The following is a 57,671-nucleotide window of genomic DNA, read 5'->3' as shown; positions in this document are numbered from 1 at the left end:
ACGGCGCGCCGGATCTCGACTACGCGACCGCGCCGATGCCGGTGGCCGACGACCACCCCGAACTGTACGGCACCGGGTACACCACCGGAACGGTGATCGGCATGCCGAAGGGCGCGCAGAACGCCGGAGCGGCGTGGGAGGTCATCAAGTACCTCACCACCGACACCGACGCGCTCGTCACGCTCGCCAACGCGCTCGGCAACGTCCCCACATCCACCGATGCGCTGAAGTCCCCCGACCTGGAGCTTCCGGAGCAGTTCCAGACGTTCCTGGACATGTTCGACAGCGGCAAGGTGCAGACCAACCCGGCGACGAAGAACGGCAATGCGTACACCAAGATCGCGCAGGACTTCGAGACGGCGTTCGTGGGCGGCTCGAAGACCGACCTTGCGGCCGGGCTGAAGGACGTCGACCAGCAGATCAACGACGCCAACGCCCTGGGGCAGTGAGATGAGTGCTGTCACGACCGCGGGGGTGGCTCCGGCCGCCCCCGCGGGGGCACCGGCACCGCCGGTCATGCGTCCCACCCGCAGCCGGAGACGACGCAAGCTCACGGTGCTGCTGTTCATGTCGCCGTGGATCATCGGTGCGCTGGCGTTCTTCGTCTACCCACTGATCGCCACGCTGTTCTACTCCTTCACGAACTTCGACCTGATCAACGACCCCACCTTCGCGGGATTCAGCAACTACATCCACCTGCTCTTCAAGGACCCCCTGGTCTGGAAGGCGCTCAGCAACACCGTGTGGCTGACGATCGCCGTGACCATCGGCCGCGTGGGCTTCGGCCTGTTCGTCGCCCTGGTGCTCGTGCGGATCCGTCGCGGCGCCGGAGTGTTCCGGACGCTGTTCTACCTGCCGTCGCTCACTCCGCCGGTCGCCGCGGTGCTGTCGTTCGTCTTCCTGCTGAGCCCGGGCTCCGGACCCGTGAACCAGTTCCTGCGCTGGATCGGGATCGATGCGCCGCTGTGGTTCAACGACCCCGCCTGGTCAAAGCCCGGTCTCACCACGATCGCCCTCTGGATGAGCGGCTCGGCGATGGTGATCCTGCTCGCGGCCCTGCTGGACGTTCCGACCGAGCTGTACGAGGCGGCCTCCCTGGACGGGGCGGGGGAGTTCACACAGTTCTGGCACGTGACTCTGCCGGCCATCACCCCCGTGCTGCTGTTCACGGTGGTCAACTCGATCATCGTCGGGTTGCAGTACTTCACCGAGGCGATCGTGGCGGGGCAGACCGCGTCTGGAAGCCCGACCCCGTCACTCGGCTATCCCGACAACTCCACCCTGACCTTCCCCATGTGGCTGTACGAGCAGGCGTTCCGTCAGTACCACATGGGTTATGCCTCCGCGATGGCCATCGTGCTGTTCGTGCTGTCGGGGATCTTCACCATCGTGCTCGTGCGCCGGATGCGGTTCGCGGGCGTCGGAGAGGACGAATGATGGCGACGCAGGCGCTCACCGTTCCCGCGCGCGGAGGACGCACCCGCGTCCGCGCCCCGCGCAGCGCCAAGCGGCAGAACTTCCTCACCTGGGTCGCGGTGCACGCCGTCGCGATCGCGCTGGTGATCATGTTCGTCGCCCCACTGGTGTTCGTGGTGCTCACCGCGTTCATGAGCGATCAGCAGGCGCTCACCAGCAACCTGTGGCCCACCACGTGGCATCCCGAGAACTTCGTCGAGGTCTTCAATCGCGTCCCGCTGCTGCGCTACCTCGGCAACACGCTGCTGTACGCGTGCCTAGCCACGCTGTTCATGCTGCTCTCCAGCATCCCGGTCTCGTACGCCCTCGCGCGGATGAAGTGGAAGGGTTCCACCGCCGCCTTCTATTTCGTGATCATCGCGATGCTGCTGCCGACCCAGGTCACGGCCATCCCGATGTACGTGGTCTGGGCGCACCTCGGGCTCACCGGATCGCTCTGGCCGCTGATCCTGCCGAACCTGTTCGGCGACGCCTTCAGCATCTTCCTGTTGCGCCAGTTCCTCGTCACCATCCCGCAGTCCTACATCGACGCGGCGCGAATCGACGGCGCCAGCGAATTCGGAGTGCTGTGGCGGGTGGTGATCCCGATGGCGCGGCCAGGGATCGCGGCCGCGGCCCTGTTCAGTTTCCTCAACGCGTGGAACGACTACTTCGGACCGCTGCTTTATGCGGGCGAGAACCAGGATGAGTGGACGCTGTCGCTTGCGCTGGCCTCGTTCCAGTCGCAGCACCACGTGCAGTGGAACCTGACGATGGCGGCCACGGTGCTGGTGATGATCCCGGTGGCCATCCTGTTCTTCGCGGCGCAGAAGCAGTTCGTGGAGGGCATCAAGTTCTCCGGTGTGAAGGGCTGATCCCGCCCCCGCGAGACCTCCGTCTGCGGGCGAGAAGCCGCGCCACGCGGCGGTTGTCGCCCACCGACGGGGGTCTCGCGGACGGGCGCCGGCGGATCTAGGCTGGCCGCATGAGATTCGGCGCGTTCATTCCCCAGGGCTGGCGATTCGATCTGGTGGGTATCGACCCCGCCGAGCAATGGGCGAGGATGCACGGCGTCGCGGCCCAGCTCGACGACGGGCCGTGGGAATCGCTGTGGGTGTACGACCACTTCCACACCACCCCGGTGCCCAGCGGCGAGGCCACGCACGAGGCGTGGACGCTGATGGCCGCGTTCGCAGCGTCGACCTCGCGCGTGCGGCTCGGGCAGATGTGCACGTGCATGGGGTATCGCAACCCCGCATATCTCGCGAAAGTCGCGGCCACGGTCGACATCGTCTCCGGAGGTCGTGCCGAGATGGGCATCGGCGGTGGCTGGTACGAGCACGAGTGGCGGGCCTACGGCTACGGTTTTCCGGACATCCCCGATCGCCTGCGCATGCTGCGCGAGGGCGTCGACATCATGAGCCAGGCATGGCGCACCGGCACTGCGACGCTGAACGGCCGGTACTACCAGGTGGACGGCGCCATCGTCCAGCCTCAGCCGCTGCAGGACGGCGGAATTCCGCTCTGGATCGCCGGTGGGGGTGAGAAGGTCACCCTCAAGCTCGCGGCACAGGTGGCGTCGTACACCAACTTCACCGGCTCGCTCGACGAGTTCGATCACAAGAATGCCGTGCTCATCGAGCACTGCCGTGCCCTCGGGCGCGACGATTCGGAGATCACCCGATCGTCCAACTTCAACACGATCGTCGCTGCCACAGAGGCGGAAGCCGAGCAGCGGCTCGCGGGTGTGATCGACCGGCTGCGGCCGCATGTCGGCGATGAGCGGGCCGCGCGCATCGAGGCCGAGTACCGCGCCTCGGACGCATTCGGAACGCCGACGCAGATCGTCGCCAAGCTGGCGGAGCGTGCCGAGCACGGCCTCGGCTACGCGATCCACTACTTCCCGGAGGCGGCGTACGACCGTTCCGGACTGGAGCTCTTCGCGAGCGAGGTGATCCCCGCTCTGCGCTGACGCGGGACGAGTCAGCGCACCCGGGCGTCGCGTCGCCGATCAGGGGTTCGCGGACGGATCCCGGGGCGCTCCCGGTTCCGGCACCGCGGGGTCCGGCGCAGGCGCGGTCGGCTCGATGTTCGGCAGACGGATCCGGCGCGCTCCCGTGGCCTCGCCGGCGTGCCGCTACAGCAGGGCTTCGACCGACGCGAAGCCGCCGGTCTCCTCCGTCTGCGTGGCGGGGGGAGCACTGAACACCACGCCGGAGTCGGGCACCGCGGACCACGCGGTCCAGCCGGGGTCGCCCGTCTTCACGAATGCCACGGCCGCCGCATGGATCGCGTCGGCCAGAGCCTGCGGCGGGTGAGGGCCGGTGAGGGCATCGACCACGGGGCCGTCGAGGCAGTCGAAGAAGAACGGCACGTCGATGCAGTGCACGGCGGCGTCGAACTTCGTGGAGCGGAACGCGATGCGGTACACCCAGGTGGGGGCCGCGCCCCGCGCGCGGGCCGTTCTCACGACTCCGGTGCGGAACATCTTGTCGGTGATCAGGCGTCCGAGTACGGCGGCGTGTCCGCGCGCGACCACGGGCCGGTTCGCGGCCAGGTAGCCCCGTCGGACGGCTGAGGTCAGCTTGAAGGGACGCAGCAGCAGAGCAAGGGGGATCCAGCGCAGCTTGCTGGCCTGATCCTGCACCGCCATCGAGAACTCATCGTCCGTGGCGCCGAGAACCAGGGGCTTGTCCGCGCCGACTCCCTGCGCCAGGGACTGTGCGGTGGGACGAGTGATGAGATCACCGTCGACGGCGGGGCCGAGCCCGAGGCCTTCATCGACCGTCTCGCCCATCGAGCTGAGGTCGAGCTGGCTGAGCTTTCGCTGAGCGGCAAGCACGTCCTCCTCCGAGACCGAGGAGAATCCGTCGCGCGTTGCGGGGACTCCGAGTTCGCGCGCCATCTTCGCGCTGAACGCGCGGGCGCGTTCCGGGGCGACATCGGCGAGCGCACCCGACAGCGCATACACGCCGTGGAAGAGGTGCTGGGCTGCGGGCATGCCGAGCAGGGTGAGCACCGCTCCGCCTCCCGCCGATTGCCCGGCGATGGTCACGCGGGAGGGGTCTCCGCCGAACGCGGTGATGTTTTGCTGCACCCATTCCAGCCCGGCCAGCCAGTCGCGTACGCCGCGGTTGGAGGGGGCGCCGTCGATGTGGCCGAAGCCGTCGAAGCCGAGGCGATAGCCGATCGAGACCGTGACGACGCCGTCACGATTGAAGGCGCGGCCGTCGTACCAGGGGCTGGCGGGCGAGCCGGCGACGTACCCGCCCCCATGGATCCACACCAGCACGGGCAGCTTCGCCGTGGTGTCACCGGGCGCAGGCGTGAACACGTTGACGTTGAGGGTGCTGTCGCCGGCGACCGACGGCTCGGGGATCAGCGTGATTCCCGGGTCGCCGCGCTGGGCCGTGGCTCCCTGCTCCAGTGCGTCACGCACATCCGGCCAGGGTTCGACGGCGCGCGGGGCGGCGAAGCGCAGCTCCCCGACCGGAGCCTGCGCGAACGGAATTCCGAGAAAGGACGCGCTTCGCACGGATGATCCGGCGACGTCGCGCCAGAGGCCGCGCACGCGACCGGCTCGTGTCTGAACTTCGACATAGGCGGGGGATTCAGTCATGGCGTCTCCGGATCACGAGGGCGATGCTCATCAGCGTAGCGAGGAGCCCTTAAGTTCATTCCGTGAAATAAGTTAGGCGATGCGGTGGTGAAAAGCAATCGCCGTTCGGTTTTACGCGGCCGGGCCAATCGGGCGTGATGCGCAGGGCGGTGGCCCTGCGGCTCCGCGGCGTCAGCCGAGAAGCGTGTCGATCATCCGCAGTCGTGCCGCCCGTTCGGCGCCGAGCAGTGCGGCGTCGGCGCCGAGCCGGCTGGCGGTGACCTGCGGGGGCGTGGCGCCGCCGGCTCTGACGGCGATCCGGGCAAGCTCGTCGGCGATGTCCTCGGCGAAGGCTGCCAGGTATCCGCCCAGCACGACATGATCGGCGCCTACGGTGAGCAGGGCGATCTGCAGAGTCCGGGCGACGTGGGGGAGAGCCACGGCCCACGCGTCCACGAATCCGCGACGCCCATCCCGGACCCCCGTGACGAACCGCTCCAGGGCGGCGTCGAGTCCGTCCGTGTCCGCCACGTCGGTGAGACCGGCGTTTGCGAGAAGGGCGTCCGGGCCGGCGACGGTGACCAGGCATCCGTGCTGTCCGCACTCGCAGAGCGCACCGTCCGCGATCACCGGCAGATGGCCGAGCATGCCCGCCCATCCCGCAGCGCCGGTCAGGGCACGGCCGTCCGCGAAGACCGCGCCTCCGATGCCCGAATCGCTCTTCAGATACACCAGGTGCGGCGGCGACCCGGCATCGGCGTGTTCTTCCAGCGCTGCGACCGACGTGTCGGCGATGAGCGGGATCTGCGCTGCGCGGAGTCGCGGCAGGCGCTGCTGGAGAAGGCCGATGAGATCGACGCGCTCCCAGCCGAGATCCGTGTCGGCGAGCACGACCGCGGGACTGCCGCCGACCGGCGCCCACACCACCACGGACAGATCCGCCAGGGGTCTGCCGACCGAGGCGGCATGGGCGAGAGCTTCCGACACGACCTGGGCCAGAGCGTCGACGACGGGGCCGGGATCTCCGATCGGACGCCCGTGGCGCCGCGAGAACCGGGCCAGGCGCTGGCCGTCCAGCGTGGACACCACCGCCTCCACCCGGTCCGCATCCAGGGTGGCGATGATGAGAGCCACGTCGGTGGCCGACAGTTCCAGCAGCGTCTTCGGGCGGCCCCGTCCCTCGGGGGCGATGCGGTCGGACTCGCGAACGATCTCGTGCTCGATGAGCTCCGCCGACAGCGACGTGATCGCCCCGCGGGTGAGGCCCGTCTCCAGGGCGAGCTCGCTGCGGGAGAGCGGGCCGGACGTCAGCGCCAGCGCCACGAGGCCCAGATTGTGGCGACGCACGTCCTCCGAGGTGAGCGAACCGCGCGAGGAGTCAGGGGAGGGCACCCCTCGATTCTCTCGCAGAGCGCGCGCCCGACGCGTCAGCACGTCGCGAAACGAGGAGCATGTCGCGAAACGAGGACGAATCGACCGCTGTCGTCCTCATGTGGGAGCACACTCCTCCGTCCGGACCCGCGTCTCACCAGAGTGCGCCGGGCCATGAGCCGGTTGCGCGGCCGACGGGCGTCGGCTTGGCTGAGAGGGTTGCGGCGAGGACGGGAGAAGCGATGCATCCGATCGACGACGGGCACGTGGGCCGGCGCCCGCGCATCGGACTGTGCTCGGTGACGTTCCGCCAGCTCGCGGCGGAACAGGTCATCGCCGCTGCCGCCGGGGCGGGGCTGGAGAGCATCGAGTGGGGTGCGGACATCCACGTTCCGGCAGGCGACCCAGCGCGGGCGGAGATCGTTGCGCAGCGCACCGCCGATGCCGGCCTCGCCGTCGCATCGTACGGGTCGTACTGGCGCGCGGAGGAGGATATCTCGCCGGTGCTGGACTCTGCGGCGGCGCTCGGCGCGGACCGCATCCGGATCTGGGCCGGGCGGATCGGATCCGCGGAGGCGAGCGAGGCGGAGCGGAGCGCGATCACCGAGGCGATCGCCGACGCATGTGCCTCGGCGCGCGAACGGGGGATCACGCTCGCGCTCGAATACCACTCCGGCACCATCGCCGACACGCCGGGGGCGGTTCGAAGGCTGCTCGACGACGTCCCCGCGCTGCGCACCTACTGGCAGCCGACGGTGGGGGCGTCCGACGACGCGGCCCTGCACGAGTACGATCAGCTGCGCGATGCCGTCGCCGCCGTGCACGTCTTCTCCTGGTGGCCGGCGGCGGAGCGCCTGCGGCTGGCGGAACGGGCGAGCCTGTGGGCGGCACTCTTCCAGACGGCCACCGAGCCGCGTGACGCCCTGCTGGAGTTCGTGCCGCACGATGATCCGGCACTCCTCGCAGGCGAAGCCGCGACGCTGCGGGGCTGGGTCACAAGCCGCTGATGAACGCATGCCCGGGCACTCTCCGGGTGTGCGTGGTGGGATAGGCATATGCCCGTTCCCGAGAACGCCCTCTCGCTCACCGTCGTCGATCCGTCGGCGATCACCGTCGACGCTCTCAAGCGTCTCTATCGGATCACCGGCCGGTCAAGCGTGGAGCTGCGAGACGCGATCCTCGCGGGCGCGCCCGTGTACTCGGCATCGTTGTTCGGCAATGACCACATCCATGTGGTTCCGCGCCTGGAGCGCACCGCGGCGCTGCTCGACGAACTCGGAGTCCGCTACACCGTGCACGAATGGACCGATGGTGTCGTTGAGGAGATCTCGGCGGAGCTGATGCGGCAGATCATCCAGAGCGCCGACGGACAGTTCGGCTAGGAATCCCCGACAACGATCCGGCACGCGCCACGCCGGCGTCGAGTAGGCATCGAACAGCGGGCGGACCCGCGGCACGTGCCGGCCCGTCAGGCCCGCTGCGCACCTACGCGGGTGACGCTTGGTCGTCGTCCAGCGAGAGCAGATAGGAGGCATTGCCGCGGAGCGCGGCCTCGTATCGCTGCACTTCGGGGGTGGAGAAGCGGTCTGCGATCACCGCGAGAACGCTTCCCAGCGCCGCGCTGGGGCGGCCCGCCGCGTGCAGCGTGAGCGCGCGGAAGATGCCGAGAGACTCCGACTCCGGAAACCGGGTGATGCCCTCGTCGAAGACGGCGAGGCTCTCATCGACGCGACCGAGGTTGCGCAGCGTACTGCCGTATTGCAGATAGCACTGCCGAAGCCAGTGCCCCTCCAAACCTGCTGCCATCGCCCGGCGGTAGTAGTCCAGCGCGGTTTCCTCCTGACCGTCGGTGTCGTACGCACCGCCGACCTCGTACAGGACGGCGGGGTCGTCCGGATGCTCCGCAAGGATCTCGCGGAACGCCGCGATGGTGGGTGCCATGTGCGCGCGATCGCGTGCGGCGAAGATCTCGTCCAGCCGTGCGCGGAGAGCGTCGTCGGTGGTCATGCTCTTTCCCCCTTCAGCCTGCTGATCCCGCACCGGCGTCGCCGACCGCGGTTCGACCCGGTCGCGCCGCATCGGGATCGTCTGCGGGCGCGAAGGCCGCGAACAGGTCGCGGACCGCGCCCGCCATGTCGATTTCCGGGTCGGTGAGCCACTGCAGCTGCAGCCCGTCGGAAGTGGCGTGCAGGATGCGCGCGAAGGAGTCGGCCGGTATCGCGTCGGTGATGATCCCGGCGCGCTGGGCGGCAGCCGCGATGCGCGCGAATCGCGCGTGGAGCTGCTCGCTGCGCTCCAGGAAGTAGTCATGGGCCGGGTGCTCGGCGTCCGCGGCGTCGACCGCGAGGCGGGAGAACAGCTCGACGAGCCCGGGGACCGAGGCGTTGTGGCGGATGACGGCGAGGTAGGCCTGCGTCGCCTGCTCCCACACGGCCGTGGTGTCGCTGGTGTCGAGGTCCGGGAGGATGAAGGTGAGCCCGTCCACTTCGTCGCGCTTGCGCAGGATCGCCGTGAACAGCTCCTCCTTGCTGTCGAAGTAGTGAAGCAGCCCCGGAGGTGTGAGGCCTGCGGCATCCGCGATCTCTTTGACCGACGCTCCGCGCATGCCGGAACGGGCGATCACCTCGAGCGCGCGCTCCAGGATCTCCTCGCGTTTGGCGATGCCCTTCGCGTACGAACCCCGTTTTGCCATGTGCCGAGTCTGCCAGGTGACGGGACCATTGCCATCACAAACCGAATGACGTAAAGTTTTCGCCACGGCCCGCACGCTCATCGATGAGAGGATCCCCATGACTGGCTCCGGACAGCTTCCCGAGGTCTCCGACCTCACCACCGCCGAGAAGGCATCGCTCACCAGCGGCGCGGACTTCTGGACCACGAAGTCGGTGGAGCGCGCAGGAGTCCCGGCGCTCATGCTCACCGACGGGCCGCACGGACTGCGCAAGCAGAACACCGGAGGGGACCACCTGGGCCTCGGCGACAGCGTGCCCGCTACCTGCTTCCCGCCCGCGGTGGGACTCGGCTCGTCGTGGGACCCCGACCTGGCGGAGCGGGTCGGTGTGGCGCTGGGCGTGGAATCGGCCATCGAAGACGTCGCCGTGATCCTCGGCCCGGGCGTCAACATCAAGCGGTCGCCACTGTGCGGCCGGAACTTCGAGTACTTCTCCGAGGATCCGCTGATCGGCGGTGTGATGGGTGCGGCGCTGGTGCGCGGCATCCAGTCCCAGGGCGTCGGGTCGTCGCTGAAGCACTTCGCCGCCAACAACCAGGAAACCGATCGTATGCGGGCCTCCAGCGACGTGGACGCTCGCCCGCTGCGGGAGATCTACCTGCGCGGCTTCCAGCGGGTGGTCACCGAGGCTCAGCCCTGGACCGTCATGTGCTCGTACAACCGCATCAACGGCGTCTACGCCTCCGAGGACCCGTGGCTGCTGACCAGCGTGCTGCGCGACGAGTGGGGATACACCGGTCTCGTCGTCTCCGACTGGGGAGCCGTCAACGATCGCGTCGCCGCGCTGGTGGCCGGGCTCGATCTGGAGATGCCCGCGAGCGGCGGACGCACCGACGCCCAGATCGTCGATGCGATCGAGTCGGGGCGCATCGACGAGTCGGTGCTCGACCTGGCTGCCGAGCGCATGCTGGAGCTCATCCGCCGGACGAGTGCCGTGGTCAAGCCCGCGGGGGCGCTGGACGTCGAGGCGCACCACGATCTTGCCCGGGAGGCTGCGGCGCGGTCCATCGTGCTGCTGCGCAACGACGGCGACATCCTCCCGCTGAACCCGCAACAGCGCATCGCCGTGGTCGGTGCCTTCGCCGACCAGCCGCGCTATCAGGGCGCCGGCTCCTCGCTGATCAACCCCACTCGGCTGGATCGCGCGCTGGAGGAGATCCGCGCGATCGCGCCGGATGCGACCTACGCGGCCGGCTTCTCGCTCGATGGATCCGGAGACGCGGCCGCACTGCGCGCCGAAGCCGTGTCCGTTGCGGCGGAGGCCGATGTGGTCGTGGCCTTCCTCGGCCTTCCCGCTGCGGCGGAGTCCGAGGGCTACGACCGCACCGACATCGACCTGCCCGCCGACCAGCTCGCGCTGGTGGCGGAGCTGCGTGCGGCGAACCCGAACATCGTGGTCGTGCTCTCCAACGGTGGGGTGGTGGCGTTGCCGTTCCGTGACGAGGTCCCCGCGATCGTGGAGGCCTGGCTCGGTGGGCAGGGTGGGGGTCATGCCGCCGCCCAGGTGCTGTTCGGCGCCGTCAACCCGTCCGGGCGCCTCACCGAGACGATCCCGCTGAAGCTGGAGGACAACCCGTCCTTCGGGAACTTCCCCGGTGAGTTCGGCCACGTCCGCTACGGCGAGGGGATCCTGGTGGGCTACCGCTGGTACGACGCGCGGGAGCTGGAGGTGGCCTACCCCTTCGGACACGGTCTGTCGTACACCTCGTTCGCGTACGGCGACGTCTCCGCCGCGGCGGACGACGACGGGATCACGGTTCGCGTCGACGTCACCAACACCGGCGAGCGTGACGGTCGCACGGTCGTGCAGGCCTATGCCTCGATCGGTGCCTCCGTCGTGCAGCGGGCGCCCCGCGAGCTGAAGGCGTTCCAGTCGGTGGCCATCGCTGCCGGTGCCACGACGACTGTCGAACTGCGGATCCCGCGCGCCGATCTGGCGTACTGGGACGTGCGTGTGGACCGCTGGGTGGTGGAGGGCGGCGAGTACACCGTCTCGGTCGGCGAATCCAGCCGCGACCTGCGCGGGTCCGCGACGGTGAGCGTGACAGCCGACGAGGTGACCATCCCGATCACCCCCGACTCCTCGCTGGGTGAGGTGCTGGCGCATCCGGTCGTTGGGCCCATGGTGCAGCAGGCGATCTCCGGGTTCCTCGGTGCGGGTTCCGATGCGCCCACCGAGCTCGACGAGGGGATGCTGGCGATGCTGCAGTCGCTTCCGCTCGCGCGGATGGTCGCCTTCCCGGGCTCTCCGATGACACCCGAGGCGATGCACCAGCTGATCGCGGCCGCGAACGCCTGACGGCCGGCGTCCCAGCAGCCTGAAGGGCCGCGATCTCTCCGGATCGCGGCCCTTCAGGCTGTCTGGTCAGGCGTCGCGGCGAGGCCCCTCGGACGGGACGATCGGGAAGATCGCGGGCTCGGCGAAGCCCGCCTCGGTGAAGGCGGCACGCACGGCGGACTCCACCGCCGCGGCGTCGTCGATGCGTACCAGCGCGATGGCCGCCCCGCCGAAGCCACCGCCCGTCATGCGGGCACCGATCGCTCCCGCGGCAAGGGCGGCGTCCACCGCGAGGTCCAGCTCGGGGGTGGAGATCTCGAAGTCGTCGCGCATGGAGACGTGGGAGGCGACAAGCAGGTCGCCGATGGCACCGGGCCCCTGCTCACGGACGGTGCGAACGGTGTCCAGCACGCGCTGGTTCTCCGTGACGATGTGGCGCACGCGGCGGAACGTGACGTCGTCGAGCTTCTCCTCCGCCGCGGCGAGGTCGGCGACGGCGAGGTCGCGGAGCGCCGGAACACCCATCTCCCGCGCACCGCGCTCGCACGACTCACGACGCGCCCGGTAGCCGCCGGTGGCGTGCTCGTGCGAGGTGCGGGTGTCGATCACGAGGATCTCCAGACCCGCTGCCTGGAAGCCCACCGGCACCGACTGGACATCCAGCGTGCGGCAGTCGAGGAACGTGGCGGCGTCCGCACGCCCGTGCATCACCGACATCTGGTCCATGATGCCGGTGGGAGCTCCCACGGCTTCGTTCTCGGCCCTGCGCCCGGCCACAGCCAGGGTCGTGGCGTCTGCTCCGAGGCCCCAGATCTCGTTCATCGCCGTGGCGGCGGCGCCCTCCAGCGCCGCGGACGACGACAGGCCGGCGCCCACCGGGACGTCTGAGTCGAAGGCGAAGTCGAGACCGGTGGCAGGAGCTTCGGGGAAGGCCGCGCGCAGTGCCCAGGCGACGCCGAGGGGATATGCGGCCCAGGTGGGAACGGCCGGCTCGCCGTCACTCGGGAACAGCGTGTCGAGGTCGCCCAGCGCGACCTCGACGGGCTCCGGCGAGAAGGACGAGATCACGCGGATCCGCGCGTCCTCTCGCGGTGCCACCGCGGCGAACGTGCGCGCGGGGATCGCGAAGGGCAGCACGAAGCCGTCGTTGTAGTCGGTGTGCTCGCCGATGAGGTTGGCGCGACCGGGGGCCGAGTACACGGCGGTGGGCTCGGCGTCATACGCGGTGCGGAACAGGTCGCGGGCAGTGGTGTCGCTCACGGGTCTCTCTCGGTGCGGGGCGGCGGCGTCGCCGCGGGCTGGTGGGTGGGCGGTCGTCGTTCAGACCGAGACGGACGCGATGGCGGCGCGGATGCGCTCGGCGGCGGCCTCCGGCGGCACGTCACCGATCCATGCGCCCATCGCGGCCTCGCTGCCGGCGAGGAACTTGAGCTTGTCGGCGCCGCGGCGGGGACTGGTCAGCTGCAGGTGCAGGCGCGCGCTCGTGCGCGCGCGATTGACCGGCGCGGCATGCCAGGCGGCGATGTAGGGCGTCGGGTCCTCGTAGATCGCGTCCACACCGCGCAGCAGGCGGAGGTAGAGGTGGGACAGCTCGGCGCGCTGCGCCTCGTCGGTCTCGGCGAAGTCCGCGACATGGCGGTGCGGGATCATGTGGATCTCGATGGGCCAGCGCGCGGCGAACGGCACGAACGCCGTCCAGTGCTCGCCCTGCAGGACCACACGCGGACCCGCCTGCTCGAATTCCAGAATGCGGTCGAAGAGATCGTCACCCACCCGCTCGATCGACTCCAGCAGCCGCGTGGTGCGCGGCGTGATGTACGGGTAGGAGTAGATCTGGCCGTGCGGATGGGGGAGAGTGACCCCGATGGCCGCTCCCCGGTTCTCGAACACGAAGACCTGTTCCACGCCCGGCAGCGCGGACAGGGCGGCCGTGCGATCGGCCCAGGCCTCGATGATCGTCCGTGCGCGTGAGGGCGTCTGGGAACCGAAGGACCCGGCGTGCTCCGGGCTGAAGCAGACCACCTCGCAGCGTCCCACCGACGTGCGCGTACGACCGAGCCCGAGCTGGGCGAGATCTTCCAGCCCGCGCGGTGCGTCGGCCGCGGCAGGGGCGGTGCCGATCGCCTCGGCGAGTTCCGGGCCGAAGGACGGCGACTTGTTCTCGAACACCGCGACGTCGTAGCGCGACGGCACCTCGGAGGGATTCGTGGGTGACTGGGGTGCGAGCGGGTCGAGCTCGGCCGGCGGCATCATCGCGCGGTTCTGTCGTGCCGCGGCGATGGACACCCATTCCCCGGTGAGGACGTCCTGGCGCATGGTGGCGGTGGCGGGGCGGGCATCCAGCGCGCGTGCGTCGACCGCGCGTTCGGGGGAGAGCATGGTGTCCGCGTCGTCGAAGTACATGAGTTCACGGCCGTCGGCCAGGCGTGTCGCCCGCTTGATCACCCCGGCGCCCAGTGCGCTCACCTGCTGCTCGGCGTCCATCACACGTTCCTTTCCGGATCTGGCCCGAGCGCCAGCATAATCAGCGCCCATGTTTACGTCAACATGCCTGTCCGTGCCGCGATGTGACAGCATGTGAGGCATGACCTCCGCCCGCCGTCCCGCCATGAGCGATGTGGCAGCCCTGGCCGGCGTCTCCGGACAGACCGTCTCCCGCGTCATCAACGGGCACGACAACGTCAGCCCAGAGACCCGTGCGCGGGTGGAGAGCGCACTCGCCGAGCTCGGCTATCGCCCGCACCGTGCCGCCCGCGCGCTGCGGACGGGACGCTCCGAGGTGCTCGGAGTCGTGGTCGCCACCCTGGAGACGGTCGGAAACTCCCTGATGCTGCAGGCGGTCGCCGCGGCGGCGGAACGCGAGGGGTATTCGATCGCGCTGGTCACACTGGGGGAGAACGTCGCGCTCGCGGATGCGGTGGACCGGCTCGCCGAGCAGGGCGTCGATGCCGCCGTGATCGTCAACGAGGCCACGCGGTACATCCCGGAACTGGAGAATGCTGCCCTTCGCCTGGTGCTCGTGGATGCGCCCGCAGACGTCCCGTATCCGACCGTCCGTTCCGACCATGAGCGCGCGGCGTTCGAACTCACCTCGCACCTGCTGACGCGCGGGTTCCCGGTGCATCACATCGCGGGTCCCGCGGATTCGTTCGCGGCACAGGCGCGTGAACAGGGGTGGCGCGATGCGCACGAGGCGGCGGGTCGCCATGCCCCCCAGCCTCTGCGGGGCGACTGGACAGCCGAGTCCGGGCGGCTGCTGGGCGCCGAGCTCGCCGCCGATGCGGACGTGCGAGCCGTCTTCTGCGCCAACGACCAGATGGCGCTCGGCGCGATGAACGCGCTGCACGCCGCCGGGCGGAGGATCCCCGCCGACGTCGCCGTCGCCGGATTCGACGGGATCTCCGATGCCGCGAGCTTCTGGCCCGCGCTCACCACGGTGGAGCAGGACTTCTCCGGCCTCGCCGCCGCCGCGATCGGCCTGGCCCTCGCCGACACCGATGTGCACCGTGTGATCCCCGCCCGCATCGTCGCGCGCGCGAGCACCGTCGCGGAGGAGTGATCCCGCGCCCGGGGCGGTTGCGGGCGTGGCCGATCGATCACGACGGCCGGATGAGCGGGAGCCACGGGCCGGGATCCTCGATCCCGACCCGGCGGACACCGACCAGGGGGACCGGGGACGTGCGTTGCGCGCGGGCAGCCGGCCCCGCCAGGCCGATCGTGGAAAGCGGGGAGAGGGGGAGTACCTCCAGCAGTAGCTCCCGCGCCCCGGGGCCGAGATCAGTCAGGGACACGTACCAGGGGGTGCCGTCCCAGAATCGGTCGTCGACGACGTCGCCGTCGCAGCACAGGCGGGCGGCATCGCCCTCCCACTCGATGCACAGCACGGGGTCTGCAGCATCGAGCACGGGCGGCAGTTCGAGGACGAATCGCGCGGCGAGGTCCTGGTAGTGCTGCTCGGCCGGAGCGCTGTGCCGTGCGTCGCGGAAGCCATAGTCGGCGGGCGGATCACCCGCAGCTCGGATCAGGCGAACCACGACCGGCGTCGTGGGCGGACGAACCGCTGCGATCGCGCTCCGGGCCGTTCGCTCCGCGGATGGGCAGGATCGCGGCGTCCGATCTGCGCCGGAGAGTGCGCGAACCGCCTCCGGCCACGCCGAGGCGGCGCCATTCCCGCCCGGGTGCGCCGCCACGAAACCCGCAACCACGGGGTCGTAGACCTCCACGAAAGATGCGCCGCGCACGAAGATCGTTCCCGACCCGTCGCAGCGCAGCTCGCCGTCGCTGAGGAACAGCGTGCGGTGGCCGCCCCGCTCGATGACCCAGATCTGGTCGTGGGCCTGTGCGGGCAGCAGCAGCATGCGCGCGGACTCGGTGACGGATGTGGTGCCGACGGACAACGGCCCCGCCGCTCCCGCGACCTCGGCGCGGGCCGGTACGCCCTCCACCGCGACGAGCACGAGCGTGGGGATATCCGCTTCGAGCATCGTCACCGCGGAGGCGGTCGCCCAGGAGAGTCGTGCGTCGCCCCAGGAGAGGTTCACCGGGAAGCGCGCCAGCGTCGCCGGAGGGATCGTGACCGGGATATCGGGGAAGGCGAGATCCGTGTCGCCGCGAAGTGTGAAGCGCACGTCTGCGACGGGCTCCACCTGCTCGTGCGCGCGGTGGTGCGTCACCACCACGAACCCGCGGGGGGCGGGATCGCCGGACAGACGAGCCGCCCAGCGCAGGCTCTCGCGATCATCGGGATGGGGAGGGCCGGAATCGGGCAGGATGGAGCGCATCTCGGCGAGCTGGTCCCCGAAGGCCTGGAGGAAAGCGTGCTGCACCCGCAGCGGCGCCAGCGCGGGGCTCACCGTGCCGGCCTGCCCGAGTGGAGCGTGGAAGTCGTAGCTGAGGTCCGGGACGTCATTGGGATAGCCGGTGGCGTGCGACTCACCGAGCCCCGCTCGCGGGTTCCGCCCGCCGGCGAACATGTAGTAGCCCTGCCAAGCGGACCCGTTGCCGATCTTGGTGTGGGCGACGGCGGCGATGTCGGTGCCGCTGGGTACCGGGCGACGGTGATACGCCGTGGCCATCCCGCCGCCGAGCTCACACGTGGCCGGTGGGAAGCCCAGCAGGCGCGTGCCAGACGCAGTTTCCCCCGTGCCGAGCGCGGCTCGGACGTCGGCGCCCGTACCCGGGTCGTCCCACTCGTGGGATGCCACGAAGTGCTGACGGAAGCTGGGGTGCCACCCCTCCTGCGGGTCCACCCAGAACCCGTCCGCGTAGCCGCCGAACAACGGCATGATGCCGGTCGGCGGCAGTTCGGCGCCGCCCCACGCCGTTGCGGTCCACAGCGGCGCGCGCAGACCCGCCTCGCGTGCCAGCTGCTGCAGCATGCTGAGGTGGGCCGGCTGGTCGTACAGCTCGTTCTCCACCTGGATCGCCCAGATCGCATCCGGAGCGTGCACCGACCGTGCGACTTCTTCGCCGATTCGTGCGAACCAGGGGCGCACCACGGCCAGGTATCCGGGATCATTCGTGCGGTGTGTCACCGGCAGGTCCTGCACCGTGTCGGGGAAGCCGCCGTTGCGCACCTCGCCGTGCGCCCAGGGACCGATGCGCAGCACCACACCCAGACCGCAACGATGAGCCTCGTCGATGAACGCCGCGACGTCGCGGTCACCGGTGAAGTCCGTGGCACCGCCAGCCAGCACGTGGTGCGCCCAGATCACATACGTCGACACCAGCGTGATCCCGTTCGCGCGCATCCGCTCGAGCCGCTCCCGCCAGCGCGCTCGTGGGACACGGGAGTAGTGCAGCTCGCCCGACACCGGGACGACGCCGCGGCCGTGGCGCAGCACGGCACGATTCGTCACCTCGATTCCCAGCGCCTCCTCGCCCGGAGCAGGCAAGCTCGCACGCTCGGCGGGACCCGACCACGGCTGCACGGTGGCGCTGACATCCGTCATCGGCCGGCTCCGACCGCGCGGCCGATGGTCGCGGGGTCAACGCCCTCGCGCACGGCGCGGTTGGTGAGGAGCACCCATGCACGACCCACGGCGGGGTGGACCCAGAACTCCGTGCCCGCCCACCCGCCGTGACCGAAGACGGTGGCGTCACCGAATCCGGCCGGGGCGACGTGCCAGCCGAGTCCCCACTCGCGATCGGCTGTGGGCGACCCCGGATCAGCGCGGGGGAGGCCGGTCGTCCGCGGCGTGCGCATGGCATCGAGAGCAGCGGGGGTGAGGAACTCCCGCCGGCCGCCGGCCGCGATCCGCAGCAGCGCCGACCCCAGCCGCAGCAGATCCTCCGCTCGTCCGGCCAGTCCGGCGCCCGGATTGCGCTGCGCGGCGAACACCGCCATGTCGTGTCCGGCGGCAGCGGCATCGGCGACAGGGAGGGCGTCGGCGAGGTCGGTCGATACCGCGTGAGGTGAACCGAGCGATGCGAACAGATCGTCGACCTCCGCTTCCCAGCCTCGACCGCCGGCGTTCTCGATGAGTGCGGCGATGCCCGTGTAAGCGAGCGTCGAGTACTGCACCGCGCTACCGGGGGAGAAGATCTGGCCGCGGGTGAGCAGCTCCCGCCGCAGCGGCACGGCTGTGTCCAGCGCGGGCTCGTCCAGACCCGAAGTGTGCGAGGCGAGATGCGCCAGCGTGGTGGACTTGTTCGCGAAGCCGGGGAGGGCGGTCGCGAGGGTGGTGTCTGCGCTCAGGAGCCCCTGCTCGATCAGCCGGGCCGCTGTCACAGCGACGATCGGCTTGGTGATGGAGAACAGCGGATAGCGATCGTCCGTCCGGGCGCCGACGGCGACGAGCTCCTGCACACCCGCGGCATCCGCGATGCCGAGCACGGCGGAGGGGAGACGGCCGGAGGTGACGTGGTCGCGAACGATGTCGATGACGGACATCACACGGTGCCCCTCTGCTGACCGGACGGACCGCCGCTGGCGGCCTCCGGGCGAATGAGTGCGTCGATACCGAGGTCCACGACACGCACGGGCTGCCCGCTCTCGAGAGAACGGTTGCCCGCGATACCGACCGCGATCGAGCGCAGTCCGTCGGTCCAGTCCGCGGGGCGCTGAAGCGGATCGGGCCCGGGGCCGTCGAACACATCGCGCAGCAGGAGCTCATCCCCGCCGCCATGCGCCGCGCCCCCACTGTCGAGGGGAACCTCGCGGGGATGTTCCCAGTGCCGCTGCACCCGGAGGCGTTCGCCCTGCGGGCGTAGCGAACCGGTGTCGGCGAACGGTGTTGCGGAGGGGTCCAGCACGGGGTGCACACCTGCGCCGGGGAGCACCGCGCCGCGTTCCACCACGTCGAGCTCGGCCCGGCCGAGGGTGCCGTTCACAGCGACACGGTAGCCCTCCCACGGCGAATGCGCGTTGAGGGAGTAGCTGAGGGTCGGCCCGCCGGCGTAGTCGACGACGAGTGCGAGGTTGTCCTCGATGGTGATGCCCGGGCCGAACACGTCGCGATCGCGCAGGTAGCCGTCGTGCTTCTCGGCATAGAGGTACAGGGCTGCCAGACGCTCGTCGTCGCGGAGATCCAGCTCGAACGGGTCGTGCGTACCGTCGTGGGTGCCGCGCGCGGGACGCTCCCCGAGTCCGCGCCTGGCCGCATTGGCCTGGCCGTAGAAGCGCAGTCCCCCGGAGGCGTACACCCGCACCGGATCATCGCGCAGCCACCAGTTGACCAGATCGAAGTGATGGCTGGCCTTGTGCACCAGCAGACCGCCCGAGTTCGCCTTCTCGCGGTGCCAGCGGCGGAAGTAGTCCGCTCCGTGCTGCGTGTCCAGCATCCAGGAGAAGTCGATGCTGGTGATCTCGCCGATCTCGCCGTCCTGAAGGATCCGCCGCAGAGCAGAGTTCCGGGGTGAATACCGGTAGTTGAACGTCATCACGATGCCGCGCCCGGTGCGAGCTGCGGCTTTTTCGATCCGGCGGGCGGATTCCGCATCGATGGTGAGCGGCTTCTCCACGACGACATCGGCACCGGCGTCGAGGGAGCGCACGATGAGGTCGGCGTGCAGGTCGTCGCGCGCGCAGATGATGACACGATCGATGCGCCGCTCACTGATCATCCGCTCCAGCTCTGCCGGCGGATGCACGACGGGCGGTGCGGCTCCTGCGGCTGCGGCGCGCGCCACCGCGTATGCGGCCCGAGCGGGATTCGGCTCGCACACCGCGACCAGCTCCGCCCGATCGGCGTAGCTGGTGGCGATCGCGTCGACGTACATCTGTGATCGATGGCCCGCCCCGATGAGGGCGTAGCGGGTGGAGGTCATGAATCGTCTCTCGCCGGTGAGGGAAGTGCGGGGCCGGGGCGACCAGTCGTCGCAGAACCGTCCTCGATACCGAGCCACGATAGGACGGATAGCGCTTTCCCGCAATCCGTCCTATCGTGGACGCACCCCATCTTCGAGGAGAACTCATGCAGTTCATCGCCGCCGGTATCGACCGCGTCGCCCTGCGCGACGCGGGGCGGATCATCGCCGAGTACGTCTTCCGGCCCGCCGATCCGCAGATCGAGTCCCCGCGTCCGTACCTGACGTTGCGCACCCGTGCGGGAGTCGACGTGACGGCGCACCGCCCCGCCGACCACGTCTGGCACAAGGGTCTCTCCCTTGCCCTTCCCGTGGTCGGCCCGCACAACTTCTGGGGTGGCCCGACGTACGTGCACGGCCAGGGCTACGTGCAGCTGGCCAACAACGGCACGCAGGAGCACCGCGGACTTCGCGCCGAGGGGCACGACGACGAACCTGCACGCATCACCGCCGCCCTGAGCTGGCGCTCGCAGGCGGGGGACCCGGTGCTCGCGGAGCGGCGACGGATCACCGCGGACGTCGTGGACGATCAGACGTGGGCGCTGAGCTGGGAGAGCGAGCTGCGCAACTCGACCGATGCCCCTCTGGCCTTCGGCTCACCCACATCGAAAGGCCGGGAGAACGCCGGATACGCCGGCATCTTCTGGCGCGGTCCCGAGAGCTTCCGTGGCGGTGTGATCACCGCACCCGACGGCCCCGCCGGTGACGAGGCACGCGGACGCCGGGTGCCGTGGCTGTCGTATGCGGCGCCCGACCGTTCCGCCGGGGTGCTGATGCTGAACGCGGACGCCGCGTCCGCCGAGGAGCCCTGGTTCGCACGGTCGGAGGAGTACGCCGGTCTCAGCCCCGCGCCCTTCTTCCATGACGAGACGGTGCTCGAGCCCGGAGGCACGCTCACCCTGGCCGCCGTGCTCGTGATCGGCGGCCCCGATGTGCATGAGCTGGCGGCCACCGCCGGTGCCGAGCGCGTTGCACGGGTGCGTCCCTCCGCTCTCATCTCGGTCTGACCCAGCCACTCGCACCGATCCTCCCTCTACGAAATGAGCGCTGCATGACTCCGCCGCCCATCACCCACGACCTCCGTGTCGCCCTGGTCGGAACCGGAGGCGTCTCCCGCCTCCACGCCGAGGCCGTCGCGGCCTATCCGCACGCCGCGATCGTCGCCGTGACCGACCTCCAGCCCGACAGTGCCGCCGCCTTTGCCGCGACGTGGGGCGTTCCTGCGAGCTACCCCGATCTGACGCGGCTGCTCGCCGCCGAGCATCCGGACGTGGTCCTGGTGTGCACGCCTCCCGGTGCCCATCGCGGTCAGGTGATCGAGGCGCTGGAAGCCGGTGCCCACGTGGTGGTGGAGAAGCCGCCGGCATCGTCGCTCGCCGAGCTGGACGAGATGCGCCGCGCAGCCCGCACCGCCGACCGTCGGCTGGCCGTCGTGTTCCAGCAGCGCACCGGCACGGCGGCGGCCCACGTGAAGGGCCTGCTGGCCGCCGGCGCGCTCGGTCGTCCGCTGGTGGCGGTGTGCAACACGCTGTGGTTCCGTGACGCCGATTACTTCGCTGTTCCGTGGCGGGGGAAGTGGGCGACGGAAGGCGGTGGCACCACCCTCGGGCACGGAATCCACCAGCTCGATCTGCTCGCTCACCTGCTCGGCGACTGGTCCAGTGTGCAGGGCCGGCTCTGGCGGCTGGATCGCGAGACCGAGACCGAGGACATGTCCACGGCGACCGTGGCCTTCGAGAACGGCGCGGTGGCGCAGGTGACCACCAGCGCGGTGTCGCCCCGCGAGACGAGTTCCATCCGCATCGACACCCAGCGCGCGACGATCACGGTCGATCATCTGTACGGGCACGGTCACGAGCACTGGAGGATCACGCCGGCGCCCGGCTTCGAGGATGGGGCCGCGGGCTGGGCATTCCCGGATCACGAGGAGGCGAGCTCGCACGCGCCTCTGCTGCGTGACGTGTTCGATGCGCTGCGCTCGGGAGCGGAGCTGCCGGACACGGCCGATCACCCAGCTCGCTCGTTCGAGATCGTCGCGGCGATCTACGCCTCCGCGGCGGCGGACGGCGCGGTCGTCACGCCGGCCGATCTCGCCGCGCATCCCACGCATCGCGATGGCTTTGCGAGCACCGTGATCGAGCGCCGACCGATCTCGTGACGATCCTCTCGGTTACCGCGCGGCTGCCCGCGAAGCGAGGGTCGCGCGGCTCGCACGCTCTCGTGACGGCGCTCGTGTCCTCGCGGCCACTGTGCCCGTGCGGTCACCATCGCCCCATCGTGCGCGGGCATCGAGATCCGTCGTGACCGGAGCTGTTCGCACTCCCGCCACGCCGCTCTACCGTGACCCCGTCTACGATGGCGCGGCGGACCCCACGGTGGTGGTCGACGATGAGGGCACCTGGTGGATGCTCTACACCCAGCGCCGTGCCGATCATCCCGATCCCGGGCCCGGAGTGGCGTGGGTGCACGGCTCGCGCGTGGGCGTCGCCCGCTCGGACGACGGCTTCGCCTGGACCTACGTCGGCACTCTGGAGCCCACCGCCGATGGACTGGAGCTCGCCTCCGCTCCGCAGCCGGGCCGGGTGGATCGCACGCACTGGGCGCCCGAGCTGGTCCGTGCCGACGACGGCTGGCGGATGTATCTGACCGAGATCGACGGGATCCCCGATCGGTGGGAGGGGCACGAGCGCCGGATCGTCGAGTACCGCTCCGACGATCTCCGCCGGTTCCGGCGCCGTGGGCCGGTCGATCTCGGCAGTGATCGGGTCATCGACGCCGCCGTGGCCCGTGTCGGTGATCGCTGGCGGATGTGGTTCAAGGACGAGGCCGCCGGTTCGGTGACCCGTGCCGCGGTGTCGGATGATCTGGAGTCCTGGCGGCAGGACGGCATCGCGATCGGGGGTCGTCCTCACGAGGGGCCGCACGTCTTCCCGCTGGGCGGGTGGTACTGGATGATCGTCGACGAATGGCGGGGGATGGCCGTCTATCGGAGCCGGGATGCTGTTCACTGGCGCAGGCAGGGGGGCGCCGACGAGGTGATCCTCGGTGAGAGTGACGAGGGGGCGCGGGTGCAGGTCGGCCGGCACGGCATGGTGCTCGTGCGGGGCGATGCCGGGGTACTGTTCTTCTTCACCCATCCGGCGTGGGACGGCGTGGAGATCGCCGATGCGGACGCTGTCGAGCTGCGCCGCAGTGCTGTCTTCCGTGCCGACGTGCGCGTGGCCGACGACATCCTGATCTGCGTGCGATGAGGTGATCCAGCCTGTGCGCGTGACCGCGCATCGGTAGGATGTGACCGGTCTCAACGATGTCGTTCGGGAGCATTGTGAGTCGTTTCAATCGGTGGTATTGTCCTGGCAAGCGCTTTCCCGCGCGGTCGATGGGCGAGGTCCCCGGCGCCGGGCACCCGCCGCACAGCACAGCACGGACACCGACGTTCGCGAACACGCGGGCGCCACAGAGAGGACAAGGATGTTCAGCAAGAAGCGCATCGCGGCCGTCGCCGCGATCACCGGCGCCGCACTCGCGCTCGCCGGCTGCGGAGGCGGTGCCGACGCCGGATCCGCGGGCGGGGCGGCGACCCTCGACCCCAACGAGAAGGTCACGCTCACGTTCACGTGGTGGGGCAACGACGACCGGGCCGATCGGTACAACCAGCTGATCGAGAAGTTCAACGAGGAATACCCCAACATCACGATCAACGGCACCTTCACCGACTTCCCGTCGTACTGGGAGAAGCGCCAGACCGAGGCGGCCGGTGGCGGCCTGCCGGACGTGTGGCAGTTCTCCGACTCGTACCTCCGCCAGTACGGGCAGGCAGGCTACCTGCTGGATCTCAACACGGTCAGCGACGTGGTCGACATGTCCACGTTCGAGGACTCTCTCAAGGGCACCGGCCAGCTCGGTGACAAGCAGTACTCCCTTCCCACCGGCTACAGCCTCTGGGCGAACTTCATCAACACCGACCTGCTGACGGCTCACGACCTCACGCCTCCGGTCGAGAACGCCACGTTCGCCGACTTCGACACGTGGATGAAGAGCGTCACCGACAAGACCGGCGGCGCCGTCTACGGCGGCACTGACTACACGCAGCGCATCCAGCAGTTCGAGCTGAAGCTGCGCAGCGAGGGCAAGAACCTCTACACCGACGACGGTCAGCTCGGCTTCGACGAGGACGAGCTGAAGGAGTTCTGGAGCTCCGGAGACGCGCTGCGCGACGGCATCACGATCCCGCAGAGCAAGCTCGAGGAGATCAACCCGAAGTCCGGGTTCGGTGCCGGACTCACCGCCAGCGAGATGAGCTGGAGCAACTTCCTCGGCGGCTACCTCGCCGACTCCGGAGCGTCGTCGATCGAGCTCGTCGCCCCGCCCACCTACAAGGTCGGATCGAAGGACCTCTACCGCCAGGGTGGTCTGCAGATGGCGATCTCGGCCAAGACCAAGCACCCCGCCGCAGCCGCGGCCTTCCTGAACTTCGTGGTGAACAGCCCCGAAGCGGGAGAGATCTTCGGCACCACCCTCGGCTTCCCCGCCTCCTCCTCGAAGCTCGCCGGCACCACGCTGGAGGGTGTCGACAAGCAGGTCGCCGACTACATCGAATCCGCTGCCGACCGTATCGGCGACGCGCCGCCGCCCGCCGTGGTGGGCTACGGCGCGCTCGAGCAGAAGTTCTGGGATCTCGGCAAGGCGCTGGGTCTCGGCAGCATCACCGTCGACGAGGCCGTCAAGCAGTTCTTCGACGAGGCGAAGGTCACCCTGGGCTGAGAGGCCCGAGCATCATGACGCAATCGGTCTCGACGCCCACCCGGCGCGTCCCGTCCGCACCCGCTTCCCGTCCGGCCACCGGCCGGGCGGGAAGCGCCCCGGACACGCGCAGCACCCGGGGGCGGGCTGCGCGCCGCCGTGAGACGGCGGCGGGCTACATCTTCCTGTCGCCGTGGCTCATCGGCTTCTTCGCCCTGACGGCGGGGCCGATGCTGTTCTCGCTCTATCTCGCGTTCACGAACTACGACATCTTCAGCGCCCCGCGCTTCATCGGGTTCGACAACTTCACCCGGATGTTCTCCGACGACGTGTGGTGGAACTCCGTTCGCATCACGCTGATCTACGTCCTCGTCGGCACACCGATCAAGCTCGCGGCGGCGCTCGGCGTGGCGATGCTGCTGAACTTCCGAAACAAGGGCAGCGGCTTCTTCCGCTCCGCGTTCTACGCGCCCTCGCTCATCGGTGCGAGCGTCAGTATCGCCATCGTGTGGCGGGCGATGTTCTCCACCGACGGACCCGTCGACAGCTCGCTGAGCCTGTTCGGCATCGACATCGGGGGCTGGGTGGGCATCCCCGCGCTGGTGCTGCCGATGATGATCCTCCTCGCGGTGTGGCAGTTCGGAGCGCCGATGGTGATCTTCCTCGCGGGTCTCAAGCAGGTGCCGCAGGAGCTCTACGAGGCAGCCGAGATGGACGGGGCGGGTCCGTTCCGCAAGTTCTCCTCGGTGACCATGCCGATGCTCTCGCCGGTGATCTTCTTCAATCTGCTGCTGGAGATGATCAACTCGTTCCAGGTGTTCGCCTCGGCCTACATCATCGGCTCCGGGACCGGCGGACCTGCCGGCGCCACCAACTTCTACACGGTGTACCTCTACACGCGTGCCTTCACCAACAGCCAGATGGGCTACGCGTCCGCCATGGCGTGGGTGCTGCTGATCGGCGTCGCGATCCTCGCGTACATCCTGTTCCGCAGTTCCAACACCTGGGTCCACTACGCGGGAGATGACCGATGACCACGACAAACATCGGGCTGCGCGACGCTGGCATCGCCCCGGGGGCGACCGCTTCACGGCGACCCGTCAGCCGCAAGACCTGGCAGAGCGTGATCTGGATCATCGTGATGATCGCGATCACCGCCCTGGTGCTCTACCCGCTGGCCTGGATGGTGCTGGCCGCCTTCAAGCCCACCAGCGAGTTCGGCGCCAACCAGAGCTTCTGGCCGCAGAACCCGACGATCCAGAACTTCTTCACGGTGTTCGAGGGTGTGGGCGGCGTTCCGCTGTGGCGCTTCTTCCTGAACTCGCTCCTGCTGGCGGTCGGTGCGGTGATCGGCACGGTCTTCTCGGCGTCGCTGGCGGGGTACGCGTTCTCGCGGATCAACTTCCGCGGCCGCGGTGTGTTCTTCGCCATCATGATCGGCACGCTGCTGCTGCCGTTTCACGTCCTGATCATTCCGCAGTACATGCTGTTTCGCGGGCTCGGGCTGGTGGACACGTTCGTCCCCCTTCTGATCGGCAAGTTCCTCGCCACGGATGCGTTCTTCGTCTTCCTGGTGGTGCAGTTCATCCGCGGTCTGCCGAAGGACATGGACGAGGCGGCGCGGATCGACGGCGCAGGGCACGGGCGCATCTACTTCTCGATCATTCTCCCGCTGATCAAGCCGGCGCTGGTGACAGCGTCGATCTTCGCCTTCATCTGGAGCTGGAACGACTTCCTCGGACCGCTGCTGTACCTCAACTCGCCCGACAACTACCCGCTGCCGCTCGCGCTGCGCGTGTTCAACGACCAGACCAGCTCCTCGGACTACGGCGCGACCGTTGCGGTGTCTGTGCTCGCACTGCTGCCGGTGCTGCTGTTCTTCATCGTGTTCCAGCGCTTCCTGGTCGACGGCGTCGCCACCCAGGGGCTGAAGGGATGAGTGCGCCGGCCGGGACACGAGCCCGGCGCGCGGCCGACCGGGCTGCGCGCTCGGGCAGCGGTCCGCTGCCGGGCAGTGCAACGATCGCCCGCTTCCCGGGTGCCGCGGCGAAGTTCGCGCTGCTGGGGGAGGTCCTGCTGGTCGGCGTCGTGGTGCTCGCCCTCTCGATCCCGCTGGTGACGCTTCCGGCGGCGGTGGCCGCGGGGGCCGCCCACCTCCGGCGCTTCATCGCGGCGGAGGGCTCGTCGATGCGGCTTCTGCTCGCGGATTTCCGCGCCGCCCTCCGAGGCGGCATCGGCATCGGGGCGGCGGCGCTGGTCCTGGCCGGCGTCCTGACCCTGGACATCCTCGTGGCACCGTCGGTCCCCGGCGGGGGCGTGGTGGCCGTCGCCGGCTGGGTGCTGCTCATCGCGCTCGGCACGGTCGTCGCGCTGGCCGCCGCGTCGTTCTCCGCCGAAGCAGGATGGATCGCTACGTTCCGGCGGCTGCCGGCGACGGTGGCGGCCGATCCGGGCGGGGCGGTTTACACGGCGGTGGCGGTCACCTTCACGGGGTTCATCACCACGGTGCTGGTGCCCCTGCTTCTGCCCGCGTTGGGCTGTCTCATCCTGGCTCTCGTCGCGATCCCCGAGCGTCCCCGTCGCGCCACCTCGCGCCGCGGCTGAACGACGAGCCCACGGCCGCATCGGTGCGGGTGGGCTCGTCGGCCGCGGCGCGGATGCCCCTGCGTCTACGGGACGATGCCGCGTCGCCCCTTCGCCGGCTGATCGCCGTCGAGCCCGGCGATCGCTCGGAGCGAGAGCGCGACGAACGCGGCGATGCGGCGCGCACCGGTCACGCTGAAGTGCGTGTCGTCGGTCAGCCCGTCGGGCCAGCCCGGGTATTCACCCGGGGCATAGTGCGACAGCAGTGATCGTGACGCCCGGTCTCCGAGGTCCTCGTACAGCCAGGTGGTGAACGCCGTGAGGTCGACGAGCGGCGTCCCCGTGCTGCGGGCGAGCTCACGCACCGCGTTCGGGTAGTCGCCGTGCGTGGGATCCACCCGGCTCCCCGCGAACCACCGGCGCTCAACTGGTGTGCACAGCACGGCCCGGGCATCGCACTCGCGGACGTCCTCGATCATCGCGCGCAGGCGATCCGTGAAGCCGCCACGGGCGTCGAGCTCCGCCTCCTTCTGATCGTTGTGGCCGAACTGGATCACCACCACGTCCCCGGATCTGACACCGTCGAGCAGGCGCTGCCAGCTGCCCACGTCGAGGAAGCTCTGCGTGGTGGCCCCGCCGAAGGCGTGGTTGCACACCTCGAACCCCAGCCGCTCCGCGAGGAACGTGCCCCACCCCGCCATCGGGTGCTCCGGCGGCTTCCCGGGCGCCACCGTGGAATCCCCGGCCAGGTGATACCGGGTCATCGGGCTGCCCCCGCCGCCGCGAGGCGAGTGAGACCGAGCGCCGTGCAGGCCGTCATTCCGCCTCCGCAGGCAGCAGATCACCGATCAACGCCAGGTTCTGAATCGCCGCCAGAGCGTACTGCGCCGCATCGTTGGTGGACACCGAGGGCGCCTCATCCACGGGGTTCAGCACGTGGGGAGGCTCGATCCGGTCCAGGCGGAAGTCGCGTCTGTGCACCAGCCACTCGCCGATGCCCTCGAAGGCCGCCCACGCCCGCGCCGCCTGCTCCGGATCGGCGTCCTGAGCGGCGACGTAGGCGGTGAGGCGGCTGTGCGCCTGTTCGAGGTGGATTCCGCTCAGCGGTGCGCCGACGGCCCGCGTCTGCTCCTCCGGGGTCGCCAGGTAGAGGCGGCAGTAGCGGAGCCAGGCCTCGCGGAAGCCGGGGACATCGACCAGATCGATCAGCTCGCTGACGATCTCGACGAGTCCGAAGACGGCGCTGAGATGAGAGACGGCGATGCGATCACGGGTCGTGTCGAACCGCCCGGTGTCCAGGTCGTACAGCGCCTCCCCGGTGAGGAATCCCTGGGGGAGTGCGGCGATGTCGGCCATCGTGCCCAGCAGCCGGTCGCGCGACCACTCATTGCCGGTGCGCTCCCAGTCGGCCAGCCAGGTGGCGGCAAGCGCCCCCCAGTCGGTACCGAGTCCCACGGCCAGCGCGTTGCGGTCGGGCCGGTACGTGGCAGCGTCCTCGCGCACCTTGCGCGTGGGATCGGTGTCCAGGAATCGACGGTCGCTGTGCCGCAGCTCCTCCAGCAGATCCCCGACACGCTCATCGGCCGTCAGATAGTGGAAGTAGCGGCGATAGGCCGGGCTGGAGATGCGCAGCTGCTTCGCGCTGCAGCCCCAGTGCTGGACGTTGTGCCGGGAACCGAGGCCGGCCCATCGGCCGGCGTGATAAACGTCCACTTCGCCGGTGTGCCGCGTCATGGCCTCGGCGAGACGGAACACATCGGCACGGCCGGTACGGAGATAGGACGTCCACAGCCAGAGGTCGGGGGAGAGCTCGCTGTTGTCCCAGGCGTAGCCGCCGACGTCATAGCGCCAGACGTGACGATCCGGATCGTAGGCGTGCATGACGTCGCCGTAGTTCCAGAATCCGTACCAGCGGCGCTGGTCGACCTGACCCAGGTAGAAATCGAGGAGGAAGTCGATGGAGTCCTCGATCTCCGCGCGCAGCGGCGTCGACCGGTCCACCGGGGCCCAGTCGCCGAACACTCCCACCGCGTGCAGGTGCTCGCTGGTGGGCTGCAGGAGCGGCGGATTCTGCAGCGCCGCCACCTCGGCGGCCACCTGCTCGACGGGCGGTGTGGCGTCGTAGACGAAGAGAGTGAGCTCGTGCGTGCGGGCGATGCCGTGCGCGTCGCCGAAGCCCGGCTCGTAGTCCTCGTAGGTGATCTCCAGCGCCTCCAGCTGGGTGGCGAAATCCTCCTGGCCGAGACCGTCGTGATAGAAGCGCAGGTCCATCGGCTCGGCGTCGGGCGCGTGCAACCACGCCGTGACGGAGCCGGCGCTGCCTGCGGCATCCCGCACGTCCAGGCGACCGGGGAACGACTGCCAGAAGGACCGTACGCCGATGCCGAGTCCGCCGGTGCCGGCGTCGGTGAGAGAGATGTAGCCGTCGCTGCGGGTGCCGGCCCCGGCATCGATCCAGGCATGTCCCGGCCGGGTGCGCTTTCGCAGCAGGAAGCCGTCCGCGTTGGCCTGGCTGAGCGAGTAGTCGCCCCACGTGGGGATCAGGTGCAGCCGGTTGGACACCTGCGGGTTCCACTCGGAGAGCGCGGGGAGCGCCTCGCCGCGGATCTGAGCCGCCCGGATGTGCTCGCCCGGGTCGCGGCGGAGCCCCGTGATGCCACGCACAGCCTCGGAGAAGAGTCCGCCGTCGGCGCCGGCGATGCGCACATGACGGTCGTGTTCGGCCGAGCGCAACGGGACCTGCGCGGTGATGCCGAGTCCGGCGAGGAAGTCGTGCTCGGCGTCGCCGTCCCACACGAACGAGTGCACCACGCGGATCTGCTCGGAGCCGGCCATCAGCACGAAGCGCACGCAGAACGGCAGCCACTGCCGGCCGGAGCCCTCCTCACGGTGACGGCCCGTGACCTTCACCACGGCCCGGATCGGGCCGCGCTGCTCGACGACGACGTCCTCCACCACCGAGACGGCAGCATGGCGGGACCCGCCACCGATCTCGTCGATGCCGTCCTGGCGCGAGCTCACGAGCGTCAGGTTCTCGGCGATCACCGTGTCGCCGCGGCGAACGGCGGACACCAGCGCCGTACCGCCCGGCTCGCCGAAGGTGACCTCCAGCACGTCGGTGCTCACGCGCACCGGATCGTCGTGGACCCGAACGGGACCTTCGGACACGACCGCTTCCGGCACGATGACGATCTCATGTTCTCCGGGGGCCGTCGTGGCACCGATCGCACACCCCACCCACTTGAGCGATCCGTCCGGCCAGGCGGCGAGCGGCCAGAACTGAGCCGGGCGCTGCTCGCCCGCCACCTCCCGCACCCGCAGGCGTGCCGGGTCGGTGAGCACGCCCCGGGGGAGGGGTGCGCCCCACGTGACGCCGGCCGCACCGGCCGGTGCCTCGCCGTCGAGCCAGCGCAGCGGGATGACGACGGTGTCGTCAGTGGACATGGTGACCTCCGTGGGGGAACGGGAGGGCGCGCCTCAGAGGGCGTGCACCTTGAGATTGCGGTAGTCAGCGACGAGTGGTGCCATCTGCCGGAAGCCGATGCGGCCGGTGCGCACGCGCGGACCGGCGGTTTCGTCGTCGTGCCAGGAGAAGAGGGGGAGTCCGTCCACGGCGAAGCTGACGTCGGCACCGTCCTTGACCACCTCGACGCGGTAGAACGCCCCGCGCGCATCGACCACGGGCGGCAACGGGTCGGCTCCCTGCGCGACGAGGTGGAAGCCGGGAGACTTGCGCAGGTTGCAGGTGTGGAAGGCCCGCTCGTCCTCCCAGCGACGCCGGAAGTACGACACGTGCAGGGTGTGCAGGTCGCCGGAGTGGTACTGCGGGTAGGCGCCGGTGCGGGGTTGCAGCTGCGGGTCGAAGATACTGCCGCCGTCACGAGCGGCAGCACCGAAGAAGAGCATCGCGAGTCCCGGTTCGCGCACGGGCGAGAACTCCCAGCTCACGCGGATGCGATCCGGGAAGACCTCCGGGCACCACACCGTGAAGTGATCATCGTCGCCGCCCGCCGACGACAGGCGCACCGCACCGCCGGCGTCCGCGCAGCGCACCGGACCCTCACCGATCCAGTCGGACATCGACGACGCACCCGTCAGCGGGTTCGCATACAGGAGGGAACTCGCGCTCATCCCTTCACACCGCCGATCAGCATGCCCTTGGCGAAGTGCTTCTGCAGGAACGGATAGAAGATGAGGATCGGCAGCGTCGCCACCACGATCACGGCGAACTTGATGCCCTGTGCCGGGGGCAGCTCGGTCATGTCACCCTGCACCATCGAGAGGTCGGTCGCGACCGTCACCTGACGCAGGAACATCTGCAGTGTCCACATCGACGAGTCGTTGAGGTACAGCAGCGGAGACATGAAATCGTTCCAGATCCCCACCGCGTAGAACAGCGCGAACGTGGCGAGCACCGGTGTCGACAGCGGCAGGATGATGCGCCAGAGGGTCTGGACCTCGTTGGCGCCGTCGATCTTCGCCGACTCCTCCAGCTCCGCCGGCAGCTGCTGGAAGAAGTTCTTGATGATGATCAGGCTGAACGGGTTGATGGCCGCGGGGAGGATGAGGGCCCAGTAGGTGTTGAGCAGCCCGAGGTCCTTCACGACGAGGAAGGTGGGGATCATCCCGCCGCTGAAGACGAGCGTGACCACGACGAGACCCATGATCACGCGACCACCGGGAAGGTTCCCCTTCGACAACGGGTAGGCCATCGCCGCCGTGAGCAGCAGCTGGATGGCCGTTCCGACCGCGGTCACCAGCACCGTCGTGATGATGGCCCGCAGGAACGCCGGCGAGGTGAGGATCGACTCGTAGGCCTTCAGACTGAACGTCTCGGGCCACAGGAAGAACGAGCGCGTGGTGAGCTCGGACTCCGTGGCGAACGAGCCGGCGATGACATAGACGAACGGGATGAGCGCCACGATGCCGAGCGCCGTGAGGAAGACCACATTGACGACGTCGAAGACGCGTCCGGCGGGTGTGTTGAAGCGGTAGCGTTCGCGAGCCATCAGAAGACCCCGTTCTGGTTGAAGCGCTTGGCCAGCCAGTTCGCGCCGAAGATGAGCACGACGCCCACGATGGCCTTGAACAGGCCGACGGCCGTCGAGTAGCTGTACGAGCCCTGCGTGATGCCCATGAAGTACACGTAGGTGTCGAACACGTCGGCCACCTGACGGTTGAGGGCGTTGGTCATGAGGTAGATCTGCTCGAACCCGGTGTTGAGCACGTCGCCCATGCGCAGGATGAGCATGACGATGACGGTCGGCATGATCGAGGGGAGCGTGATGTGCCACACCCGCTGGAAGCGGCCGGCACCGTCGATGATGGCGGCCTCGTACTGCTCCTGATCCACCGTCGCCAGCGCGGCGAGGAAGATGATCGTGCCCCACCCGGTGTTCTTCCAGATGTCCTGCAGCACGATCAGCGGACGGAACCAGCCGGGGTCGGTGAGGAAGTCGATGTCGGTCCCGAGCATCCCGTTGATCAGGTGGAACAGCGGGCCGAGGTCGAGCGCGAACAGCAGGTAGGTCAGCGAGGCCACGACGGTCCACGAGAGGAAGTGCGGGATGTACACCAGGGTCTGCACCGTGCGCTTGACGATCGTGACGCGCAGTTCGTTCAGTAGCAGCGCCACGATGATCGTGAGCGGGAAGCAGATGAACAGGCTGAGGGCCGCGAGGATCAGCGTGTTGGCAAGCAGCCGGGCGAAGTCGGGGCTCTGGAAGAAGGCCTCGAAGTGCCGGAAACCCACCCACGCGCTGTCGTTGATGCCGAGGAACGGCACGTAGTCCTTGAAGGCGATGACGGCGCCGTACATCGGGCCGTAGCGGAAGGTGGCGAAGTAGATGACGCCCGGGATCAGGAGCAGATAGAGCCACTTGAACTGGGTGAAATGCACGCGTACGCCACGGCGACGCCGCCCCGGGGGCACCACGAGTGCCTCCGTCACGGCGAGGTTCTGATCGTCGACGACTGTCATCGCTCGTCCTTTCCTCGGTGCGGGGCGGCCGGTGACCGCCCCGCACGTCGTCACTTCTTCGAGGCGTCGGCCTGGTAGAGCTCGTTGATCTCGGAGGCGACCGCGTCGCCGCCGCTGGAGCGCCAGCGCGCGATGGCGTCCTCGAGCCCCTTCTCATCGATCTGGCCGGCGAGGAACTGGATGCGGGCGTCGGAGATGATGGTGTCCAGCTGAGCGCCCTGTGCGGTGTAAGTCGCGGAGACGTACGGGGCCGCGGGGTTGTAGACGGCGTGTTCGAGGTCGCTGTCCTGGATCTTCAGACGCTCGTCGTACATCTGCTGCTCGAACTCGGTGGGCTGCTTGGGCAGGTACCCCTGGAAGCCGTTCACGTTCGTGCCGAGCTGGGCGAAGCTGAGGACGGTGTCCTTGTCGACTTGAGAGGCCCCGTCCACGGCCACGGCGAGGCCGTCCTCGACCGTGTAGGTCACGCCCTCGATGCCGTTGTTGATGATCTTGCCCGCCTCCGGGGAGTTCATCTCATTGAGAACGCCCAGCACTGCGCGAAGCTGCTCCTCGGTGCGCACCTGCGCCTTGGGGATGGCGAGGAAGCCGCTGTAGCCGGCCGTGGGCATGGCGTTGAGCTCGCCGTCCGAGTTCGTGAGGTTGCCGGTGACGGTCACGAAGTTCTCGTAGTCGTCGGGGTTGCTCTCCTTGAGGAGGCTGGTGATCACGCCGGCGCGCGAATGCACGTCGATGATGATGCCGCCCTTCCCGTTGAGGAACGGCTCGTTCCACTTGGCGGAGTCGAACGTGGCGTAGTCGGGGTTGACGAGACCCTCGCTCACCAGCTTCTTCTCGAACTTCACCGCGTTCAGCCACTCCGGCTGCGCAAAGGACGGTTCCAGCGTGCCGTCGACGTCCTTCCACAGGTTCCCGGCACCCGACCACACCTCGATGGCGTCGTACGGGCTGTTGCTGCCGATCGAGCCCGGCCACTTCGGGATGATCAGGCCGTAGGTGTCCTTCTGGCCATTGCCGTCCGGGTCGTTCTCCGTGAACGCCTTCGCGATCTCGTACAGATCATCGATGCTCTTCGGCGCCTCGAGGCCGAGGTTGTTGAGCCAGTCCTTGCGGATGATCACGGCCGCGCGCATGGCGTCGCGGGCGCGGAAGACGCCATAGACCTTGCCGTTGATCGACGACGCAGCCTGCACGGCGGGGAGGTTGGTCTTCAGGTTCGGGTAGTCGTCGAGGTAGTCGGTGAGCTCCCAGAACGCACCGGCCTGGGCGTTCTTCACGAACCCCGGGGTCTTGCCCTGGATCACCATGACCTGCGGGATGCTGTCTCCCGCCAGCGTGATGTTGGTCTTGTCCTCGTACGACGCGTTGGGGACCCAGTTGACGTCCAGGTCCACGCCGATCACCTTCTCCAGCGCCTGCTGGACGTCGCTGTCCGCGGCCGGGGCGTTGGTGGTGAGAAACGGCGCCATGATCGACAGCGACGTGAGCTCTGCGGACTCGGAGGACGAGGAGTCCTGCCCGGCCGAGCAGCCGGCCAGGGCGAGCGCGCCGACGGTGGCGAGCCCGATTCCGGTGAGGATTCTGCGGTTCATCGTGTTGTTCCTTCTGGGGTGATTCGGTCCGCTGTCGTCAGCGAGCCGATGCGGGATGGGACAGGTGAGGCTCCACGCCGGCGTGCGCCCGAGGCGCTCGCGCAGCCGTGGCGGAGAGCGGGGCGGATGAGCTGGCGGGCGGGGACACCGGCGTGGTGGAGGAGCTGCCGTGCTCCTGCGGTGAGGGGGCGGAGTCCTGCTCGGCCACACGACGATCGTTCGCGGCGAAGAAGCCGAGGCAGAGCGCCGTGGACACGACGAGCCAGGCGCCGACAGCGAAGACGGGAATCAGGCCGGGCAGGAAGAACGATGCGACCACGATCGCCAGGGCTGCCACGGCCAGCAGCACCCCGTGGATGAGGTTCGCGAGCAGCCAGCGCGAGGCGACGAGGAGATAGCGGCTGCGGGGGAGGTCGTAGTTCACATACAGGGTGGCGAGCACCGCGGTGAGCAGGAACGCGAACACGAAGCCGAACCCGGTGGCGATGACGACGGGCGCCGGTGCGGAGCCGAGCATCTGGGTGGTGGTTCCGAGCAGGAGCAGCGCCGTGGCCACCTGAGCGGGCCCGACGACGACGTTCGCCGCGGTGAACTCCGTCAGCCAGCCACGGGAGAACTCGCGGACGACGCGCACGCGGTCGCCGCGCAGACGACGCCGTGTCAGGGCGGCTGCGGTGACCGTGGCGGGCGCCGCGCCCAGCACGATGAGCCCGGCCACCGTGAACGTGACCCACAGCAGGTTGATCAGGGCGGTGAACCAGATCCATTCGCACGCAGCGTGAAGGCGAAGCGCCCAGCCCACAGAGCCGCCGTCACCGCTCATGCCGTCTCCATCGATCGTCGTCTGCGCGCCGCGCAAGCGACGTCGCGTCGCGCGGCTCGGCGTAGGAATACGCTTTCCCGGCGAACGTACCTGGCATTTTGAATCGTGTCAATCGCGGGCCGATGAATCCGGGTAGCGCTTTCCCATCGAGACTTGCGCCGACGCACGGCCCGTGCCACGATAGCCGGAAAGCGCTTACCGCTGAGCGATGCGGAAGCCGGAACTTCGCCGTTCGATATGGAGATACACGTGTCAGAGACGACCACAGCCCCCCGCCCCGCCGTGCGTGAGGTCGGCATCATCATGAACGGCGTTTCGGGGCGGATGGGATATCGCCAGCACCTCGTGCGCTCCATCCTCGCCATCCGCGACGCCGGAGGCGTGGAGCTCGCCGACGGCTCCCGTCTCACCGTGCGCCCCGTGCTCGTGGGCCGCAGCGAGGCGAAGCTCGCGGAGCTGGCCGAGCGTCACGGCATCGCCGACTACACCACCGATCTCGATGCGGCACTGGCCGACGAGCGCAATGAGATCTACGCCGACTTCCTGGTCACGCAGGCCCGCGCTGCGGCGCTGCGCAAGGCGATCGCCGCGGGCAAGGCGATCTACACGGAGAAGCCCACCGCGGAGTCGCTGGAGGAGGCTCTGGAACTCGCCCGGCTGGCCTCGGAGGCGGGTGTGAAGACCGGGGTCGTGCACGACAAGCTGTACCTGCCGGGCCTGCAGAAGCTGAAGCGGCTGATCGATTCCGGGTTCTTCGGTGAGGTGCTGTCGGTGCGCGGCGAGTTCGGGTACTGGGTGTTCGAGGGGGACTGGCAGCGGGCGCAGCGCCCGAGCTGGAACTACCGTGCCGAGGACGGCGGCGGGATCATCGTCGACATGTTCCCGCACTGGAGCTACGTGCTGGAGAACCTGTTCGGCCGGGTGGAGACTGTGTACGCGCAGGCGAAGACGCACATCCCGCGCCGGTGGGACGAGGCGGGGGAGCCCTACGAGGCCACCGCCGATGACGCCGCGTACGGCATCTTCGAGCTGGCCGGGGGCGCCGTCGCCCAGATCAACTCCAGCTGGACCACCCGCGTGAACCGCGACGAGCTGGTGGAGTTCCACATCGACGGCACGCTGGGCTCCGCGGTGGTCGGCCTGTTCGGCGCCAAGATCCAGTCGCGCAACGCCACGCCCAAGCCGGTGTGGAACCCGGACCTCGCCGATGAGCACGACTATGACGCCGACTGGGCTGTCGTCCCCACCAACGACGTGTTCCTCAATGGCTTCCGTCAGCAGTGGGAGGAGTTCCTCATCTCGTTCGCCGAGGGCACCCGCTACCCGTTCGACCTGCTGGCCGGCGCGCGCGGGGTGCAGCTGGCCGAGGCCGGCCTCGCCTCCAGCCGGGAGGGTCGCCGTATCGCCCTCGACGAGCTCACGCTGGGCTGATCCGATGACTGATCTGACGCTCCTCGACTCATCCGGTGCCACCTCCACGGTGCCGCTGGACGACCACGCCGGGTACGCCCGTCCCACCACACCGTTGCGCTCGCGCGTGGCGTATGCGGCAGCGCACGTGGTGCCCAAGACCGCGGGCGACAACACTCCCGGCCGCCCCGCCGAGATCGACTGGGATGAGACACTCGCGTTCCGCCGGCACGTCTACGGCTGGGGCCTCGGCGTCGCCGACGCGATGGACACCGCGCAGCGCAACATGGGCCTGGACGCGGCCGCCACCCGGGAGCTCATCACCCGCAGCGCCGAGGTGGCGCGCGAGGAGGGCGGGTCGGTGGTCGTCGGCGTCAACACCGATCACGTGGACGACGAGCACATCGGCCTGGACGCCGTGATCGACGCCTACAAGAGCCAGCTCGCCTTCACCGAGGAGCAGGGGGCGGGCCCGGTGCTGATGGCCAGCCGTCACCTCGCCCGTGCGGCCTCGTCCGCGCAGGACTACCGCCGTGTCTACCGCGCGGTGCTGGCATCGGCGCAGACCCCGGTGGTCCTGCACTGGCTGGGCACCGCGTTCGATCCGCAGCTGGAGGGGTACTTCGGCTCCACGGACTGGCGCGAGGCGTCCCGTGTACTGCTGGAGATCATCGCGGAGGCGCCCGACAAGGTGGTCGGCGTGAAGATGAGCCTGCTGGACGCGGAGAGCGAGGTGGCGGTGCGCGAGCAACTGCCCGAGGGCGTTCGCATGTTCACCGGCGATGACTTCAACTACGTCGGGCTGATCGGCGGCGCCGACGTTCCCGCCGCCGCGCAGCCCGCGCGCGAGCCGGGCTCCGAACGTCAGCACTCGGATGCGCTGCTCGGCGCGTTCGCGGCGCTCACGCCGGTGGCCTCGGCCGCCATCCAGGCGCTGGATGCCGACGAGCCCGATCGCTATCTCGAGATCCTGGAACCCACCGAGGCGCTCAGCCGCCAGGTGTTCGCCGCGCCCACGTTCTACTACAAGACCGGGGTGGCGTTCCTGTCCTGGCTGAACGGCCACCAGCGCGCGTTCCAGATGGTCGGGGGGCTCCACGCCGCCCGGAGCCTTCCGCACCTGTCGGAAATCGTCCGCCTGGCGAACGCGTCCCGTGCCCTGGAGCGACCCGAGCTCGCCGCCGACCGCTGGCATGCGCTGCTGCGGGTCAACGGAGTCGAGGCATGAACGCACCCGCACGGCTGTCCGTCAACCAGGGGACGATCAAGTACGCGGATCTGGCCACGGCCCTGCGCGTCACCGCCGAAGCCGGCATCGAGGCGATCGGGCCGTGGCGCGAGCCCGTGGCGGAGGTCGGGCTCGACACAGCGGCGAAGATGATCGCCGATTCCGGGCTCCGCGTGTCGACATACTGCCGCTCGGGGTTCTTCACCGCGGGAGATCGCGCTGCGGTGCTCGATGACAACCGCCGCGCCATCGAGGAGACCGCGGTGCTGGCATCCGCGGGCGCTGCAGGCTCCGCGCCCGTACTGGTGCTGGTGGCCGGCGGTCTTCCAGAGGGGTCGCGTGACATCGTCGGCGCCCGGGAGCGCGTGCGCGACGGCATCGGGGCGCTGGCGGATGACGCACGCGCGGCCGGGGTGACGCTGGCGATCGAGCCGCTGCACCCGATGTTCGCCTCCGATCGCTGCGTGGTCACCACTCTCGCCGAGGCGCTGGACATCGCGTCGGACTTCGATCCGGACGTGGTGGGCGTCACCGTCGACACGTTCCACATCTGGTGGGATCCGCAGGTGCTGGACTCCATCGCTCGGGCGGGCCGCGAACGTCGGATCGCCACCTACCAGGTGTGCGACTGGCGCACTCCGCTGCCGGCGGACGTCCTGCTCAGCCGGCACTACCCGGGTGAGGGCGTGATCGATTTCGCCTCACTTACCCGCGCGGTGATGGACACCGGGTACGACCGCGACATCGAGGTGGAGATCTTCAACCAGGAGGTGTGGGACGACGCGCCAGCGAACGTCGTGTCGCGTACCGCGGAGAGCTTCCGGAAAACGGTGTCCCCGCACCTGGCGGCCCCCGTAGACTCCGTGGGGTGAGCGAGATCCCGATGGCGCCCGACCTGTCCTCCGCGCGCGCCGCGGCGACCCTGCACGATGTCGCGCAGGCCGCGGGAGTGTCGCTGGCCACGGCATCGCGCGTGCTGAACGGGTCCACTCGCCGCGTGGCGGACGCGTACCGCGAGCGCGTCCAGGCGGCAGCGGACCGGCTCGGGTATACGCCGAACCTCTCGGCGCAGGCGACCGCCCGCGGCACCAGCGCCATCGTCGCGCTGCTGGTGGCCGACATCGCGGACCCCTACTTCGGCCAGATCGCTGCCGGGGTCGCTCGCGGTGCGGACGAAGCCGGGCTCGTGGTCACCATCGCCATCACCGAGCGCGACCCGGCCCGCGAAGTGCGCGTGATCCGTGCCCTGCGCGGTCAGCGTCCCCGGGGATTGATCCTGGCCGCCTCGCGCGACCTCGACCACGACGCCGCCGGGCTGAGCGGTGAGCTGTCGGCGCTGTCGGCTAGCGGGACGCGCGCGGTGGCGCTCGGACGCGGCGACGGCGACGTGCGCTGGCTGGCCGTGGACAACCGTGCGGGTGCCGCCGCTCTCGCCGAACACATGAGCGCGCTCGGGTACCGGCGCGCCATCGTGCTCGCCGCCGCGGAGGGGCTTCGCACCTCCGACGACCGCATCGCGGGCTTCGCCGAGGGCTTCACCGCGGGCGGCGGAGAGGAGCCGCGCGTGCTGCGGGGATCCTTCTCCCGTCAGGGCGGGATCGACCTCATGGCGCGGGCGCTGGCGGAAGGGGTGGAGCCCGGCACCCTGGTGTTCGGGATCTCGGACGTCGTGGCCATCGGCGCGATGCGCGCCATCCGCGACGCCGGCCGCGCCGTGGGCTCCGACATCGCTGTCTGCGGCTTCGATGACATTCCCACCAGCTCCGACGTGACCCCCGCGCTCACCACGGTTCGGGTGCCCCTGGATGAGATCGGCTACCAGGCACTGCACGCCGCGGTGGCCGAGGACTGGCCGGGTCCCGGAGATGCCGTGGAGCTCACCGTGATCCCGCGCGATTCGACGCCTCGGCGAGCATGACGGGCACGCGGCGGCGGGTCGTGATCTGCCCGGACAGTTTCAAAGGATCGCTATCGGCGGCCGAAGCGGCGCGGGTGATCTCGGCAGGCTGGAGGTCGGTTCGCGGGGAGGATGAGATGGTGCTCCGCCCGATGGCGGACGGCGGTGAGGGCACGCTGGACGCCTTCCTCGCCGCGCACGATGCTTCGCCGCGCACGACCCGGGTCACCGGTGCGGATGGCCGTGAGCGCGACGCACCATGGGCGCTCCTGCCCGACGGCACCGCGGTCGTGGAACTCGGCGTCTGCTGTGGGATCGAGCAGCTGGGGTCCGCACGCGCGCCCTTCACCGCTCACACGGGCGGCTTCGGCCAGGCGATCGCCGCGGCGCTGGATGCCGGAGCGGAGCGGCTGGTGCTGGGGATCGGCTCCAGCGCCTCCACCGATGGCGGTGCGGGGCTGCTGCGCGCGCTCGGGGCCCGGCTGCTCGATGCCGGAGGGCGCGAGGTCGCGCCCTCTCCCGACGGGCTGGCATCGCTGGCCTCGGTCGATCTGTCGGCTCTCCGGGCCGCTCCCGCCCGCGGAGTGCTGGTGCTCTCCGACGTCACGAACCCGCTGACGGGGCCGCACGGTGCCGCGGCGGTCTTCGGCCCGCAGAAGGGCATCCCGGCGGAACGGATCGGGGAGGTGGACGATGTCCTGTCCCGCTGGGCACAGGCGCTGATCGTGGCGGCGGGAGCCGCCGATGAGCTGATCACCGCCCCTGGCGCCGGCGCAGCCGGAGGCACCGGGTTCGCGCTGAGGGTCTGGGGTGCCGATCTGGTTCCCGGTGCCGCTGCCGTGGCTGATCTGATCGGGCTTCCCGCGGCGAGCGCCGCAGCGGACGTCGTCATCACGGGGGAGGGCTCCTACGATGCCCAGTCCGCGGCGGGCAAGGTCCCCGCGCACGTGGCGTCGTTGTCGAGCGCTGCGACCGTTCTGATCGCCGGGCGGATCACGCCGGATGCCGACACGTCGGCGTTCGCCGCGGCGCTGTCGCTCACCGAACTCGCCGGCTCGCCGGAGGCCTCGCTCGCAGACCCGCGGCGCTGGCTTCGCGAGGCCGCCGCGTGCGCGGCGTCGCGATTCTGACGCGGCTTCCCCGGGTTTCCGCGCGCACCTAGCAGAATGGCAGGGTGTCCGTCATCGCCGCCCGTGTCTTCGTGGGGGGTGCCGCGACCGCGCTGCTGACCTCCGTCGTGTGGCTGGCCCTGATCGTCGGCGGATCCGGTTCACACCCGGGCACGACGGTCACGCTCGCGGTCATCGCGGTGCTGTCGGGCACCGCTCTGCTGGTCGGCGCTGCGCTCGTCGCCCGGTTCGTGGACGCCTCGATCGAGCGTCATGTGCTGGTGGTCCGATCGGCTCTGCGCCCTCGTCGGGCGGTCGCTCTCGCGGACATCGAGGAGGTGGTCGTGATCGAGTCCCTGCTGCTTCCGGCGCGGACGGCCAGCTCGGTGCGCCGTCTCGTGATCCGCACGCGCGCCGGTGGCGTGATCGGCATCACCGCACGCAACGCCGGTCTGGTCGCCCAGCTGGGCGCCCGTGCGGTGCCGATCACCGTCGACTCCGAGCCCCTCGCTCCGGGTACCGCCGCCCGCCGCCATCCGGGGGCGTCATCGTGGGCCGAACGGATTCTCGGTGCGATGCTCTGGGCAGCGGTGATCGTTCCGGTGATCGTCGTGATCTGGCTGCTCGTGTCGCGATGAGCCCGGGCGCGGCGGGGTCAGCCGGCGGCGCGCCAGGCGTCGAGTCCGGCGCGGACGGTGGAGGTGGGTGGCACGGCCGCCTCCACCTCGGCGAGCGGAAGCCAGTCGGCGTGATCCGTAGAGCCGCCCACCTCGATCGTGCCGAGCTCTCCGCCGACCACGCGGGCCGAGAAGATCACGCGAACCGCCTTGAAGGGCCGCCCCCGATCGCCGGTCGGCCACGTGCTGCTCGTGACGGTGAGCAGCCCCGTGATCTCGGCGTGGTATCCGGTCTCCTCGTAGATTTCGCGGACGAGTCCCTGCTCCACGGTCTCCTCGAAGTCCACGCCGCCGCCGGGAAGCGACCATCCCGCTCGCTTGGGGTGGTTGAACCAGCTGAGCAGCATGCCGCGCTCATCGATGATGACCGCGTACGCCGCCAGTCGCGTCTCGTACTCGTAGAACTCCAGATGATGCTCGGCGCTCATTCGCCGAGCGCCTCCGAGACCACCGCACGAGCCTCTTCCTGCACCTGACGCAGGTGATCCTCGCCGCGCAGCGACTCGGCGTACAGCTTGTAGACGTCCTCGGTCCCCGACGGACGCGCCGCGAACCACGCGTGCTCGGTCTGCACCTTGAGACCACCGATGGCCGCGCCGTTTCCGGGGGCGTGGGACAGCTTGGCGACGATCTCCTCACCGGCCAGCGTGGTGGCGGCGACCGCATCGGGGCTCAGCCGGCCGAGTGCCGCCTTCTGCTCGGGCGTCGCGGGGGCATCCACGCGCTGGTACGACGAGGCGCCGAACTGCGCCTCGATGTCCGCGTACAGCTGCGAGGGCGTGCGCTTCATGACGGCGATGATCTCCGCCGCGAGCAGCGCCAGCAGGATGCCGTCCTTATCGGTGGTCCACACGGATCCGTCCGCGCGCAGGAAGGAGGCGCCGGCCGATTCCTCGCCGCCGAACGCCACGGATCCGTCGAGCAGACCCGGGACGAACCACTTGAAGCCCACCGGGACCTCCAGCAGACGGCGCCCGAGGGACTCCGCTACGCGGTCGATCATCATCGACGACACCAGCGTCTTGCCGATGGCGGCATCCTCGCGCCAGCCCGGGCGGTGCGAGTAGAGGTAGGCGATGGCGACGGCGAGGTAGTGGTTCGGGTTCATGAGACCCGCGTCCGGGGTGACGATGCCGTGACGGTCGGCGTCCGCATCGTTTCCGGTCAGCACGTCGAACTGATCCCGCTTCGCGACGAGGGAGGCCATCGCCGACGGCGACGACGGGTCCATCCGGATCTTCTCATCCCAGTCCAGCGTCATGAAGCGCCAGGTGGGGTCGACGTCGGGATTGACCACCGTGATGTCCAGGTCGTGCATCTCGGCGATGAGCGCCCAGTACTCGACCGATGCCCCGCCGAGCGGGTCGGCGCCGATGCGCACGCCCGCCTCGCGGATCGCGTCGAGATCGAGGATGTTCGCGAGGTCGCGCACGTAGGCCTCGCGGAAGTCGTAGGTGCCCACGGTCGAGCCGTCGATGTCGGCGAAGCGAACGCGCTTCACGCCCTCCAGCCCCGCGGCGATCAGCCGGTTGGCCCTGTCGGCGATCCAGCCGGTGGCGTCGGTGTCGGCGGGGCCGCCGTGCGGCGGGTTGTACTTGAACCCGCCGTCGGTGGGCGGGTTGTGCGACGGAGTGACCACGATGCCGTCCGCGCGGCCGGGATCGGCCTCGTCGCGACCGTGGTTGTAGGTGAGGATGGCGTGGCTCAGCGCGGGCGTGGGGACCCACGACTCCCGCGAATCCTGTCGCACGTCCACGCCGTTCGCGACCAGGACCTCCAGGGCCGTGCGTTCGGCCGGAAGCGAGAGGCCGTGGGTGTCGCGACCGAGGAACAGCGGGCCGGCGATGCCCTGCGCTGCACGGTAGTCCACGATCGCCTGCGTGGTGGCGAGGATGTGGTCCTCATTGAAGCTCGTCGAGAACGAGGATCCGCGGTGGCCGCTGGTGCCGAAAGCGACGCGCTGGGCCGGCACATTCGGGTCGGGTCGTCGGTCGTAGTACGCCGCGATCAGCGCATCGACGTCGATGAGGTCTGCGGGTTCGGCGGGCTGTCCTGCGCGAGTCATGCCCTCAGTCTGCACCGAACGGGCCGAACACGCATGCTCGATTACCGCAGTACACGGCTGAAAGACAGCCGGAAGCCCCGCCGATCCACCGCCGCACGGGCGGTCTCGATTCCCGGACGGCGGCGGCTCCACGGCGCGATCTCGCGAGCGTGTGAGTGCAACACCCACTACGGTGGAACCAAGCCGCTCCGACACGGCCGACGTTCCACGAGCCCTCCCCCCGGGGCATGAGGAGGAGAAGCATGCGCAGCCCTGTCCGCTGGGCCGTGTCGATCATGGCGGCCGTCGGTGTGCTCGGCGCGATCACGGCGTGCTCGCCGGGTGCGCCCGAGGGATCCGCGACGAGTGCACCGGCCGATACCCAGGACGTCGTCACCGTGACGAATGACGCCGAGCTCGCCGATGCCGGAAGCCGTGTCGCCGCCGGCGGGATCATCATGATCGAACCCGGCACGTACCATTCCTCGCTCGAGGTGCGCGCCGATGATGTGACCGTGCGTGGCACCGACCGCAACGGCGTGATCCTGGACGGCGAGTTCACCCGCAGCAACGGCGTGGTGATGACCGGAGCGCGCGTCAGCGTCGAGAACCTCACGGTGCGCAATTTCGTGCAGAACGGCGTCCTGATCACCGGGGTCACCGATGAGAACGGTGCGGGCGTCGCGCGGGGGCCGGACGGCTATCTCCCGGGAAACGTGGCCGACCCCGTCGCCGGGTATCTGGTGCAGTCCGTCACCGCGCAGAACAACGGCCTGTATGGCATCTACGCGTTCAACCGCACCGGGGGAGTGATCCGCTCGAACCTCGCGAGCGGCGGATCGGACTCGGGGATCTACGTCGGCCAGTGCGAGGACTGCAACGCCGAGGTCTCGGGAAACGTCGTCACCCTCAACGCGGTGGGCATCGAACTCGCCAACGCGTCGAACGTCGTCATCACCGGGAACCGCATCACGCGCAACCGCATCGGCCTCACCATCCTCTCCAACTACCTCGAGGCGCACGGTCCGACCCGGGGCGTCCGGATCGCCGGAAACGTGATCACCGACAACGACGAGTCGCAGACGCCCGAGCAGGCGACCGGTGCCTTCGGCGTGGGCGTCGGCCTGTCCGGAACGGTGGACGCCGTGGTGCGTGCCAACCTCATCACCGGCAACCCGAACGCGGGTGTCTGGGTGAACTCCTCGGACGACTTCGCCCCGTCGGGCACGAGCGTCACGGACAACGTCTGGGACGACTCGGCGCTGGCCGTGGTGTTCGCACCCAGCGCCGAGCATGCCGGATCACAGAACTGCTTCCAGCTGCCTGTCGGTGCACGAAGCGAACCGCCCGCGCTCGCCACGGCGCGCTGCAGCGACGGGATCGCCCCGGCCGCCTGGGCCCAGCCGGTCGCCCCCGCCGGCATCAGCTTCGCGAAGGTGGCGACGACGCCCGAACGTCCCGGTCTGGACAGCGTCGATGAGACCCCGCGCACGCTGCCGGATGCGGTGGACCTGCCGGACGTCAGCACCGTGAGCGTGCCTGCTGCCGATCTGCTCGCAGATCCCGCCGCATGAGCGAAGGCACGACCATGGAGCCGGGCGACGGCACCACGCGGAAGATCGGTCGCCGGTCGCTCTTCGCGGGAATCGGCGCTGCCGCCGTGACCGGGGCAGCCGGCTTCGCGCTCGGGCGGATGGGCGAGGGATCGGCTGCCGCCCCGGAGCCGGCGGCCAGCACCACCAGCAGTACGCAACAGCGCGCGCTGGCCGAGGCCCACCGCCTGCCCGGAGCCACCTGGCCCGAGGTGCCCCCGCGGCACCTCACGGTTGCGGTGCTCACCCTCGCGTCGACCACGCCGGCGGACGTCCGCACCGCTGTCGAGGCGATTCACACCGCCACGAGCGAGGTCACCCCGGACGCGGGGGAGCTGACGGTTCTGGTGGGCGTCGCTCCCGCGCTCGCAGCCGCGGTCTGGCCGGAGCGGGTGGCGCATGCCGAGCCGCTTCCCGCTTTCCGCAATGACCGGGCGCCGTTCCTCGCCGCCGGGGACCTCCTGGTTGAGGTCTCTGCGGAGACGGCGGCAGCCGTCGCCGACCGGATGAGGGCGATCCTCGCCGCGACCCCGCAGGCCACGGTGCTCTGGCGCAGCAACGGCTCGCGCGATGCGCCGACACCGGCGGGGACGACCCGCACGCCGATCGGGTTCGTGGACGGGATCATCAACCCGCGGACGGCGGACCTGCTGGACGCGGGGGTGTGGACGGGCTCGGGACGCGACACGTATGCGGTCGTGAGACGGATGCACATCGAGTCGACCTTCACCGGCCTGGCGGTGCCGGAGCAGGAGGAGGCCATCGGCCGCCGCCGGGACACCGGGTCTCCGCTCTCCGGCGGCGACGGCATGGCGGAGGTCGATCTGTTCGCGAAGTCCGAGACGGGTCGTCTGCTCACGCCGACGGCCGCGCACGCACGGCGCGCGCACCCCAGCAACATAGGCCGCCCGCTCATGCTCCGCCGCAGCTATGCTCTCGGCGATGCTCCGGGGGCGGGGCTGCTGTTCCTCGCGTTCTTCAACGACCCCGCGACGTTCATCATGACCCAGCGCCGCCTCGACGAGCAGGACGGACTCATCTCGCACACCTACACGGATGCCGGCGGGGTGTTCTTCGTTCCGGACCCCGCCATCGGCTGACCGTCCGTGTGCGGCACGGGCAGGAACTAGGCTGACACTCATGTCACTGCCGTCGGATGCCGAACGCCGTACCTACAGCTATCTGGGCCCGGCGGGGACGTTCACCGAGGCCGCCCTCGCCCAGGTTCCGGAGGCGCGCGGTCAGATCTGGCGTCCGGTGCACAACGTCGGCGAGGCCCTCGCCGACGTGACCAGCGGCCGCAGCGATGCGGCGATGATCGCGATCGAGAACTCCGTCGACGGCGGCGTCACCACCACGCAGGACGCCCTGGCCACCATCCCGGGTCTTCGCATCGTGGGGGAGTACCTGGTGCCGGTGTCGTTCGTGCTGGTCGCGCCGCGCGGCACGGCGCTAGCCGACGTGGACCGTATCGCCGCCCACCCCGTCGCCTACGCGCAGTGCCACATCTGGCTTCAGGAGAACCTCCCCACCCATTCGCACGTCCCGGCCGCGAGCAACGTGGCCAGCACCATCGGTCTGCTCGACGGTTCACTCACGGTGGAGGCGGCGATCGCTCCGCCGAACATCACCGAGCACTACGACGTCGAGGTGCTGGCCGAGAACATCGGCGACAACGCGAATGCCGTCACGCGCTTCGTGCTCGTCTCCCGTGTGGTGGCACCGGTGCCCCCCACCGGCGCCGACAAGACCACGGTGATCGCCGAGCTCTCCGATGACCGGCCCGGTGGTCTGCTGGAGCTGCTGGAGCAGTTCTCCACGCGTGGCATCAACCTCGGCCTGATCCAGTCCCGTCCGATCGGCGACACCCTGGGCCGCTATCGCTTCATCATCGACGCCGACGGTCACGTACAGGATGAGCGCATGGCCGACGCGCTGATGGGCGTGCGCAGATTCAGCCCGCGCGTGGTGTTCCTCGGCTCCTATCCCCGTGCGGACCGGCAGGTGGTGCACTATTCGGACCGCTATGCGGACGAGCTCTTCGTCGAGGCACGAGACTGGTTGCGCGGCATTCTCAGCGGCGAACCGGAAGAGTGATCCCGGGTCGCCGGGAGTCGACCGAATCAGCGATGCGCGCCCGTGGCGCTGCGGCTAAGGTGGTCGGCATGACGGGGGACGACGACGGGTGGCGTTCGCAGTCACGGGTGCGCGACGCGTCGGTGGACTCGTTCATCGCGGGCTTCGTCACCGCCATCCGGCAGGGCCACGCGGAGGAGGCGGACCGGCTTGCCCGGCGCACCGCCATCAGCGAGATCGTGACCCGGGGTCTGCAGCTGCACGAGGCGCTGGGTGCGGTGCCGGTGGAGTCGGGCGTCGCCTCCCTCAGCGATCCGGCCCATCCCGGAATCCTGCTCACCGTCGCCACCGCCCGCGCCGAGGCGACCGGGTCCGTGGACGCCCTTGATCGTCCGCTGCGTGACGCCGCCCGTCGCCTCCTCGCGGAGCACCCGGCGTCGGCGGCGCAGCGGGCACGCAATCTCTCCTTCGCGGCGTTCGCGATGCATCTGATCGGGGACGAGGACGGTGCGCTGCGCATCGCGGCACGCGGGGCGGAGCTCGTCCTCTCGATCGAACCGGGGGTGGGCTCGCGGGAGCTGCCCGAGTTCGCCGTCGCGGCGAGCGACCTCGCCATGGTGTACATGTTCTCGGAGCAGTACCTGCGCGCCGTGCGGCTGTGGTCGTGGGTGCGGGCGCAGGTGGCCGACCCTCGCGAGCCGGCTCTCATGCAGGCCGACTGGGGGCTCGCGATCGCGGGGACGATCGTCGGCGATCAGTCGCTCGTGGCCGCCTACACGCGACCTGCGCTGGATCCGAACCGTCAGGAACTCGGATCGGCGGTCGGTCGTGATCCGTGGTGGGCGCTGGTGCAGGCCGCGCGCATCTGGGCAGCCCTGGACCTCATCGATCCCGAGCGGGCGCTGCACATCACCATGCACGCCGTGGCGTCCACGAGCCCCTCGGTGCTCATCTCACCGCTGGGGACCGCTCATGCAGCCACGCTCCTGGCCCTGGGGCGACCCGAGGCCGCCATCGGGGTGCTGCAGGCACTTCCCGATGCGGCCCGCACCGTCACGGGGCCCGATCGCGGCTGGCGGACGACGCTGCTGGCGCTGGCGGAGGCCATGCGCGGCGGCGATATCGGGCCTCTGCTGCGCGCTCCCGGCCTGCAGGCCGATCCCTACCTGTCGGACGTGCTGCGCAGCCACGCGGCACTCGTCTCCGGTTCGGGCGATCTGACCGCCGCGCTGCGGGAGGACGACCGCCCCCGCTCTGTGCGAGCGACGGGGCTCTACGCCGTGGTCCGCGCCGCCGCTCACCTCCGGCTGGGCAATCAGGCCGCCGCGCTTTCGGAGCTCGCCCGGGTGGCGGAACAGGTCCCCGGGACGGGGCGGAGTGCCTGGGCACTGCTCCTGCCGGACGCCGACGTGCAGGCGCTGCGCGAACTCGCGCGGTCGGTCGATCGGCCTCAGCTCGCCGACGTGCTTCCGGAGCGCAGCGCGGTGACCGGCGCCGCCCGACGGGTGGAACTCACCGAGCGCGAGCGCGAGGTGCTGGCGCTCTTGCAGCAGGGCCGCACGAACGCGCAGATCGCCGCCCAGCTGTTCATCTCACCGAACACCGTGAAGTTCCACGTGGCGAACATCCTCAAACGTCTGGGTGTCGCCAGCCGGGACGAGGCGGCGGCGCTGGGCGTGGCCGATCCTCCCTCCCGTTCGGTCCACGCCGGGTGAGCGGGTGGCGCGGACGGCTGTCCGCTCGCGCCGGCGAGGGGAGCGGGTAGGCCGGGCGGGTAGTCTTCCCCGCCCACCCTTCCATGCACCCGCATGGGGTTGTTGACTGGGATCACGAAGAGCGTTCGTCCCTGACGACGCCGATCGAGACAGTGATGAGGCCGCTCGCGCCCCCCTCGCGAGCGTCCTCATTGCACGGCCCCACGGCGTGCGCCCGATCGACGGCTCGGCACCCCCCGCCGCCCGTCTCTTCCAGATCGGGAGATCGACCACTGCGATCGAGCGGCGGATGCCTCGCATCCGCCGCTCTTCGTCGTCTGAGCTCAGACCCTCGAGGACGCGGTCGCCACCGCGGAAGCCGCTGATGTGCCGACCCGGTGCGCGAGGCGCGTGGCCGGCTCGTCCACCCAGATCGTGAACAGGCACGCGACGATGAACGACGCGGGCAGCGTCAACCAGAGCGCCGTGGTCCCATCGGGCAGGAGAAGGGCGCCCGCGACGATGATGGGCACGTGGACGAGGTAGAGCCCGAACGAGATCCGGCCGAGGAAGCGCAGCGGCGGGATGCCGACGAACGTGGTGAGACGTGACGGCACGCTCAGCCCGAAGACCAGGAGCGCTGCGCCGAGGACGACGCTGGCGCTGAGCGCCAGGGATGCTCGGTCGGTGAGAGCGAGCCCGCCGAACGTGCGCGCCGCATCCGGCACGGCGATGAGCGCGAGACCCGCGCCGGTGGCCACCCATGACCGCCAGGGAGCGGGCTTCACGATGCGGGTGCGGTAGAGCTTCGCGACGGCGGCGCCAGCCACGAACATCGGACCGAACTGCAGGGCCGGCACCAGGAACCAGCCGCCGAGGCCGCTCAGCACCGCGCACAGCGCAACCGTGGCCCACAGCGACCAATGACGGTCCACGCGGAGCACCAAAAGGAAGGCGAGAGGCAGGAGGAGGGAGAAGAGCAGTTCCCATTTCAGTGACCACAGCGGGTTGTTGAGTGAAGCGCGGCCGGTGATGAGGAAGAGGTTCGAGATCACGTCTCCGATGCTGAGCCGGTCGATCGTCGATGCCCGCACCCACGCGCTCTCCCCGCCGCGGGGCACGCCGAGGGTCAGGACCACGAGGGCTGCAGCGAAGAGTACCGACGCCGCCGACGGGATCCAGAGGCGGAGGAAGCGGCGCGGGTAATAGCTCCACAGATTCATGGATCTGCCGCGTAGCAGCGGGAGCACCAGGACGAATCCGCTGAGGACGAAGAAGATCGTGACCGCGTTCGTTCCCATGCTCGCCAGCCGGAGGGGCGTGTCCCACACCCACCACGCCACCGAGAACGGCTCCGCCCGTTCCGCCGTGGTGGCGGTCGCGGAGTCCAGCTGGATCGAGATGAACCGGCCGAGGTCGGTGGAGATCAGCGCGTGCCAGATGACGACGGCCACAGCCGCGAGACCGCGCAGTCCGTCGAGCGCGTGCATGCGCGTGGGCGGACGGGTGATGCCACCCGTCGCCGTGATCGTCCCCGTCGTTGCCTCAGTCGTCATCGACACCCCCTGCGTACGAGGGGGAGTCTAGCTCGCCGCCGCGCCCGGCCTCGTTCTCTCTCCCCGGGTGCGACGAGGCAGGTTCGAGGCGGTGCGGGAACAAGCCCCGCGGCCGCTCACACGGGCGGCGTGGGCGTTCGCCGGCCTCAGACGATGAGCTCCAGCGTCTGCATCCGCCCCGGAGCGGTCGCGAGATCCTCACCCTCGTAGGCACCCGCAACCGGCGAGATCATGACCTCGTCCAGGCCGTGTTTCGCGGCGAAAGCCGAGAGGTCGCTGCGCACCATGTCGCCGGTTCCCACGAACCAGCGAGCGCGCGCAGAGCCCATGAACTCCGCTGTCATCGCATCCTCGGTGGCGGCCTGGGCCGCATCGACGGTCTCCAGGGCCTCGAGCGGCTTTCCGGTGCGCATGCGCGCGAACATCCGCAGTTGCGGCAGGGCACGAGCCTCCGCTTCTTCGGCGGTCGGCGCAGCGACGACGTTCGCGGTCAGGAACGTCCGGGGCTCGGCGAGGTCGGCAGAAGGCTGGAAGGAGGTGCGGTACAGATCGAGCGCGCGCTCGAGCCCCGACCCGGAGAAGTGGTTCGCGAACACGTACGGCAGACCCATCTGCGCCGCCAGCTGGGCGGAGTAGTCGCTCGAGCCCAGGAGCCAGACGTCGGGGCGGCCGATGGCCGCCGGAGTGGCGCGAACGACGTACTCGCCACCGCTCACGAACCGCATGCTGGCGCCGTCCTCGCCGGTGAGGGCCAGGATGTCGGCGATGTGCTGCGGGAAGCGCTCCACGTCGGACGACGTGCCGCTCTGGCGCAGCAGCTGGGTGATCACGGGATCGCTTCCCGGCGCCCGCCCGATTCCGAGATCGATGCGACCCGGCGCGAGCGCTTCCAGCGCGGCGAACTGCTCGGCCACGACCAGCGGCGCATGATTCGGAAGCATGACGCCGCCCGAACCCACGCGGATCCGGCGGGTGCGCGCGGCAGCTGCAGCGATCAGCACAGGGGGAGTGGTCGATGCCACCGCCGGCATGTTGTGATGCTCGGCGAACCAGTAGCGGCGATACCCCAGCTCGTCGGCGCGTACCGCGAGCTCCAGTGCGGAGGCGACGGCCTGCGTCGAGCTCTGTCCGGTGCGTACCGGGATGAGATCGAGGACGGAGAGGGCGAGCGGCGCGCTCACTTCGCGTTGATCTCCGTGTAGACCTGGGTGAGGGCCTGCTCGAAGGCCTCCGAGGGCTGCGCGCCGGAGATGCCGTAACGGCCGTCGATCACGAAGAACGGAACGCCCTGGATGCCGTAGGCGGCAGCCTGGGCGATGTCTGCCTCCACCTCGCCGCGGAAGGCGTCGGCGTCCGCGACGACGCGGTCGGCGAGCTCAGCGCTCAGGCCCGCTTCGATGGCACGATCGCGCAGCAGAGTGAGGTCGCCGACGTCTTCGCCGTCAGAGAAGTACGCGCGAAACAGGGTGTCCAGAACAGGCTGCTGGACACCTTCGGCGCGCGCCGCCTGGAGGAAGCGGTGGGCGTCGAACGTGTTGGACGGCACGGAATCCTCGAAGGAGAAGCGGAATCCTTCCGCGTGGCCCTGCTCGGTGAGGTGGCGGTGCGAGGCCTCCAGCTGCCGCGGGTCCATGCCGCGCGCGATGAGCTTCTGCGCCGCGGTTCCCGGTTCGCCGTGAGCGGGTGCGGACGGGTCCAGCTGGTACGAGTGATACGTCACGTCGATGTCGTCACCGAACGGCAGCCCGGCACGGACGTTCTCCAGGCGCTTGTCGCCGAGGGCGCAGAACGGGCATGCGACGTCGAGCCAGACATCGACGGCGAGGCGGTGGGAAGTGACGGGGCCGGTGCTGGTGTCGGTCATGTGGGCTGGAACGCGACGGAGGTGACGACTATTCCCCACGGCGGCGACGCGAAACGATCTGCCTCGATGATCAGATGAAGCGATGCACGAATCTTGGTGTTCTCGTGCACTACTCATCCAAATAAGGACCGATGTGCATACACCACATCCATCCTTCGGCGCAAGGGGATAGCGAGAGGTCGACATGATGATGACCTCACGTTCCGCATGATGACGCGGAAGTGCTGGTGGCGTCAGAGGCTATGGACCGTGCATGACATGCATGATACCTTGCTGGCAACTCGCTGGGACATCCCCCGTTGTCCCCTGTGAGTCACAGCTGAAAATTCCCCCGAAGGAGCTCCCCCGTGCTCACGATTTCGCGTCCCCCCGTGCCCCCACCCGACACTGCACGGCGCCGACCACGCGGCCTGATCGCCACCGCCGCGATCGCGGTGGCGTCCGTGTTCGGGATAGGGATCGTCGCGCCACCGGCGGTGGCAGCGCCGACGGATCAGTCGGAGGCGTACGCGCGCCTTATCGACACGAACCTCCTGGGTGTTGATCTGCTGGATCTGATCACCGCACAGTCGGCGTATCCGAGCTCGCCCGGGGAGCATCGCGCGTCTATCGACGCCTCGGTCCTGGATGGGCTGATCGGCGTCAGCCTTCCGGGACTGTCGCTGCCACTCATCGGGAACGGCTCGAACGGGGGACTTCTGGATCTCGGGGCGTCCGCGCAGGCGGGTGTGCTGGGCGGCGTGGCGAACGCGTCGTCGCCGGTGGACGCGGTCGCGGCCAGCGGTGCGGTCTCCGGGTCTGGCGCGATCGAGCTCGATCCGGACGCCAACATGGACACCGGGTACGCCACAGTTCAGCTGACGGCGCTTCTCGGCCAGCTCGGGCTCTCCGAACTCAGCGATGAGATCATCGATGACCTCACACTCCGCCTCGGCGCGCTCTACTCGAAGGCTCAGGCCTCCTCGGGTACCACGACGAGCGACTACGTCGTTGCCGGCGCACAGATGCGGGTGTCCTCGCCGCTCGTCGCCGGCCTCACCGCCGCGCTCCAATCGACGGCGGAAACGGCCACGCAGGCGTTGTTCGCCACCGACGGAGTCCTCCAGACCGTGTTGAACGGCGTCAGCTCGGGATCGCTGGATGTCCTGCTTGCCAGGATCAGTCTGGGCACCCCGAAGATCTCCGCGACCGTGAACCTCGGGGATGTCACCTCCGCACTGCTGCTGACGCCGTTGCGCGATTCCAGCGGTCTTGTGTCCATCGACCTGGGCACGGGCGTGATCACCATCGATCTCGCGAAGCTGCATGCCGCGGGACTCAACGACCTTCCGGCCAACACGTCGCTGCTCACTGCTGCGGAGGTGACGCAGATCACCGACACCGTGGCATCGCTGCTCGGCTCGCTCGCGGGCTACGTCGGCAATGCCGCCGTGACGGCGCTGCAGAGCACCCAGGTCACGGTGACCCTGAACCCGACCGTGAGCGTTCTTCCCGGCAACCCGCTGGTCAGCGTGGAATCGGATCTGGCCATCACCCTCTCCGGAACGCTGAGACAGTTCACCGACTCGACCCAGCCGGCGCCGGTCGTCCAGAGCACCGGTGGAATCACCCTCACCTCGGCTTTGGGCGATACCGAAGTACCGCTCGGTAGTGTGCTCAACCTTGTGACGAACACCACGCTGCCTGCGATCCGGCTGGCGCTGTCTCCTGTGCTCGGCGTCGCCGGCGCCGGAACGGCCGCGATCACCGCCGCACTGCAGTCCACCGTGGCTGGGGTCGTGGATGTGCTGCGACCCGTGCTCGACGACGTGCTCAACCAGATCGTCGACCTGACCGTGAACCAGCAGGACACCGCGGACGGCATGTTCCGTGTCCGCGCGCTCACGGTCTCGGTGCTCCCCGGAGCGAACGTCATCGAACTGCCCCTGGCCACTTCCGCCGTTCGCGCGCTGGCGGTGGCCCCGGCCCCGGTCGCCACCTCTCTCTCCCCGAGCAGCGGCCCCACAGCCGGTGGCACGGCCGTAACCATCACCGGCACGGATCTGGGAGGCGCGACCGCCGTCACGTTCGACGGCCTCTCCGCCGCCGTCACCGCCAACACGCCCACCTCGGTGACGGTCTCGACCCCGCCGCACGCGGCAGGCCCCGTGCCGGTCGTGGTCACCACCGCGGGCGGGACAACCAGCCCGCTCACCTACACCTATGTCGCGGCTCCCACCCTTGCCGGGCTGACGCCGAACCATGGCCCGGTCGGGGGAGGCACCGTGGTCACGATCACGGGCACCAACTTCACCGGTGCCAGCGCGGTGAGCTTCGGCGGGACCGCGGCCCAGTCGTACACGGTGAACTCGCCGACGCAGATCACCGCCACCTCGCCCGCACACGCGGCCGGCCCGGTGGATGTGACGGTCACGACGGCCGGAGGCGCATCGCTTCCGCAGACGTTCACGTACTACGACCAGCCGGTCATCGGAGGCGGCGGCGCGATCGGGCTCGACCCTGATCGGGGCTCGACCGACGGCGGTACCGGCGTGACCATCACCGGCACCGGGTTCCTGGGCGCCGACGATGTCACCTTCGATGGCGACAGCCGGCCGTTCACGGTCGTGGACGACACGACGATCACCACCACGACCGCGGCGCACGCGGCGGGACCCGTCGACGTCGTCGTCTCGAACCCGGACTTCGCCAGTGACCCGGCCGTGTTCACCTACGTGCCGCTTCCTGCCATCACGGGCCTCGCTCCGAACTTCGGCCCGGTCGCCGGCGGAACGTCAGTCACCATCACCGGATCCGGGTTCGCGGACGCCACCGTCGTCACCTTCGGCGGCACGACCCTCCCGGTCGGCGCGCACACCGACACGTCAATCGTCGTCTCCTCGCCGCCGCACGCTGCCGGTCCCGTCGACGTGACGGTCACCAACTCCACCGGTGTCAGCGCGCCGCAGACGTTCACCTACTACGGCACCCCGGTGATCGGTGACGGTCTCGGCGACATCGGCCTGGACCCGGTGAACGGTCCCACGGCCGGCGGAACCGTGGTGACCATCACCGGATCCGGCTTCACCGGTGCGGACTCGGTCACCTTCGACGGCACCGACGTGGCGTTCAGCGTGATCTCCGACACCGAGATCGAGGCCACCACGGCGGCGCACCCCGCGGGCGCGGTCGACGTGGTCGTCTCGAACCCGCTGGAGAGCAGCGACCCTGCCACCTTCACGTTCTACGACGCCCCGGTGATCGGTGACGGCGGTCCGGGCACGAACGGCCTCGACCCGAGCCAGGGCCCGACGGCCGGCGGCACCGTGGTGACCGTGACCGGTGAGAACTTCGTCGACGGCCTGACCTCGGTCACGATCGGCACCACCGTCATCCCGGCCGCGAGCGTCACCGTGACCTCCGGCACCGAGCTCGAGTTCACCACCCCGGCACACGCCGCGGGAGGCGTGCCCGTCACGGTGACAACTCCCGGAGGCACCTCCAACGCGCAGACCTTCTCCTACTACGACACCCCGGTGATCGGAGACGGCGCGGGCGACATCGGTCTGGACCCCGATCGTGGTTCCATCGCCGGCGGCACGCCGGTGACCATCACGGGAACCGGCCTCGCCAACGTCACCTCCGTGACCTTCGGTGACCAGCCTGCCCGGAGCTTCACGGTCGACAGCGACACCCAGATCTCGGCCGTCACCGAGGCGCACGTCGCCGGATCGGTTCAGGTCTCGGTCGCAAACCCGCTCACCACCAGCAACGAGGTTCCGTACCTGTACGTGCCGGTGCCGGCGCCGACGAGCCTCTCGCCGACGTTCGGTCCCACGGCGGGCGGCACCTCGGTGACCATCACGGGCACCGGATTCGCGGGAGCGACCCAGGTGGACTTCGGTGGCACGGTGCTGCCGCTGACGAACCAGACCAGCGACACCACGATCGTCGTCAGCTCGCCGCCGCACGCTGCGGGGGGTGTGAACGTGACGGTCACCAACGTGTCCGGCACCAGCGCTCCGCTGTCGTTCACCTACTACGGCCAGCCCGTCATCGGCGACCCGGACGCGGGCATCAGCGGACTGGACCCGGATGAGGGCCCGGTGGCCGGCGGCACGGCGGTCACCATCACGGGCACCGGCTTCACCGGTGCGAACGCGGTGACCTTCGGCGGCGCCCCGGCTCGCTCGTTCACGGTCGTCGACGACACGCGGATCGATGCGGTCACCGAGGCTCACGCCGCCGGTGCCGTCGACGTGGTGGTGTCGAACCCGTCGCTCTCCAGCGACCCGGCGACCTTCACCTACTATGACGTGCCGGTCATCGGCGACGGCGGTCCGGGCACGGACGGCCTCAACCCGAGTGCCGGCCCGTCTGCGGGCGGGACACCGGTGACGGTGACGGGCGACAACTTCGTCGCCGGTCAGACGTCGGTCACCATCGGCGGCGCGGTCATCGCGCCGGCAGCGGTGACGGTCGCGTCCGAGACCGAACTGTCCTTCACCACCCCGGCACACGCGGCAGGGGCGGTGGATGTCACCGTCACGACGCCGGGCGGTACGTCGAACGCGCAGACGTTCACGTACTACGACCAGCCGGTGATCGGCGATCCGGACACCGGTATCAGCGGCCTCGACCCGGATGCGGGACCCGTCGCGGGCGGCACTGAGGTGACCATCACGGGCTCGGGCTTCGCGGATGTGGACGCGGTGACCTTCGGCGGTGCTCCGGCTCGCGAGTTCACGGTGGTCAGCGACACGCAGATCGATGCGGTGACGGAGGCGCACGCCGCCGGTGCCGTGGACGTCGTGGTCTCGAACCCGGCGCTGTCCAGCGACCCGGCGACGTTCACCTACTACAACGTTCCGGTCATCGGCGACGGTGGCCCCGGAACCGACGGCCTGAACCCGTCGTTCGGCCCGGTGGCCGGCGGTACACCGGTGACGGTGACGGGTGAGAACTTCGTCGCCGGTCAGACGTCGGTCACGATCGGCGGCACGGTGATCGCACCGGCGAACGTGACCGTCGCCTCCGCAACGGAGCTGTCCTTCACCACTCCCGCTCACGCGGCGGGCGCGGTC

General features: G+C 69.7%; 47 protein-coding genes (2 of these 47 running past the window's edge). 26 read left to right on the top strand and 21 right to left on the bottom strand.

Annotated features, from left to right (window positions below):
• The 4 genes from LQ566_RS06150 to LQ566_RS06135 all read left to right on the top strand — a co-directional run.
• A protein-coding gene (locus tag LQ566_RS06150) for an ABC transporter substrate-binding protein (RefSeq protein ID WP_231090724.1) crosses the window boundary here: on the top strand, positions 1–449 show its final stretch. It extends 880 nt beyond the left edge of the window; only the last 449 of its 1,329 coding nucleotides appear in the window; its start codon lies off the left edge, out of view; the stop codon is at positions 447–449.
• Position 450: 1 nt separating this feature from the next.
• The gene (locus LQ566_RS06145) at positions 451–1,437 is read left to right on the top strand and encodes a carbohydrate ABC transporter permease (protein WP_231090723.1); all 987 of its coding nucleotides are present in this window, start codon (positions 451–453) and stop codon (positions 1,435–1,437) included.
• Positions 1,434–2,330, top strand: a complete 897-nt coding sequence (locus LQ566_RS06140; protein WP_231090722.1) for a carbohydrate ABC transporter permease — start codon at positions 1,434–1,436, stop codon at positions 2,328–2,330. Before LQ566_RS06145 ends, LQ566_RS06140 begins: the two co-directional genes overlap by 4 nt.
• 110 nt (positions 2,331–2,440) lie before the next feature.
• Complete coding sequence (locus tag LQ566_RS06135; protein ID WP_231090721.1) at positions 2,441–3,427, top strand: LLM class F420-dependent oxidoreductase; 987 nt, start codon at positions 2,441–2,443, stop codon at positions 3,425–3,427.
• 165 nt (positions 3,428–3,592) lie between these two features.
• Here LQ566_RS06135 and LQ566_RS06130 read toward each other — a convergent pair whose 3' ends face one another.
• On the bottom strand, positions 3,593–5,074 hold the full coding sequence (locus LQ566_RS06130; protein ID WP_231090720.1) for a carboxylesterase/lipase family protein: 1,482 nt from the start codon (positions 5,072–5,074) through the stop codon (positions 3,593–3,595).
• 171 nt (positions 5,075–5,245) lie between these two features.
• A complete protein-coding gene (locus tag LQ566_RS06125) occupies positions 5,246–6,445 on the bottom strand; it encodes an ROK family protein (protein ID WP_231090719.1) in 1,200 nt (399 codons plus the stop codon).
• 221 nt (positions 6,446–6,666) lie between these two features.
• Between LQ566_RS06125 and LQ566_RS06120 the strand changes: the two genes are divergently transcribed.
• Complete coding sequence (locus LQ566_RS06120; protein ID WP_231090718.1) at positions 6,667–7,431, top strand: sugar phosphate isomerase/epimerase family protein; 765 nt, start codon at positions 6,667–6,669, stop codon at positions 7,429–7,431.
• A gap of 48 nt (positions 7,432–7,479) precedes the next feature.
• Positions 7,480–7,806 carry a hypothetical protein gene (locus LQ566_RS06115; RefSeq protein WP_231090717.1) on the top strand — a complete coding sequence of 109 codons (327 nt, stop codon included), beginning with the start codon at positions 7,480–7,482 and terminating at the stop codon, positions 7,804–7,806.
• A 103-nt stretch (positions 7,807–7,909) separates the two neighbouring features.
• On the opposite strand, the gene LQ566_RS06110 is transcribed toward LQ566_RS06115, so the two are convergent.
• Both LQ566_RS06110 and LQ566_RS06105 read right to left on the bottom strand, forming a co-directional pair.
• Complete coding sequence (locus LQ566_RS06110) at positions 7,910–8,431, bottom strand: tetratricopeptide repeat protein (RefSeq protein WP_231090716.1); 522 nt, start codon at positions 8,429–8,431, stop codon at positions 7,910–7,912.
• A gap of 13 nt (positions 8,432–8,444) precedes the next feature.
• The gene (locus LQ566_RS06105; RefSeq protein WP_231090715.1) at positions 8,445–9,116 is read right to left on the bottom strand and encodes a TetR/AcrR family transcriptional regulator; all 672 of its coding nucleotides are present in this window, start codon (positions 9,114–9,116) and stop codon (positions 8,445–8,447) included.
• A 97-nt stretch (positions 9,117–9,213) separates the two neighbouring features.
• Here LQ566_RS06105 and LQ566_RS06100 point away from each other — a divergent pair, with 97 nt between their 5' ends.
• The gene (locus tag LQ566_RS06100; RefSeq protein ID WP_231090714.1) at positions 9,214–11,454 is read left to right on the top strand and encodes a beta-glucosidase family protein; all 2,241 of its coding nucleotides are present in this window, start codon (positions 9,214–9,216) and stop codon (positions 11,452–11,454) included.
• Between the two features lie 66 nt (positions 11,455–11,520).
• On the opposite strand, the gene galK is transcribed toward LQ566_RS06100, so the two are convergent.
• Positions 11,521–12,693: a galactokinase gene (gene galK / locus LQ566_RS06095; protein WP_231090713.1), complete on the bottom strand. Its 1,173-nt coding sequence runs from the start codon at positions 12,691–12,693 to the stop codon at positions 11,521–11,523.
• 60 nt (positions 12,694–12,753) lie between these two features.
• Positions 12,754–13,917 (bottom strand): galactose-1-phosphate uridylyltransferase, encoded by a 1,164-nt coding sequence (gene galT / locus LQ566_RS06090; protein WP_231090712.1) that lies wholly within the window; start codon positions 13,915–13,917, stop codon positions 12,754–12,756.
• Positions 13,918–14,017: 100 nt separating this feature from the next.
• Here galT and LQ566_RS06085 point away from each other — a divergent pair, with 100 nt between their 5' ends.
• The gene (locus tag LQ566_RS06085) at positions 14,018–14,992 is read left to right on the top strand and encodes a LacI family DNA-binding transcriptional regulator (RefSeq protein ID WP_231090711.1); all 975 of its coding nucleotides are present in this window, start codon (positions 14,018–14,020) and stop codon (positions 14,990–14,992) included.
• 37 nt (positions 14,993–15,029) lie between these two features.
• Here the strand turns inward: LQ566_RS06085 and LQ566_RS06080 are convergent, their stop codons facing one another.
• Genes LQ566_RS06080 through LQ566_RS06070 form a run of 3 tightly spaced genes read right to left on the bottom strand, consistent with a single transcriptional unit; the run spans position 15,030 to position 19,701 of the window.
• The gene (locus LQ566_RS06080) at positions 15,030–17,384 is read right to left on the bottom strand and encodes a beta-galactosidase (RefSeq protein WP_231090710.1); all 2,355 of its coding nucleotides are present in this window, start codon (positions 17,382–17,384) and stop codon (positions 15,030–15,032) included.
• On the bottom strand, positions 17,381–18,325 hold the full coding sequence (locus tag LQ566_RS06075; RefSeq protein ID WP_231091390.1) for a serine hydrolase domain-containing protein: 945 nt from the start codon (positions 18,323–18,325) through the stop codon (positions 17,381–17,383). The genes LQ566_RS06080 and LQ566_RS06075 overlap by 4 nt, the downstream gene beginning before the upstream one ends.
• Entirely contained in the window at positions 18,325–19,701 is a 1,377-nt protein-coding gene (locus tag LQ566_RS06070; RefSeq protein ID WP_231090709.1) for a Gfo/Idh/MocA family protein, read from the bottom strand. Before LQ566_RS06070 ends, LQ566_RS06075 begins: the two co-directional genes overlap by 1 nt.
• Before the next feature lie 146 nt (positions 19,702–19,847).
• Between LQ566_RS06070 and LQ566_RS06065 the strand changes: the two genes are divergently transcribed.
• The 7 genes from LQ566_RS06065 to LQ566_RS06035 all read left to right on the top strand — a co-directional run bounded on the left by LQ566_RS06065 (position 19,848) and on the right by LQ566_RS06035 (position 27,087).
• Positions 19,848–20,747, top strand: coding sequence for a DUF6807 domain-containing protein (locus LQ566_RS06065; RefSeq protein WP_231090708.1), 900 nt, complete (start codon positions 19,848–19,850; stop codon positions 20,745–20,747).
• A gap of 44 nt (positions 20,748–20,791) precedes the next feature.
• A complete protein-coding gene (locus tag LQ566_RS06060; protein WP_231090707.1) occupies positions 20,792–21,898 on the top strand; it encodes a Gfo/Idh/MocA family protein in 1,107 nt (368 codons plus the stop codon).
• A 142-nt stretch (positions 21,899–22,040) separates the two neighbouring features.
• Positions 22,041–22,991 carry a glycoside hydrolase family protein gene (locus LQ566_RS06055; protein ID WP_231090706.1) on the top strand — a complete coding sequence of 317 codons (951 nt, stop codon included), beginning with the start codon at positions 22,041–22,043 and terminating at the stop codon, positions 22,989–22,991.
• A gap of 220 nt (positions 22,992–23,211) precedes the next feature.
• Positions 23,212–24,504 carry an ABC transporter substrate-binding protein gene (locus LQ566_RS06050; RefSeq protein WP_231090705.1) on the top strand — a complete coding sequence of 431 codons (1,293 nt, stop codon included), beginning with the start codon at positions 23,212–23,214 and terminating at the stop codon, positions 24,502–24,504.
• 14 nt (positions 24,505–24,518) lie between these two features.
• Positions 24,519–25,517: a carbohydrate ABC transporter permease gene (locus tag LQ566_RS06045; RefSeq protein WP_231090704.1), complete on the top strand. Its 999-nt coding sequence runs from the start codon at positions 24,519–24,521 to the stop codon at positions 25,515–25,517.
• Positions 25,514–26,422 (top strand): carbohydrate ABC transporter permease, encoded by a 909-nt coding sequence (locus LQ566_RS06040; RefSeq protein ID WP_231090703.1) that lies wholly within the window; start codon positions 25,514–25,516, stop codon positions 26,420–26,422. Before LQ566_RS06045 ends, LQ566_RS06040 begins: the two co-directional genes overlap by 4 nt.
• Entirely contained in the window at positions 26,419–27,087 is a 669-nt protein-coding gene (locus tag LQ566_RS06035) for a hypothetical protein (RefSeq protein ID WP_231090702.1), read from the top strand. Before LQ566_RS06040 ends, LQ566_RS06035 begins: the two co-directional genes overlap by 4 nt.
• 65 nt (positions 27,088–27,152) lie before the next feature.
• On the opposite strand, the gene LQ566_RS06030 is transcribed toward LQ566_RS06035, so the two are convergent.
• Genes LQ566_RS06030 through LQ566_RS06000 form a run of 7 tightly spaced genes read right to left on the bottom strand, consistent with a single transcriptional unit; the run spans position 27,153 to position 35,461 of the window.
• On the bottom strand, positions 27,153–27,830 hold the full coding sequence (locus LQ566_RS06030) for a rhamnogalacturonan acetylesterase (RefSeq protein ID WP_231090701.1): 678 nt from the start codon (positions 27,828–27,830) through the stop codon (positions 27,153–27,155).
• Between the two features lie 52 nt (positions 27,831–27,882).
• A complete protein-coding gene (locus LQ566_RS06025; RefSeq protein WP_231090700.1) occupies positions 27,883–30,510 on the bottom strand; it encodes an exo-rhamnogalacturonan lyase family protein in 2,628 nt (875 codons plus the stop codon).
• 33 nt (positions 30,511–30,543) lie between these two features.
• A complete protein-coding gene (locus LQ566_RS06020; RefSeq protein ID WP_231090699.1) occupies positions 30,544–31,197 on the bottom strand; it encodes a DUF1961 family protein in 654 nt (217 codons plus the stop codon).
• Positions 31,194–32,075, bottom strand: a complete 882-nt coding sequence (locus LQ566_RS06015) for a carbohydrate ABC transporter permease (protein ID WP_231090698.1) — start codon at positions 32,073–32,075, stop codon at positions 31,194–31,196. The genes LQ566_RS06020 and LQ566_RS06015 overlap by 4 nt, the downstream gene beginning before the upstream one ends.
• Positions 32,075–33,046, bottom strand: coding sequence for an ABC transporter permease (locus tag LQ566_RS06010; protein WP_231090697.1), 972 nt, complete (start codon positions 33,044–33,046; stop codon positions 32,075–32,077). Before LQ566_RS06010 ends, LQ566_RS06015 begins: the two co-directional genes overlap by 1 nt.
• Positions 33,047–33,096: 50 nt before the next feature.
• A complete protein-coding gene (locus LQ566_RS06005) occupies positions 33,097–34,638 on the bottom strand; it encodes an extracellular solute-binding protein (RefSeq protein WP_231090696.1) in 1,542 nt (513 codons plus the stop codon).
• A gap of 37 nt (positions 34,639–34,675) precedes the next feature.
• Complete coding sequence (locus LQ566_RS06000; protein ID WP_231090695.1) at positions 34,676–35,461, bottom strand: DUF624 domain-containing protein; 786 nt, start codon at positions 35,459–35,461, stop codon at positions 34,676–34,678.
• A gap of 237 nt (positions 35,462–35,698) precedes the next feature.
• Here LQ566_RS06000 and LQ566_RS05995 point away from each other — a divergent pair, with 237 nt between their 5' ends.
• The 6 genes from LQ566_RS05995 to LQ566_RS05970 are packed head-to-tail and all read left to right on the top strand — an operon-like array spanning position 35,699 to position 41,743.
• The gene (locus LQ566_RS05995; RefSeq protein WP_231090694.1) at positions 35,699–36,892 is read left to right on the top strand and encodes a Gfo/Idh/MocA family protein; all 1,194 of its coding nucleotides are present in this window, start codon (positions 35,699–35,701) and stop codon (positions 36,890–36,892) included.
• Positions 36,893–36,896: 4 nt separating this feature from the next.
• Positions 36,897–38,099 (top strand): dihydrodipicolinate synthase family protein, encoded by a 1,203-nt coding sequence (locus LQ566_RS05990; RefSeq protein WP_231090693.1) that lies wholly within the window; start codon positions 36,897–36,899, stop codon positions 38,097–38,099.
• Positions 38,096–38,971 carry a sugar phosphate isomerase/epimerase family protein gene (locus LQ566_RS05985; RefSeq protein ID WP_231090692.1) on the top strand — a complete coding sequence of 292 codons (876 nt, stop codon included), beginning with the start codon at positions 38,096–38,098 and terminating at the stop codon, positions 38,969–38,971. The genes LQ566_RS05990 and LQ566_RS05985 overlap by 4 nt, the downstream gene beginning before the upstream one ends.
• On the top strand, positions 38,968–40,017 hold the full coding sequence (locus tag LQ566_RS05980; RefSeq protein WP_231090691.1) for a LacI family DNA-binding transcriptional regulator: 1,050 nt from the start codon (positions 38,968–38,970) through the stop codon (positions 40,015–40,017). The genes LQ566_RS05985 and LQ566_RS05980 overlap by 4 nt, the downstream gene beginning before the upstream one ends.
• Positions 40,014–41,126 carry a glycerate kinase gene (locus tag LQ566_RS05975; RefSeq protein WP_231090690.1) on the top strand — a complete coding sequence of 371 codons (1,113 nt, stop codon included), beginning with the start codon at positions 40,014–40,016 and terminating at the stop codon, positions 41,124–41,126. Before LQ566_RS05980 ends, LQ566_RS05975 begins: the two co-directional genes overlap by 4 nt.
• A 44-nt stretch (positions 41,127–41,170) precedes the next feature.
• Entirely contained in the window at positions 41,171–41,743 is a 573-nt protein-coding gene (locus tag LQ566_RS05970; RefSeq protein WP_231090689.1) for a hypothetical protein, read from the top strand.
• Positions 41,744–41,760: 17 nt separating this feature from the next.
• Here the strand turns inward: LQ566_RS05970 and LQ566_RS05965 are convergent, their stop codons facing one another.
• Both LQ566_RS05965 and pgm read right to left on the bottom strand, forming a co-directional pair.
• Positions 41,761–42,210, bottom strand: coding sequence for an NUDIX hydrolase (locus tag LQ566_RS05965; RefSeq protein ID WP_231090688.1), 450 nt, complete (start codon positions 42,208–42,210; stop codon positions 41,761–41,763).
• The gene (gene pgm / locus LQ566_RS05960; RefSeq protein ID WP_231090687.1) at positions 42,207–43,847 is read right to left on the bottom strand and encodes a phosphoglucomutase (alpha-D-glucose-1,6-bisphosphate-dependent); all 1,641 of its coding nucleotides are present in this window, start codon (positions 43,845–43,847) and stop codon (positions 42,207–42,209) included. Before pgm ends, LQ566_RS05965 begins: the two co-directional genes overlap by 4 nt.
• A gap of 242 nt (positions 43,848–44,089) precedes the next feature.
• Between pgm and LQ566_RS05955 the strand changes: the two genes are divergently transcribed.
• The 4 genes from LQ566_RS05955 to LQ566_RS17635 all read left to right on the top strand — a co-directional run bounded on the left by LQ566_RS05955 (position 44,090) and on the right by LQ566_RS17635 (position 49,209).
• Positions 44,090–45,400, top strand: coding sequence for a right-handed parallel beta-helix repeat-containing protein (locus tag LQ566_RS05955; protein ID WP_231090686.1), 1,311 nt, complete (start codon positions 44,090–44,092; stop codon positions 45,398–45,400).
• On the top strand, positions 45,397–46,518 hold the full coding sequence (locus LQ566_RS05950; RefSeq protein ID WP_231090685.1) for a Dyp-type peroxidase: 1,122 nt from the start codon (positions 45,397–45,399) through the stop codon (positions 46,516–46,518). The genes LQ566_RS05955 and LQ566_RS05950 overlap by 4 nt, the downstream gene beginning before the upstream one ends.
• A gap of 40 nt (positions 46,519–46,558) precedes the next feature.
• Entirely contained in the window at positions 46,559–47,515 is a 957-nt protein-coding gene (gene pheA / locus LQ566_RS05945; protein ID WP_231090684.1) for a prephenate dehydratase, read from the top strand.
• A 68-nt stretch (positions 47,516–47,583) separates the two neighbouring features.
• On the top strand, positions 47,584–49,209 hold the full coding sequence (locus LQ566_RS17635; protein WP_308070562.1) for a LuxR C-terminal-related transcriptional regulator: 1,626 nt from the start codon (positions 47,584–47,586) through the stop codon (positions 49,207–49,209).
• 323 nt (positions 49,210–49,532) lie between these two features.
• Here LQ566_RS17635 and LQ566_RS05935 read toward each other — a convergent pair whose 3' ends face one another.
• The 3 genes from LQ566_RS05935 to LQ566_RS05925 all read right to left on the bottom strand — a co-directional run bounded on the left by LQ566_RS05935 (position 49,533) and on the right by LQ566_RS05925 (position 52,608).
• On the bottom strand, positions 49,533–50,744 hold the full coding sequence (locus LQ566_RS05935; protein ID WP_231090683.1) for an acyltransferase family protein: 1,212 nt from the start codon (positions 50,742–50,744) through the stop codon (positions 49,533–49,535).
• Between the two features lie 146 nt (positions 50,745–50,890).
• Positions 50,891–51,925, bottom strand: a complete 1,035-nt coding sequence (locus LQ566_RS05930; protein ID WP_231090682.1) for an MsnO8 family LLM class oxidoreductase — start codon at positions 51,923–51,925, stop codon at positions 50,891–50,893.
• A complete protein-coding gene (locus tag LQ566_RS05925; RefSeq protein WP_231090681.1) occupies positions 51,922–52,608 on the bottom strand; it encodes a DsbA family oxidoreductase in 687 nt (228 codons plus the stop codon). Before LQ566_RS05925 ends, LQ566_RS05930 begins: the two co-directional genes overlap by 4 nt.
• Before the next feature lie 371 nt (positions 52,609–52,979).
• Here LQ566_RS05925 and LQ566_RS05920 point away from each other — a divergent pair, with 371 nt between their 5' ends.
• Positions 52,980–57,671 carry the 5' portion of an IPT/TIG domain-containing protein gene (locus tag LQ566_RS05920; protein ID WP_231090680.1) on the top strand. The gene runs 2,997 nt beyond the window's last position, so the window shows 4,692 of its 7,689 coding nt (coding positions 1–4,692); the start codon lies at positions 52,980–52,982; the stop codon falls past the right edge of the window.

The organism is Microbacterium nymphoidis (assembly GCF_021044885.1).
Lineage (GTDB): Bacteria > Actinomycetota > Actinomycetes > Actinomycetales > Microbacteriaceae > Microbacterium > Microbacterium nymphoidis.
Note: the sequence above shows the minus strand (reverse complement) of the source record. Positions and strands in the feature narration are given on the sequence as shown.

What these genes read in the sequence shown, in the direction of transcription:
- LQ566_RS06145 (WP_231090723.1), top strand. Translation starts at nt 451, where the DNA reads ATGAGTGCTGTCACGACCGCGGGGGTGGCTCCGGCCGCCCCCGCGGGG.
- LQ566_RS06140 (WP_231090722.1), top strand. Translation starts at nt 1,434, where the DNA reads ATGATGGCGACGCAGGCGCTCACCGTTCCCGCGCGCGGAGGACGCACC.
- LQ566_RS06135 (WP_231090721.1), top strand. Translation starts at nt 2,441, where the DNA reads ATGAGATTCGGCGCGTTCATTCCCCAGGGCTGGCGATTCGATCTGGTG.
- LQ566_RS06130 (WP_231090720.1), bottom strand. Translation starts at nt 5,074, where the DNA reads ATGACTGAATCCCCCGCCTATGTCGAAGTTCAGACACGAGCCGGTCGC.
- LQ566_RS06120 (WP_231090718.1), top strand. Translation starts at nt 6,667, where the DNA reads ATGCATCCGATCGACGACGGGCACGTGGGCCGGCGCCCGCGCATCGGA.
- LQ566_RS06115 (WP_231090717.1), top strand. Translation starts at nt 7,480, where the DNA reads ATGCCCGTTCCCGAGAACGCCCTCTCGCTCACCGTCGTCGATCCGTCG.
- LQ566_RS06110 (WP_231090716.1), bottom strand. Translation starts at nt 8,431, where the DNA reads ATGACCACCGACGACGCTCTCCGCGCACGGCTGGACGAGATCTTCGCC.
- LQ566_RS06105 (WP_231090715.1), bottom strand. Translation starts at nt 9,116, where the DNA reads ATGGCAAAACGGGGTTCGTACGCGAAGGGCATCGCCAAACGCGAGGAG.
- LQ566_RS06100 (WP_231090714.1), top strand. Translation starts at nt 9,214, where the DNA reads ATGACTGGCTCCGGACAGCTTCCCGAGGTCTCCGACCTCACCACCGCC.
- galT (WP_231090712.1), bottom strand. Translation starts at nt 13,917, where the DNA reads ATGGACGCCGAGCAGCAGGTGAGCGCACTGGGCGCCGGGGTGATCAAG.
- LQ566_RS06085 (WP_231090711.1), top strand. Translation starts at nt 14,018, where the DNA reads ATGACCTCCGCCCGCCGTCCCGCCATGAGCGATGTGGCAGCCCTGGCC.
- LQ566_RS06080 (WP_231090710.1), bottom strand. Translation starts at nt 17,384, where the DNA reads ATGACGGATGTCAGCGCCACCGTGCAGCCGTGGTCGGGTCCCGCCGAG.
- LQ566_RS06075 (WP_231091390.1), bottom strand. Translation starts at nt 18,325, where the DNA reads ATGTCCGTCATCGACATCGTTCGCGACCACGTCACCTCCGGCCGTCTC.
- LQ566_RS06070 (WP_231090709.1), bottom strand. Translation starts at nt 19,701, where the DNA reads ATGACCTCCACCCGCTACGCCCTCATCGGGGCGGGCCATCGATCACAG.
- LQ566_RS06065 (WP_231090708.1), top strand. Translation starts at nt 19,848, where the DNA reads ATGCAGTTCATCGCCGCCGGTATCGACCGCGTCGCCCTGCGCGACGCG.
- LQ566_RS06060 (WP_231090707.1), top strand. Translation starts at nt 20,792, where the DNA reads ATGACTCCGCCGCCCATCACCCACGACCTCCGTGTCGCCCTGGTCGGA.
- LQ566_RS06050 (WP_231090705.1), top strand. Translation starts at nt 23,212, where the DNA reads ATGTTCAGCAAGAAGCGCATCGCGGCCGTCGCCGCGATCACCGGCGCC.
- LQ566_RS06045 (WP_231090704.1), top strand. Translation starts at nt 24,519, where the DNA reads ATGACGCAATCGGTCTCGACGCCCACCCGGCGCGTCCCGTCCGCACCC.
- LQ566_RS06040 (WP_231090703.1), top strand. Translation starts at nt 25,514, where the DNA reads ATGACCACGACAAACATCGGGCTGCGCGACGCTGGCATCGCCCCGGGG.
- LQ566_RS06035 (WP_231090702.1), top strand. Translation starts at nt 26,419, where the DNA reads ATGAGTGCGCCGGCCGGGACACGAGCCCGGCGCGCGGCCGACCGGGCT.
- LQ566_RS06030 (WP_231090701.1), bottom strand. Translation starts at nt 27,830, where the DNA reads ATGACCCGGTATCACCTGGCCGGGGATTCCACGGTGGCGCCCGGGAAG.
- LQ566_RS06025 (WP_231090700.1), bottom strand. Translation starts at nt 30,510, where the DNA reads ATGTCCACTGACGACACCGTCGTCATCCCGCTGCGCTGGCTCGACGGC.
- LQ566_RS06020 (WP_231090699.1), bottom strand. Translation starts at nt 31,197, where the DNA reads ATGAGCGCGAGTTCCCTCCTGTATGCGAACCCGCTGACGGGTGCGTCG.
- LQ566_RS06015 (WP_231090698.1), bottom strand. Translation starts at nt 32,075, where the DNA reads ATGGCTCGCGAACGCTACCGCTTCAACACACCCGCCGGACGCGTCTTC.
- LQ566_RS06010 (WP_231090697.1), bottom strand. Translation starts at nt 33,046, where the DNA reads ATGACAGTCGTCGACGATCAGAACCTCGCCGTGACGGAGGCACTCGTG.
- LQ566_RS06005 (WP_231090696.1), bottom strand. Translation starts at nt 34,638, where the DNA reads ATGAACCGCAGAATCCTCACCGGAATCGGGCTCGCCACCGTCGGCGCG.
- LQ566_RS06000 (WP_231090695.1), bottom strand. Translation starts at nt 35,461, where the DNA reads ATGAGCGGTGACGGCGGCTCTGTGGGCTGGGCGCTTCGCCTTCACGCT.
- LQ566_RS05995 (WP_231090694.1), top strand. Translation starts at nt 35,699, where the DNA reads ATGGAGATACACGTGTCAGAGACGACCACAGCCCCCCGCCCCGCCGTG.
- LQ566_RS05990 (WP_231090693.1), top strand. Translation starts at nt 36,897, where the DNA reads ATGACTGATCTGACGCTCCTCGACTCATCCGGTGCCACCTCCACGGTG.
- LQ566_RS05985 (WP_231090692.1), top strand. Translation starts at nt 38,096, where the DNA reads ATGAACGCACCCGCACGGCTGTCCGTCAACCAGGGGACGATCAAGTAC.
- LQ566_RS05975 (WP_231090690.1), top strand. Translation starts at nt 40,014, where the DNA reads ATGACGGGCACGCGGCGGCGGGTCGTGATCTGCCCGGACAGTTTCAAA.
- LQ566_RS05965 (WP_231090688.1), bottom strand. Translation starts at nt 42,210, where the DNA reads ATGAGCGCCGAGCATCATCTGGAGTTCTACGAGTACGAGACGCGACTG.
- pgm (WP_231090687.1), bottom strand. Translation starts at nt 43,847, where the DNA reads ATGACTCGCGCAGGACAGCCCGCCGAACCCGCAGACCTCATCGACGTC.
- LQ566_RS05955 (WP_231090686.1), top strand. Translation starts at nt 44,090, where the DNA reads ATGCGCAGCCCTGTCCGCTGGGCCGTGTCGATCATGGCGGCCGTCGGT.
- LQ566_RS05950 (WP_231090685.1), top strand. Translation starts at nt 45,397, where the DNA reads ATGAGCGAAGGCACGACCATGGAGCCGGGCGACGGCACCACGCGGAAG.
- pheA (WP_231090684.1), top strand. Translation starts at nt 46,559, where the DNA reads ATGTCACTGCCGTCGGATGCCGAACGCCGTACCTACAGCTATCTGGGC.
- LQ566_RS17635 (WP_308070562.1), top strand. Translation starts at nt 47,584, where the DNA reads ATGACGGGGGACGACGACGGGTGGCGTTCGCAGTCACGGGTGCGCGAC.
- LQ566_RS05935 (WP_231090683.1), bottom strand. Translation starts at nt 50,744, where the DNA reads ATGACGACTGAGGCAACGACGGGGACGATCACGGCGACGGGTGGCATC.
- LQ566_RS05925 (WP_231090681.1), bottom strand. Translation starts at nt 52,608, where the DNA reads ATGACCGACACCAGCACCGGCCCCGTCACTTCCCACCGCCTCGCCGTC.